A 57671-nucleotide genomic window follows, 5' to 3' on the forward strand; every position below is an offset into this window, starting at 1 on the left:
CCAGTAGTTGGGTTATTATTTTGATCTGGATTAGGTTTCACTTGAGTGCCTTGATTAGTATTCCCAGGTGCAGTTGTACCAGGTTCAGTCACAGCTGGATTGTTTTCTTCAGGTTTCGGGGACACTTCTCCAGGTTTAGTAGCTCCGTTAATCTCGTCATTACCTTGTCCTGGTGTTACTGTTGCATTAGGTTGACCAGTTTGTTCTTCATTAGCATTTGGAGTACCAGTCACAGCTGGGTTATTATTAGGCTTTACTTGCGTACCATTATTAGGTGTGTTCTCAGTATTACCTGTTTGACCACTTGGTTTTTGATTTCCAGTTTCACCAGTTGTTGCTGTAGTACCTTGGTTACTTGTAGGTTTAATTTGTGTACCTTGATCGTCTGCTGTGTTTGGCTTACCGGTAGGCGTAGAATCTCCAGACGGTTTTACTTGTCCAGCTTGTGTTGCTGTAGTACCTCCTGATTGTGGTGAAGGTTGAGCGTGATTTTCATCAGCAGTATTAGGCACTGGCGCAGTTTCTGTATCGGCACCTTCAGGTTTCGTTGCAGCAGGTTTACCACCAGCTTGTTCACCAGTAGTTACAGCAGGTTGGCCTTCTGTATTATGAGTACCAGCATCAGCTTGAGGTGTATCATGACCTTGACTAGAAGCATCATTACTAGGTTGAGCTACTGAAGTACCTTGAGGTCCATTGGGTTGCGCGGCATCTTGACCAGTCGTTGACGTAGCTGGTTTACCACCATTTTGTTCCCCACTAGTACCAGCTGCAGTTACTGCATTATCTTGATTATGATTTTCACCACCAGCTTGTGGTGTATTCTCAGCACCAGGAGTACCAGCACCAGCTTGAGGTGCATTATTTTCTTGATCAGCCGGAAGTGTAACTGCAGCATTTTGGTCACCAGCATGATTTTCATTTGGTGCATCTTGACCTGTAGCACCAGGTTGACTTGCTGTATTGTGCGTATCCGCGCCTGCTTGTGGTCCTTCTTGTCCTTGATCTGCTCTAGCAGGCTGTCCACCTGTGTCAACTGTACCAGTAGTTACTCTTTCGAATTCTTCAGCATGAGCTTGTGTTTGTCCGAAAAATAAGAATGATCCTACGATAATCGAAGCAGTGCCCACTGTGAATTTTCTAATTGCGTAATGATTTTTTCTAGTAGGGAAATCTTTTGAAAATTTACTAGATTTTTTCATAATGTAATCTCTCCTTTGAATGTAGTTGTCTCAGTTGCGTTTGAGATTTTTGAAACTAGATTGAAATAAATCTATCTAAGTTTGTATTAGATGTCAATATATTAACATATTTTTCTAACTTCAAACAACTATATAAAATAATTATTGAATATTTTTTCTGTTTTCAAAACAATCATCATACGTGTTAAAATTAAAATCGCTTAAATGAAAGAACTACAAAATTGATTGATTTTCAAGGGACATATCAATTTTAAAGAATACATTATTATTGACTTTGAAAATGATACATATTCACTTACAATAGAATTATAAACTTTTGAAGATGGAGACATATTTTAATGGAACAAATTACTTCTGCTCAAAATAGTAAAATAAAAAATGCGAATAAATTAAAAAAGAAACGTGAAAGAGATAAAACAGGTCTTGCTTTAATAGAGGGGATTCATCTCATAGAAGAAGCTTATCAAAGTCAAATTGAAGTAATACAATTGTTTATCGTTGATCCCGATAGAATGTCATCTTCAATAGTTGATTATGCGAAAGAAGTGTATCAAATTAATCTAAAAGTTGCTGAAGCACTTTCTGGAACTGTTACACCGCAAGGTTTCTTTGCCATTATAAAAAAACCAACTTATGATAAGACACAAGCCAAACAAGTGTTATTAATTGACCGTATTCAAGATCCTGGTAATCTAGGAACTTTAATTAGGACAGCTGATGCTGCTGGATTAGATTTGATAGTTATGGAGAAGGGGACGGCTGACCCTTTTCAAGATAAGGTGATACGTGCTAGTCAAGGAAGTATTTTTCATATACCAGTCATTTTTGATGACATCTATAATTATATTCATCAATTTAATGGTCCAGTGTATGGTACGGCACTTGAAAACGCAGTGAGCTTCAATGATGTTGAAGCACAAGCCAATTTTGCGCTTGTATTAGGTAATGAAGGAGAGGGTGTCAACCCAGATTTATTAAAAGAAACAACGCAAAATCTTACTATTCCTATTTATGGCAAAGCTGAGAGTTTAAATGTAGCTATTGCTGGAAGTATCTTAATGTATCAGCTGAAAGGTTGACCTTTGATGTTATCATCGACTATAATAATGAATGAAATTTCAAAATTACTATCGCTTTAACATATTAATAATAACCTATAAAAAGACATAAATTATTTAGAAAGTTGAAAAGGGAGAATGATCGAGACTGAAAGTCATTCCAACTTGTAATAATTTTTTCATCTTTTTGGTAACTTAAAGAAATTTAAGTCGGAATAGTCATTCCGTTATCAATAGATTTACAAGTGTATGCGCATGCATAAATTTGGGTGGTACCACGGAAAGCTTTCGTCCCTTTTGAACAGGGGATGAAAGCTTTTTTGTTATTAACAAGTGGCGGTATTGATTTGTAAATAATTGAAGGGACTATATAAGGAGGAATTCAGTCATGACTCAAAATGATCTAATGTCTGAGTTGAAGCAACAAGCTTTAGTTGATATTAATGAAGCAAATGATGCGCAAGCGTTACAAGAAGTAAAGGTGAAATATTTAGGTAAAAAAGGTTCTGTTAGCGCCTTAATGAAAAATATGAAAGATTTACCTAATGAAGAAAAACCAGCGTACGGTCAAAAGGTAAATGAATTAAGACAAACTATTCAGAGTGAATTAGATGAAAGACAAAAGCTAATCAAAGAAGAGAAATTAAATCAACAGCTTTCTGAAGAAACAATTGATGTCACATTGCCAAGTCGTCATATTGAAATAGGATCAAAGCATCCTTTAACACGTACAGTTGAAGAGATTGAAGACTTGTTCTTAGGGTTAGGTTATGAAATTGTTGATGGTTATGAAGTTGAACAAGATTACTATAATTTTGAAGCTTTAAATTTACCTAAATCGCATCCAGCACGTGATATGCAAGATAGCTTTTATATCACAGAAGAAATTTTAATGCGTACACATACTTCACCAGTACAAGCACGTACTATGGAAAAACGTAAAGGACAAGGACCAGTCAAAATTATTTGTCCTGGTAAAGTTTATCGACGTGACTCAGATGATGCAACGCATAGCCACCAATTTACACAAATTGAAGGTTTAGTAGTTGATAAAAATATTAAAATGAGCGATTTAAAAGGGACTTTAGAGTTAGTTGCCAAAAAATTATTCGGTGCAGATCGTGAGATTCGTTTACGCCCAAGTTATTTCCCGTTTACTGAACCATCAGTTGAAGTAGATGTATCATGTTTCAAATGTAAAGGACAGGGTTGTAATGTTTGTAAACACACAGGTTGGATTGAAATTTTAGGAGCAGGCATGGTTCACCCAAATGTATTAGAAATGGCCGGATTCGATTCTAAGGAATATTCTGGCTTCGCATTTGGTATGGGACCAGATCGAATTGCAATGTTAAAGTATGGTATTGAAGATATTCGTCACTTTTATACCAATGATGTCCGTTTCTTAGATCAATTTAAAGCTGTAGAAGATAGAGGTGAACAATAATGTTAATTTCAAACGAATGGCTAAAAGATTATGTGAATGTTGACCAGTCAGTTCAAGCGTTAGCAGAGAGAATTACAAGAACTGGAATTGAAGTCGATGATATTATTGACTATACAAAAGATATAAAAAAATTAGTAGTTGGACATGTCTTGTCGAAGACGCCACATCCCAATGCTGATAAATTAAATATTTGTCAAGTAGACTTAGGTGAAGAAGAACCAGTTCAAATTGTTTGTGGTGCACCAAATGTAGATGAAGGGCAACATGTGATTGTTGCTAAAGTTGGTGGTCGTTTACCTGGTGGAGTTAAAATTAAACGTGCCAAATTACGTGGCGAACGCTCTGAAGGTATGATTTGCTCATTACAAGAAATAGGTATTTCAAGTCATGTAACTCCTAAAAATTATGAATCAGGTATATATGTATTTCCAGAAGCAGTAAAACCTGGAACAGATGCGCTAGAAGCACTATATCTTAATGACCAAGTGATGGAATTTGATTTAACACCTAATCGTGCTGATGCATTAAGTATGATAGGTACTGCGTATGAAGTCGCAGCTTTATATCAAACTAAAATGAATAAACCTCAGTTAACAAGCAATGAAAGTCAAGAGTCTGCTAAAGATGAACTAACAATAGAAGTTAAAAACGAAGATAAAGTACCTTACTATAGTGCACGTGTTGTTCATGACGTGACTATTGGTCCTTCTCCAGTATGGATGCAGTTCCGATTAATTAAAGCGGGAATACGTCCAATTAATAATGTGGTAGATATTTCCAATTATGTACTTTTAGAATATGGCCAACCTCTACACATGTTTGATCAAGAGCAAATTGGTTCGCAATCTATTGAAGTTAGACAGGCTAAAAAAGATGAGACAATGAGAACTTTAGATGGTGAAGAACGTCGATTGTTAGATACTGACATTGTCATTACAAATGGGAAAGACCCTATAGCATTAGGAGGTGTTATGGGAGGAGATTTCTCTGAAGTCACTGAACAAACACGACATGTTGTAGTAGAAGGGGCTATCTTTGATCCTGTATCTATTCGACATACATCACGCCGTTTAAATTTAAGAAGCGAATCATCGAGTCGATTTGAAAAGGGGATTGCAACTGAATTCGTCGATGAAGCTGTAGACAGAGCTTGTTATTTACTTGAAACATATGCTTCAGCAACAGTTTTAAAAGATCGAATTTCATATGGAGATTTAGGATCATTTGTGACTCCAATAAAAATCACTGCTGACAAAGTTAACCGTACAATTGGTTTTAATTTAACTGATGAAGAAATCATTGATATTTTTGAGCAATTAGGATTTAAAACTGAAAATAAAAATGGTGACATTATCGTGAATGTTCCATCAAGACGTAAAGATATTTCTATTAAAGAAGATTTAATAGAAGAAGTAGCGCGTATATATGGATACGATGACATACCATCAACGCTACCTGTATTTAAAGATGTTACAAGTGGAGAACTAACAGATCGACAGTTTAAAACGCGTACTGTTAAAGAAACACTTGAGGGCGCTGGGCTAGACCAAGCTATTACTTATTCATTGGTATCAAAAAATCATGCTACAGATTTTGCATTACAAAATCGTTCTACAATTGAATTACTTATGCCTATGAGTGAAGCACATTCCACATTACGTCAAAGTTTATTGCCGCATTTAATTGATGCAGTATCATACAATGTTGCTCGTAAAAATACAAATGTTAAGTTATATGAAATCGGACGTGTCTTCTTTGGTAACGGTGAAGGTGAGTTACCAGATGAAGTAGAATACTTGAGCGGTATATTAACTGGAGACTTTGTTAATAACAAATGGCAAGGCAAGAAAGAGCCCGTTGATTTCTATTTAACTAAGGGTATTGTTGAACGTGTTGCTGAAAAGCTTAATCTTCAATTCGATTTTAGAGCTGGTCAAATAGATGGGTTACATCCAGGAAGAACAGCAATTGTGTCACTTAATGGTAAAGATATTGGCTTCATAGGTGAGCTACACCCTACGTTGGCTGCTAACAATGATTTAAAGCGCACGTATGTATTTGAACTTAATTATGATGCAATGATGGAAGTTTCTGTAGGATATATTAATTATGAGCCTATACCTAGATTTCCAGGTGTAACACGTGATATTGCATTAGAAGTTAATCATGAAGTTACTTCTTCTGAATTGTTATCCATTATTCATGAGAATGGTGAAGATATTTTAAATGATACACTCGTATTTGATGTATACGAGGGTGAACATTTAGAAAAAGGGAAAAAATCTATTGCAATTAGACTTAGTTATCTAGATACAGAAAACACACTTACCGATGAACGTGTAAATGCTGTGCATGATAAAATTTTAGAAGCACTTAAAAAGCATGGTGCTATTATTAGATAATTATCATAAAGGACTTACGCATTAGTAATAAATACTAGTGCGTAAGTCCTTTTATTTATTGTATTTTTGATTTATTAGATGAATTGCTTTATCTCTGTTTTTAAAATGTTTTTTTGAAATAGTATCAAGTTGTTGAATATCATATTTTTGAATGACTTTAGCGGCAATTAAATCTACTTTATTACTTGCGCCTTTTGGGATTTCCATATGTAGTTTTTTAGAGATGTGGTCCATGTGTTTAACAAATGCATAGCGAGAAATAATGCTTGCTGTCGCGATTGCTAGTGATTTAGACTCACCTTTTGTTTCAAATTTTGTTTTGTCAGGAAAAGGTAATGCTGATAATGCGTAATGTTGATAAACTTCTCGTTTTGCAAATTGATCAATAACAATATAATCCAGTTGATCTTGCTCAATTTTTTGAATCACATTTTTGATAGCCTCATTATGTAAGACAGCTTTCATTTTAACTTGAGACCATCCTAGACTTTGTCGTTCGTTATACTTAACATTATCTAATGTTAATAAAGAATGCGGGATAAAGGTAATGAGCTGTTCTGCAAGATCGACGATTTTAGTATCGTTTAGTTTTTTTGAATCATCTACACCAAGTTCTTTTAAGATTTTGATATGTGATTGGCTCACATAAGCTGCACACACAGTCAATGGACCAAAATAGTCGCCACTGCCTGCTTCATCGCTACCAATACAATGAAAATGATTATATTGAATACTAGTTGTATTTGATGATGTATGTTTGCCAGTTGTTGATTGCTTATCTGGTAGCAATTGACTCGCTACTTGCTCAGCATTCTTACCTTGAAACATTACTTTGCCAGAACTATAGATATTGATAACAGTATTTTGATATCTCGTACGAGCTTTCATACCTTGAGGCAACTTCGTCGTCTCAAAAGTAGTTTGAGCCATCAATGATTGAATTTCTTTTGACGTGAGTTTGTATACTACATTTCCCATTAATTGAATCCTCTCTTTTTTGTACTCTTTTATATTTTATCAAATTTTAATATTGAAGATAGTCTTAAATGATATTGTTGAATATGTCATCTGTATTATCTTTTAATAACAGACGTTTACATTGGTATTTACACTCATGTATAATATTTGATGATAAGTAAAATTATGTAAAATACTACAATTTACAATTTAATAAATTGGAATTTGAATAATTGTTTAAGTTAAAATCATTTTAATCCAAGGTCAGGAGAAATTAGTATGGGTGAATTTAAAAATAGAATAAATGTTACGATTAATGATCAACATTTCACAATCATTGGCGAAGATAGCCCTGAACATATTCGTTATGTAGCACATCTTGTTGATGAAAAAATGCAAGAATTAGGTCAAAAATCAGCAGGTTTAGATACAACTCGAAAAGCGATTTTAACATCTGTGAATATTATGCATGAGAAAGTTATTTTAGAAGAAGAGAACAGACGATTACAGCAAGAAATAAATCAATTAAAACAAAGAGATGAATAAATGCTCATTGATATATTTGTTCTTATTATTATTTGTTACTTTATAGTGATAGGGTTTCGTAGAGGTATTTGGTTATCGATATTGCATTTTGCTTCTTCAATTGTATCTTTATTTATTGCGTCACAATATTATCAATCTATTGCGCAACGTTTAGTTGTTTTTGTGCCATTTCCTAAAACAGTGGCGTTTGATATGGTCTATACTATACCTTATGATCATTTGCAATACAGATTTGAAAAAGTGATAGCATTTATTATAATATTTGGTATGTGTAAGCTTATTTTGTATCTAGTTGTTGTTACATTTGATAATATAATAACGTATAAAAAGATACATTTAGTAAGTCGGATATCGAGTGTCGTTTTGAGTATCATAGCGGTTTTTATATATTTACAAATTGGACTTTATTTATTATCGCTATATCCGCATTCATTTATACAGTACCAATTATCTCAATCGCTATTAAGTCGAGTTGTGATTGAACAAATTCTTTATTTATCACAATTTATTTTAAATTTATAAAGTAATGACATGAGGTCAGGACAAGTTCGAACGTTAATGTTATGTCCTGGTCTTCTTTTTATGGAGTGATATTGATGACAAAAAAAGATGTAATTCAATTATTAGAAAAAATAGCTATATATATGGAGCTAAAAGGAGAAAATACATTTAAAGTTTCAGCCTATAGAAAAGCTGCACAAAGTTTAGAGGTTGATGAGCGTACATTAGAAGAGATTGATGATGTAAAAGAACTTAAAGGCATTGGAAAAGGCGTAGGAGAAGTTATTAATGAATTTAAAACAAAAGGTCAATCATCGACTCTTCAAGCACTTCAAGATGAAGTACCTGAAGGGTTAGTGCCACTGTTGAAAATACAGGGATTAGGCAGTAAAAAAATAGCAAAACTATATCAAGAACTTCAAATTACTGATAAAGAAACACTTCAAAAAGCCTGTGAAGAAGGTAAAGTCAGTGCTTTAAACGGTTTTGCAAAAAAGACAGAGCAAAACATTTTAGAAGCAGTGAAGGCGATAGGTGCTAAAAAGGATCGTTATCCTATAGAGCTAATGAGAGGTCTCAACCAAGAAATTGTAAAATTTATTGAACAGCTAGAAGGAGTTAAACAATATTCAACTGCTGGTAGTTTTAGAAGATATAAGGAAATGAGTAAAGATTTAGATTTCATAATTAGTACATCAGAGCCTAAAAAAGTTCAACAACAATTACTCCGTATTCCGAATAAAGTCAAAGATGTTGCTGTTGGGGATACTAAAATTTCTCTGGAATTAGCTTATGATGATGAGACGATTGGTGTTGATTTTAGATTGATAGAACCTGCTGCTTTTTACCATACTTTACAACACTTCACCGGTTCGAAGGATCATAATATTAGAATAAGACAATTAGCAAAAGCACGTGACGAAAAGGTTAGTGAGTATGGTATCGAACAACAAGATGGTAAGCTATTACAATTACAAAGTGAAGAAGCGATCTATCATCATTTTGGTGTAGATTGGATTGCGCCTGCCATGCGTGAAGACGGTAGTGAGTTTGATAAAGATCTGAGTCAAATCATTCAATTAGGTGACATCAATGGAGATTTGCATATGCACACAACATATAGTGATGGTGCCTTTTCGATTAAAGAAATGATTGAGGCAAATATTGCAAAAGGTTATGAATTTATGGTCATTACAGATCACTCACAAAGTTTAAAAGTAGCTCATGGATTACAAGTCGACCGTCTGCTAAGACAAAATGAAGAAATAAAGCAATTAAATGAAGAGTATAAGGAAATAGATATATATTCAGGAACAGAAATGGACATTCTACCTGATGGAACATTAGATTACGATGACGAAGTATTGGCACAGCTTGATTATGTTATCGCAGCTATTCATCAAAGCTTTAATCAATCTGAAGACGAAATCATGAAACGTTTGGAAACAGCATGTAGAAATCCATATGTGCGTCACATTGCTCATCCAACCGGCCGTATTATTGGACGTAGAAAAGGTTATAAAGCTAATATTGAAAAGTTAATGAATTTAGCCGAAGAAACAAATACAATTTTAGAGATTAACGCAAATCCACATCGTTTAGATTTAAATGCAGAAATCGTTCGTAAATATCCAAAGGTTAAGTTAACAATTAATACGGATGCTCATCATACAAATCATCTTGATTTCATGAAATATGGTGTTGCTACTGCACAAAAAGGATTTGTCAATAAAGAGAGGGTCATTAATACAATGACGAAGGAAGCCTTTCGCTCATTTGTTGAAACGAATAAATATAAGAAATAGAGGGATTGCATGAGACAAAAAACATTAGATGTCTTGGAATTTGAAAAGATTAAATCATTTGTGGCAGATGAAACTATAAGTGATCTAGGTCGTGAAAAAGTACAAGAGATGGCTCCCGCTAGTAATTTTGATACAGTAGAATTTCAAATGAATGAAACAGACGAAATTTCACAAATCTATAACAAGCATCGATTACCAAGTTTAAGTGGTCTAGCAAAAGTGTCTCCACTTGTTCATAGGGCCAGCATAGGAGGCGTTTTAAATGTGGCAGAATTAAACAGAATTAAACGCCTAGTTCAAGTGCAAAATCAATTTAAAACATTTTACAATCAAATGCTAGAAGAAGATGAAGAGGTTAAGTATCCTATACTGCATGATAAAATGAATCATCTACCGATACTTACAGATTTATTTAAAGAAATTAATGAAACATGTGATGCACACGATTTATTTGACCATGCAAGTTATACTTTACAAAGTATTAGAAGTAAAATTTCAAGAACAAACCAACGAATTCGTCAAAATTTAGATAGAATAGTGAAAAATCAAGGGAATCAAAAAAAACTATCTGATGCAATTGTAACAGTAAGAAATGATCGCAATGTTATTCCGGTGAAAGCTGAATATAGACAAGATTTCAATGGTATTGTTCATGATCAATCGGCATCAGGACAAACACTATATATTGAACCGAATTCTGTTGTAGAGATGAATAATCAAATCAGTCGTTTGCGTAATGATGAAGCAGTTGAACGTGAACGTATATTGACTGAATTGACGGGATTTGTTTCGGCGGAAGCTGACGCATTACTCATTGCTGAATCGGTTATGGGTCAAATTGATTTTTTAATTGCTAAAGCTCGTTATGCGCGCACTATAAAAGGGACAAAACCTACATTTAAAGAGGATCGAACTATATATTTACCTAATGCATTTCACCCTTTATTAGACAAAGATACTGTTGTAGCAAATACAATTGAATTTATTGACGATGTAGAAACAGTCATAATTACTGGACCAAACACGGGTGGTAAGACGGTTACTTTAAAAACACTAGGATTGATAATTGTCATGGCACAATCAGGATTGTTAATTCCTACACTGGATGGAAGTCAATTAAGTATCTTTGAAAATGTATATTGTGATATTGGAGATGAACAATCTATAGAACAATCATTATCAACATTTTCATCTCACATGAAAAATATAGTAGAAATATTACAAGATGCAGATCAAAATAGTCTCATTTTATTTGATGAACTAGGCGCAGGTACAGATCCAAGTGAAGGTGCGGCACTCGCAATGAGTATCTTAGATTATGTACGCCGTTTAGGGTCTTTAGTTATGGCAACAACACATTACCCTGAATTAAAAGCTTATAGTTATAATCGTGAAGGTGTCATGAATGCAAGCGTTGAATTTGACGTTGAAACACTGAGCCCGACTTATAAATTATTAATGGGTGTTCCAGGGAGATCTAATGCCTTTGATATATCGAAAAAACTTGGTCTAAGTCTCAACATCATTAATAAAGCTAAGACAATGATAGGGACAGACGAGCAAGAGATCAATGCCATGATTGAATCATTAGAACAAAATTCAAAACGTGTTGATCAACAACGTATAGAATTAGATCGACTTGTGAGGGAAGCACAGCAAACCCACGATGCTTTGTCTAAACAATACCAACAGTATCAAAATTATGAGACATCATTGATGGATGAAGCTAAAGAAAAAGCTAATCAGCGTGTGAAATCTGCGACTAAAGAAGCGGACGAAATTCTTAAAGAACTTAGAAATCTAAGAGATCATAAGGGCGCTGAGGTAAAAGAACATGAATTAATTGATAAAAAGAAACAACTTGATGATCAATATGAGGTAAAATCAATTAAGCAACATGTTCAAAAGAAAAAGTATGATACGATTCATACTGGAGATGAAGTGAAAGTTCTATCTTACGGTCAAAAAGGTGAAGTGCTTGAACTTGTAGGTGACGAAGAAGCAGTTGTACAAATGGGAATCATTAAAATGAAATTACCTATTGAAGATTTAGAAAAAACGAAAAAGAAAAAAGAAAAACCTACAAAAATGGTAACAAGACAAAATAGACAAACTATTAAAACAGAACTAGATTTAAGAGGATATCGTTACGAAGAAGCTTTAAATGAATTAGATCAATATCTTGATCAGGCGGTTTTAAGCAATTACGAACAAGTTTATATTATTCATGGTAAAGGTACGGGGGCACTTCAAAAAGGTGTTCAACAACATTTGAAAAAACATAAAAGCGTTAGACAATTTAGGGGAGGTATGCCTAGTGAAGGTGGATTTGGTGTCACTGTGGCAGAACTCAAGTAACCTTTAGATATGAGTAATGTGACTATATCTGAATAATTAAATGAACGATTTTATAGAACTCAGTATTAAAAATATTTAATAACAGTGCTTAACTTAAAGTATAAAGTTTAACGAAAGGACAAGGGCGCACATTACCATAATAACTAATGTGTTAAGTCGCTCTAAACTCGCTATGTTTGTTAAGAGCATCTATAATGCAAAGGTGATTAATCTCTGTTATAATTTGTTCATCATTGAAAATTAAGGAGGATTGGCATTATGGCAATCGTAAAAGTAACTGATTCTGATTTTGATAGCAAAATTGAATCTGGTGTTAAATTAGTTGATTTCTGGGCGACTTGGTGTGGACCTTGTAAAATGATTGCACCAGTTTTAGAAGAACTAGCAGGAGACTATGATGGTAAAGCTGACATCTTAAAATTAGATGTTGATGAAAACCCATCAACTGCAGCGAAATATGAAGTAATGAGTATCCCAACTTTAATTGTATTTAAAGATGGCGAACCAGTTGATAAAGTTGTAGGTTTCCAACCTAAAGAAAACTTAGCAGAAGTATTAGATAAACATCTATAAGATTAACATAAATAAAGACTGGGGCATTACATTGAGTAATTGCTCCAGCTTTATTTTGTTTTCATTAATTAATTTGATAATGGAAAGGAGGAGCCCTTTGGAGGAATATCAAAAGAAAATAAAAGAAAAATTAAACGTAGTCCCTTTAGAGCCGGGTTGTTACTTAATGAAAGATAGAAATGATCAGGTTATATATGTGGGGAAGGCAAAACGTTTAAGAAATCGTCTACGTTCTTATTTTACGGGCGCACATGATGCTAAAACAACCCGTTTAGTTGGAGAAATACGTAACTTTGAATTTATCGTGACATCAAGTGAGACAGAATCGCTACTGCTAGAGCTTAATCTTATAAAACAGTATCAACCCCGATATAATATTTTATTAAAAGATGATAAAAGTTATCCTTTTATTAAAATTACCAAAGAAAAGCACCCACGATTACTTGTTACTCGTACTGTAAAAAAGAATTCAGGTAAATACTTTGGTCCATATCCTAATGCGTATTCTGCACAAGAAACAAAGAAATTACTTGATCGTATCTATCCATTTAGAAAATGCGATAATATGCCAGATAAGCTGTGTCTTTATTACCATATTGGACAATGCATGGGACCGTGTGTCTATGATGTTGATTTAGAGAAGTATGCTCAAATGACAAAAGAAATTACGGACTTTCTAAATGGGGAAGATAAAACAATTTTGAATCATTTAGAAGAACGCATGAATAAAGCGAGTGAACAGTTAGATTTTGAACAAGCAAAAGAATATAGGGATATGATTCAACACATTCACAATTTAACTAAAAAACAAAAGATTATGTCTTCGGATAATACAATTAGAGATGTTTTTGGTTATAGTGTTTCTAAAGGCTGGATGTGTGTTCAAGTCTTCTTCGTTAGACAAGGTAATATGATTAAACGTGATGCTACAATGATACCAATACAACAAACAGAGGAAGAAGAATTTTATACTTTTATAGGTCAATTTTATAGTTTAAATCAGCATCTAATACCTAAAGAAGTTCATGTACCTAAAAATCTTGATAAGGATATCATTCAGTCGGTGGTAGATACTAAGATTGTTCAACCAGTACGAGGAGCTAAAAAAGACATGATTAATTTAGCGAATCACAATGCTGAAGTGCAACTCGATAATAAATTTGAATTAATTGCTAGAGATGAGTCAAGAACCATCAAAGCAATTGAAGAACTAGGAGAGCGTATGGGTATCCAAACACCAATAAGAATTGAAGCTTTTGATAATTCAAATATTCAAGGTGTTGATCCAGTTTCAGCAATGGTTACATTTGTAGATGGCAAACCTCATAAAAAAGATTATCGAAAATATAAGATTAAAACAGTGGAAGGACCTGATGATTATAAATCTATGAGAGAGGTCGTTCGTAGACGCTATACTCGTGTACTTAACGAAGGGCTACCTCTACCAGATTTAATAATAGTTGATGGTGGGAAAGGTCATATGAATGGTGTGATGGATGTACTCGAAAATGAGCTTGGGCTAGATATACCAGTTGCTGGTTTACAAAAAAATGATAAACACCAAACATCTGAACTACTTTATGGAGCAAGTGCTGAAATAGTACCTTTAAAAAAGAATAGTCAAGCATTTTATCTATTACACCGCATACAAGATGAGGTTCATCGATTTGCAATTACATTCCACCGACAAACACGTCAAAAAACAGGTCTGAAATCTGTTCTTGATGACATTGATGGTATTGGAACTAAGAGAAAAACTTCATTATTACGTACGTTTGGATCGATTAAGAAAATGAAAGAAGCGTCTTTTGATGAATTAAGACAAGCAGGATTGCCTGAAAAGGTTGCTAAAAACCTTCAAAACGCGTTACAAAACAAATAATTATTAAAAAGTGGGCATGAGAATCATTCTCATGCCCAAAAATTGTGAAATTAATGTTACAATGTACGTATCAAAAGCTAATTTTTTTAAAGTTGTATGGAAGCGTTTTCTAAATGAGAAAAGTTATCACTTCATGTTAATTGTCACAACTAATAGATTTCCAAATCTTTAAACTTACTGCTCAATGACTGGCTTTTTACTTTTTTAAGTCCTACTTGTGTATAGGTCGATATTAATTATAAAGACAAGTACTAAATAAAAAAGTAAATCAACGCTGGTCTTTTATGTAAAACTTTAGGGCATTTTGCATACAAGTTTCTAAGAATTAGCAATTTAAATTATAAGTTTCGCAGGGGGGACTCTTTTTGGCTCAATCAAAGAATGAATTTTACCTTAGAAGATTACATTCGTTATTAGGGGTTATTCCGATAGGTGCATTTTTAATTGTACACTTAATGGTAAACCATCAAGCAACGCAAGGTGCTGAAGCTTTTAATAGAGCGTCAGGATTTATGGAATCTTTACCATTCCTTATTGTGATGGAATTTATACTTATTTATATACCATTGTTATACCATGGTTTGTTCGGTTTACACATCGCTTTCACTGCTAAGGAGAACATCGGACATTACTCATTATTTAGAAACTGGATGTTTTTCTTCCAACGTGTAAGTGGTATTTTAGCATTTATTTTTATTGCAATGCACTTATGGCAAACACGTTTGCAGAAAGCTTTTTATGGTAAATCTGTGGACTATAATCTAATGCATGAAACATTACAACATCCGTTATGGGCAATCTTTTACATTATTTGTGTCATTGCTGTTGTTTTCCATTTTGCTAATGGTTTATGGTCATTTTGTGTAACATGGGGCTTTTTACAATCTAAAAAATCACAACGTGTTTTTACTTGGATTTCACTCATAGTATTTTTAGTGATTTCTTATATTGGTGTTGCAGCTGTTATTGCGTTTATATAAGTATACGAATTTTCATTTTGAAATAAGTGAGTATAGATAAATTTACTACTAAGAAATTATGAAACGTTAAAGATTAACTGTTTAGTAGTTAGTTTATATCTGAAAATTAAAAGTAGGGCTTGAGATTTAAATATTCAGGGGAGTGACATTTCTATGGCAGAGAAAAAAATTATTGTTGTCGGTGGAGGACTAGCCGGTCTGATGTCAACAATTAAAGCGGCAGAACAAGGTGCACATGTAGATTTATTTTCCATTGTACCGGTAAAGCGTTCGCACTCTGTTTGTGCACAAGGTGGCATAAATGGTGCTGTTAATACTAAAGGTGAGGGAGATTCACCGTGGATTCACTTTGATGATACTGTTTATGGTGGAGACTTCCTGGCCAATCAACCACCAGTCAAAGCAATGGCTGATGCTGCACCTAAAATCATCCATCTGTTAGATCGCATGGGGGTTATGTTTAACAGAACGAAAGAAGGTTTATTAGACTTTAGACGTTTTGGCGGTACACTACATCATAGAACAGCATTTGCTGGCGCAACGACAGGTCAACAGTTACTCTATGCATTAGATGAGCAAGTTCGTTCATTTGAGGTGGATGGTTTAGTAACTAAATACGAAGGATGGGAATTTCTAGGTATTGTTAAAGACGAAGAAGATGCTGCAAGAGGTATTGTCGCTCAAAATATGACAACATCAGAAATTCAATCATTCGGTTCAGACGCTGTTATCATGGCAACAGGTGGTCCTGGTATTATCTTTGGTAAAACGACGAACTCAATGATTAATACAGGTTCAGCGGCGTCCATCGTTTATCAGCAAGGTGCGATTTATGCAAATGGTGAATTCATTCAAATACATCCGACTGCGATTCCAGGTGATGACAAATTACGTCTTATGAGTGAATCAGCTCGTGGTGAAGGTGGCCGTATTTGGACGTATAAAGATGGTAAACCTTGGTACTTCTTAGAAGAAAAATATCCAGACTATGGTAACTTGGTTCCACGTGATATAGCGACACGTGAAATTTTCGATGTTTGTATTAACCAAAAGTTAGGCATCAATGGAGAAAACATGGTATACCTTGATTTATCTCATAAAGATCCACACGAATTAGATGTTAAATTAGGTGGTATTATTGAAATTTATGAAAAATTCACAGGTGATGATCCACGTAAAGTTCCAATGAAGATTTTCCCAGCAGTACATTATTCAATGGGTGGTTTATACGTAGATTATGATCAAATGACTAATATCAAAGGGTTATTTGCAGCTGGAGAATGCGATTTCTCACAACATGGTGGTAACCGTTTAGGTGCTAATTCTTTACTTTCAGCTATTTATGGAGGTACAGTAGCAGGTCCTAACGCTATCAAATATGTTGAAAATGTTGAAAAATCGTATACAGATTTAGATGACAGTATTTTCGAAGCTCGTGTTAAAGAAGAGAAAGAAAAATTTGATCATTTATTAAATATGCGTGGTACTGAAAATGCTTATAAACTTCACCGTGAATTAGGTGAAATTATGACAGCTAACGTAACTGTGGTTCGTGAAAATGAAAAGTTACTTGAAACAGATAAAAAAATTCAAGAACTTATGAAACGTTATGAAGATATTGATATGGAAGATACGCAAACATGGAGCAACCAAGCAGTATTCTTCACACGACAATTATGGAATATGTTGGTTCTTGCTCGTGTGATTACGATTGGTGCGTATAATCGTAACGAATCTAGAGGTGCACATTACAAACCTGAATTCCCAGAACGTAATGATGAAGAATGGTTAAAAACAACCATGGCTCGTTATAAAGGTAGAAGTGAAAAGCCAGAATTTACTTATGAGCCAGTAGATGTAAGTTTAATTCCACCTCGTAAGCGTGACTACACAAGTAAGTCTAAAGGAGGTAATAAATAATGGCTGATCAATCATTAAAAGAAACTCCAAAAACTCAAAGTAATCCACAAACTCAAGTACAAGGTCAAAATCAACAACCAAAACAAAAAACAGTAAAATTGATAATTAAACGTCAAGATAATAGCGAATCAAAACCTTATGAAGAATCATTTGAAATTCCTTATAAGGAAAATTTAAACGTAATCGCATGTTTGATGGAAATCAGACGAAATCCAGTCAACTCTAAAGGTGAAAAAACGACACCAGTCACATGGGATATGAATTGCCTCGAAGAAGTATGTGGCGCTTGTTCAATGGTAATCAACGGCCGTGCACGACAATCATGTTCAGCTATTGTTGATCAATTAGAACAACCTATTCGTCTTGAACCTATGAGTACTTTCCCTGTCATTCGAGATTTACAAGTTGATCGCTCAAGAATGTTCGATAACTTAAAACGAATGAAAGCATGGATTCCTATTGATGGAACATATGACTTAGGACCTGGACCACGTATGCCAGAGAAAAAACGTCAAACTGCATATGAGTTGTCTAAATGTATGACTTGTGGTGTATGTTTAGAAGTATGTCCAAATGTCACAAAAAACAATAAATTTGTTGGTGCACAAGCTATTTCTCAAGTACGTTTGTTCGATTTACATCCAACAGGTTCTATGACTAAAGATGAGCGTTTAGATGCATTGATGAGTGCAGGTGGACTGCAAGAATGTGGTAATTCTCAAAACTGTGTGAATGCATGTCCTAAAGGTATACCATTGACAACGTCAATTGCCGCAATGAATAGAGAAACCTCTTTCCATATGTTTAAATCATTCTTTGGTTCAGACCATCAAGTAGATTAATATAGCTTATAGTGACCAAGGCAACTTCGCCTTGGTCATTTTTTGCTGATTGTAGAATAAATATAGGAATTTCACTTTACAAGAACTATAAACGTAAATATCTACAGTTATATGATACTGTGATACAATGTAAGGTAATTGTAAAAATAAGGGTGAAGAAGTATGAATAAACCTATTGGAGTCATTGATTCAGGTGTTGGTGGTCTTACTGTTGCTAAAGAAATTATGAGACAGTTACCAAATGAAACTATTTATTATTTAGGTGATATAGCACGTTGTCCATATGGTCCAAGACCAGGAGAAGAAGTTAAAAAATTCACAACGGAACTAGCTCAAAAATTGATGGAATTTGATATAAAAATGCTGGTTATTGCTTGCAATACTGCTACGGCAGTTGCGTTAGATTATTTACAAAACATATTACCTATTCCTGTCATTGGTGTTATCGAACCTGGAGCAAGAACTGCGATAATGACTACAAAAAATCAAAATGTATTAGTTTTAGGAACCGAAGGAACAATTAAATCAGAAGCGTATCGCACACATATAAAAAAGATAAATCCAAATGTGAATGTCTATAGTGTTGCATGCCCGGGCTTTGTTCCTCTAGTTGAACAAATGCGCTATAAAGACCCTACAATCACTAATATTGTGATTCATCAAACGTTGAAGCAATGGAGAAACAGTGATGCGGACACGGTTATTTTAGGATGTACACACTATCCGTTGTTATATCAGCCTATTTATGAATATTTTAGTGGTACTAAAACAGTTATCTCATCTGGCTTAGAAACAGCAAGAGAAGTAAGTGCATTACTCACGTTTAGCAATGAGCATGCCAGTTACACAGAACATCCCCAACATCGATTTTTTGCGACTGGTGACACCACACATATTAAAAATATTATTGATGAATGGTTAAATATGAAAGTTGAAGTCAAAAGAATAACTGTAAATGATTCATAGAAGGAGAGAATGATATGGAAGATATTGTTATTGCAACTAATAATCAAGGTAAGATAAACGATTTTAAAGCTATTTTTAAAAATCAAAATGTTATTGGAATTTCTGAGTTGATTGAAGATTTTGATGTAGAAGAAACAGGTGCCACATTTGAAGAAAACGCTAAGTTAAAATCCGAAGCGGCAGCACATGCATTAAATAAGCGTGTCATTGCAGATGATAGTGGACTTGAAGTGTTCGCATTAAATGGGGAACCAGGCGTATATTCAGCGCGCTATGCAGGATTAGGTAAGAATGATGAAGATAATATTGAAAAGTTGTTAACGAACTTAGAAGATGTTCAAGACCGTCGTGCTCAATTTGTTTGTGTGATTAGTATGAGTGCGCCTAATGAAAAAACAAAAACATTTAAAGGAACAGTTTCCGGAGTGATAACAACTGAACGACATGGAAAAAATGGTTTTGGTTATGATCCAATATTTTTCGTTCCAGAATTAAATAAAACGATGGCAGAAATTACAAATGATGAAAAGGGTAAAATCAGTCATCGTGGAAATGCTATTCTACTGTTAAAAGAATATTTAGAGGGTGAACAACATGTCTAAGTGGATTATTCTTAGTGATAATCACAAAGAAACAGGTATCTTATATCATATTTATGATCTACATAAAGATGCAGATAAATTTTTACATTTAGGGGATTCTGAATTTAGTTATAATGACACAGAACTTAGTTTGTATCAGCGTGTGAAAGGTAATTGTGATTTTTATCCAGAGTTTTTAGAAGAAGCAATCACTGAAGAAAACGGAGTCCGTGCCTTTTATACTCATGGTCATCTTTATCAAGTAAACCAAACACGAATGAAACTTGCTGAAAAGGCAAAAGAATTAGGATGTTTGTTTGCCTTCTATGGACATACACATGTGGCAAAATATGAGCAAATAGGTGGCATCCATGTAATTAATCCTGGTAGTATTTCTCAATCACGTAGTCAAATCGAAGAAACTTTTGCTGAGCTCGTATACAAGGATGATGAAAATACCATCATTTTGAATTTTAGAAATAGAGAAAATCAGGTCATCGAAACAGTTAAGATTGAATATTAGACAGTTAGGAATAATAAGTGCAAAACTTTTATATAAAGAATAAACCTGGGACATTAAAATGTTTCAGGTTTATTAATGATGTGGTCATCGATGGCTAAGTTAAACTTACGTGATGTATACGCCTTATTAAGTTTGCTCTTTGGTAATATATAGTGGGTTTTAATCTCTGTTGAATTATATTATTGTATTTTACATAATAAAAAAGGAGCCTCATTCAATGAGACTCCTTTTTTTATAGCGTCCTGGGAGGGATTCGAACCCCCGACCGATGGCTTAGAAGGCCATTGCTCTATCCAGCTGAGCTACCAGGACATTTTCAACACAAGAATTATTATATCTAAATATATGTCTTTTAGCAATAGGTACCTAATAAAAATTATTTATATTTTTCACTATAATAGAGGTTTTTATACATAAATGTTAATTTGATATAAAATCCTATATGTTTATATCAATAAAATAGAGTGCAATACAGTTGTGCATGCCTAACTGTTGTAAAACCTAAGGAAAATAACAGTTAGGAACTCTTAATTATTTAGTATGAAAAATGCAACAAATTGAGTCAAATTAACTTTATAGTAAAGGTAACAAAACGATAGAGATAACGAATCGCAATCGTATCCAATCGTTTTGGAGTTATTAACTCATTTAGGAGTGTTAATAATGAAATTATTTAACGCTTTTAAAGACATCTTAGAAGCAGCCATCACTAACGATGGCACTCAATTAGGGGCAAGTATTGTTAACATCATAGAAAGTAGCGTTGATATGGTGAATCGATTTTTGGGAAATTAGTTCATCATCAACGATCTCGCATAATAATAAAATTTATTTAAAGGAGTTTTGAATAATGGAACAATTATTTGACGCAATTAGAAGTGTAGTAGATGCAGGAATCAACCAAGATTGGTCTCAATTAGCTTCAGGCATCGCTGGTATTGTTGAAAATGGTATTAGTGTTATTTCTAAATTATTAGGTCAATAATTTAAAAATTAAAACTTTAAAATTTAAATAATTAATTAGGGAGAGATAAACATGTCAAAATTAGCAGAAGCTATTGCAAATACAGTAAAAGCAGCACAAGATCAAGATTGGACTAAATTAGGAACTAGTATCGTTGACATCGTAGAAAGCGGCGTTAGCGTATTAGGTAAAATCTTCGGATTTTAATTAATCATAGTCTTTTAAAATATAAATTTAAATAATTAATTAGGGAGAGATAAACATGTCAAAATTAGCAGAAGCTATTGCAAATACAGTAAAAGCAGCACAAGATCAAGATTGGACTAAATTAGGAACTAGTATCGTTGACATCGTAGAAAGTGGCGTTAGCGTATTAGGTAAAATCTTCGGTTTCTAATACACAATTAATTATTGGCCAGAGCGAATGCTCTGGTCTTTTTTTGTGCCATTTTATTTGTTACTATTTTATTAAAAAAGATTGTTAATAAATAGGAGATTTGAATATGAAATTCAAAAATATATTATTTGATTTCGACGATACATTAGTGGATTTTTATGATGCTGAGAAAAAAGCGTTTTATAATTTAGCACAGAAATATAATCATCAGCCAAGTCAACAGGATTTCGAACATTTTAGGAAAGTGAACCAAGCCCATTGGGAAGCATTTCAACAAAATAAATTGACTAAAGATGAAGTGCTGTCACAACGATTTATTAATTATTTTAATGACTATCATATTCATGTAAATGGAAAAGAAGCTGATGAGTGCTTTAGAGATGAATTGGCAAAGGCACCGGTTAAATTATTTGATCATACATTAGAAGTTATACAACAATTAAAATTAAATCATTCTCTATATATAGTAACCAATGGTGTAACAGAAACACAGCTACGACGAATTGCTCAGACACAATTTAATGAAATATTTCAAGACGTCTTTATATCTGAACAAACTGGATTTCAAAAACCGATGACAGAGTTCTTCGATTTTGTGTTTGAACATATCGGAGAGAATAACAGGAATCAAACTCTGATTGTGGGAGATTCTTTAACGTCTGACATTTTAGGTGGTAAAAATGCTAATATATCAACATGTTGGTTTAATATCAGACAAAAAGAAAACCATACGTCTATTCAACCGGATTATATCATTAATGACTTATCAGAAATGGTTCACATTGTTGAGTGAATAGGAGAGAAAAAGACAATTGAAGAAGTGTAAGTTGAGCCAACGCTTGTAAAATTTATCACTACAAGTGTTGGCTCAGTTTAATTGATATATTATTGTTACGACATTATGGATTCCATATTAGGATGTCGTGCCCCTCAGGATTTTTGGTTGCTACATCTTTAAAACCTTGTGTTAAAAAGAACGCTTTTGAGTTATTTCTAGCAATAGCTTTAATTGGTTTTTTATTTTCTTTAGCAAAGTTTAATAGTTGCTTAGCATATCCACGTCTTTGGTAAGTATCTAATACTTCTAATTTCCAAAGTAGAATATAGTCATTGCTATTAGGAAAATAAGTTTCTTCTACTTCTCCTTTATCAAGTAGTGCCATTCTCGCAACTAATTTATTACCAACAAAAATTCCATAAAAAGGAGAATCGGAACTTGCATCAATCATTTGTCCCTTTAGCTCCTCAATCATATATAGGTTCTTGTTACCAAATTCTCTGAAATCAGCGAAAAGCTCATCAGTTTTGTAGTTGATTTGTAAATGTTTAACTTCACCCATATCGTTTCCCCCTTTGTTTCTTTATTTTATTATACCCTCTTTAAAATGCTTTTTCATTTAATAATCATACTTAGTTGTTTTGTCAAAAATTTAGATAAATTAATGTATAAGCCGTTAAATTGTCAATAAGAAATATAATCTTTATACTATATGAGGAATAGTGATAATGAAGGAGTAAAAACATGAAGTGTAATACGTTAAAGTTAACTGAACAAGATCAGTTCATTAATAAAATAAAAAATAGTGAATCTCAAATTACATCTTTTTATGAATATGATGCATCGCAAAAAGAAAGCTTTGATAGAAGATTAAAAACACCTAATAACGGAAGGGAATTTCATTTATCACGAGTGATTAAATCTTACATGAATGAATTAAATTTAACACATCAGCAACTGAATAACATAGATGCTTTAGCTGATGGTGCAAAAGTAGTGATTGGTGGACAACAAGCTGGTCTTTTTGGGGGTCCACTGTATACGTTTCATAAGATTTTCTCAATTATAATTTTAAGTCGTCAACTTTCTGAGAAATACGATACGCCTATTGTACCTGTGTTTTGGATTGCTGGTGAGGACCATGATTTTGAAGAGGTAAATCATACGTATGCATTCAATAATAAAGAAACTACTTTGAAAAAAGTAAAGTATCATACGATGACACCACCAGATAGTAATGTTTCAAGATATACTCCTGATAAGAACGAATTAAAAGCATCATTAAATCACTTTTTTAAAGAAATAAAGGAAACTGTACATACTCAAGATGTTTATCAAATGTGCGTCAATATTATTAATCAATATGATTCATGGACTGATATTTTTAAGGGATTGATACATGAAGTGTTTAAGGACTATGGCATTCTACTCATTGATGCTCAATACCCTGAATTAAGACAGATGGAGAAACCGTTGTTTAAAGAGATATTAGAAAAGAGGGATCAAGTCGATCAATCTTTTCGTGAAACTCAGATACGAACAACTCAACAACAACTTCCATCAATGATACAAACAGAGACAAACACGCATTTGTTTATCCATGAAGACGGAATGAGACAGCTTTTAAATTTTGATGGCACTTATTTTAAACTGAATAAAACTGAGAAACGTTACACGAAACAAAATTTGTTAGATATCATAGAAAGAGAGCCTGAAAGAATTTCTAATAATGTTGTTACACGTCCAGTTGTAGAGGAATGGTTGTTTAACACAGTAGCATTTATCGGAGGTCCAAGCGAAATCAAATATTGGGCAGAATTAAAAGGTGTTTTTGATACGTTAAATGTAGAAATGCCTATTGTTATGCCGAGATTAAGAATCACGTATTTGTATGCTAGAACTAAAAAGTTATTAAAACAATATAATTTATCAATAGAGTCTGTCATTGCAAATGGAGTAGAACAGGAACGTCAACGTTTTGTTCGTGAAAAAGCGTCAAATAATTTTATAAATGAAGTAGAAGAAATGAAAACTCAGCAACAAGAACTTTATAATAATTTATTAACTTATGTGGAAAATAACCATGACAACCAACTTCTTTTAGAAAAAAATAATCAAATTCATCTCAATCAATACGATTATTTAATCAAACGATACCTACTGAATATTGAAAGAGAAAATGATATAAGTATGCGACAGTTTAGAGAAATCAGTGAAACACTCCATCCAATGGGTGGTCTACAAGAAAGAGTTTGGAATCCACTTCAAATTATGAATGATTTTGGGATAGATGTGTTCAGTCCCTCCACCTATCCACCACTTTCTTACTCGTTTGATCATTTGATTATAAAACATTGATATGACAGTGTTTTTACCCGTTTTATCTTAAAGATAAAACGGGTTTTTTTGTGTTTGAGCAAATTATTTGCACCTTTTTTGTATAATTAGTGGAGGATAGTGGGGAGATGTGGTAAATTATAAATAAGGTGAGGTGATAAAAAATGTTCATGGGAGAATTCGATCATCAATTGGATACAAAAGGACGTATGATTATACCGTCCAAGTTTCGTTATGATCTAAATGAACGTTTTATTATCACAAGAGGCCTTGATAAATGTTTATTTGGTTACACTCTAGAAGAATGGCAGCAAATTGAAGAGAAGATGAAAACCTTACCTATGACAAAAAAAGACGCGCGTAAATTTATGCGTATGTTCTTCTCAGGTGCTGTAGAAGTAGAATTAGATAAACAAGGGCGTATTAATATTCCGCAAAATTTAAGAAAATACGCCAATTTAAGTAAGGAATGTACAGTAATTGGTGTTTCAAATCGTATTGAGATTTGGGACAGAGAAACTTGGAATGATTTCTATGATGAATCTGAAGAAAGTTTCGAAGACATTGCTGAAGATTTAATAGATTTTGATTTTTAAATGGAGGAATTTAAATGTTTCATCATGTGAGCGTCATGTTAAACGAAACCATTGATTATTTAAATATTAAAGAAGATGGTGTGTATGTTGACTGTACGTTAGGTGGAGCAGGACATGCCCTCTATTTACTTAATCAATTAAATGATAAAGGTAGACTTATTGCGATTGATCAAGATTTAACAGCCATAGAAAATGCGAAAGAAGTTTTAAAAGAACATTTGCACAAAGTCACTTTTGTTCATAACAACTTTCGAGAATTAACAAATATTTTAAATGAATTAGAAATTGATAAAGTAGATGGTATTTATTATGACTTAGGTGTTTCAAGTCCTCAATTGGATGTGCCTGAAAGAGGTTTCAGTTATCACAATGATGCGAAACTTGATATGCGAATGGATCAAACACAATCACTTTCTGCATATGAAGTAGTTAATCAATGGTCTTATGAAGCATTAGTTAAGATTTTCTATCGTTACGGCGAAGAGAAATTTTCTAAACAAATTGCACGTAGAATTGAAGCCCACCGAGAACAACAACCGATTGAAACAACTTTAGAACTAGTTGATGTCATTAAAGAAGGCATACCAGCGAAAGCAAGACGGAAAGGGGGACATCCTGCAAAACGCGTGTTCCAAGCTATTCGAATTGCTGTGAATGATGAGTTGTCAGCTTTTGAAGATTCAGTTGAGCAAGCCATTGAATGTGTGAAGGTCGGAGGTAGAATATCAGTAATTACTTTCCACTCTTTGGAAGATCGTTTGTGTAAACAAATTTTCCAAGAGTTTGAGAAAGGTCCAGATGTACCAAGAGGTCTACCTGTTATTCCTGAAGCATATACACCTAAGTTAAAACGAGTGAATCGTAAACCGATTACCGCTACTGATGACGATTTAAACGAAAACAATCGAGCACGTAGCGCCAAGTTACGCGTAGCAGAAATATTAAAATAAGGAGTAAGTATAATGGCTGTAGAAAAAATTTATCAACCTTATGATGAAGCGACACAAACCAGTATCCCACAAAGACAACCACAATCGAGTCCTGAAAAACAAACCGTTAAAAGAAAAGTTGTTGTTCAACTTACTAGATTTGAAAAAATTTTATACATAGCATTAATAACTGTAATTGCTCTAATAAGTATTTATATGCTATCTTTAAAAATGGATGCGTACGATACGCGAGGAAAAATTGCAGATTTGGATCAAAAAATAGAGAAACAATCTAGTGAAAACAGCGCATTAAAGTCTGAAATTAAGAAAAATTCTTCATATGAACGCATTTACGACAAGGCTAAGAAGCAGGGCATGAGCCTAGAGAACGACAATGTAAAGGTAGTGCGTAATAATGGCGAAGCGAAAAATTAAAATTAAAAAAAATAAAATAGGAGCAGTCCTACTTGTTGGTTTATTCGGACTGCTCTTTTTTATATTGGTGCTAAGGTTTTCTTATATAATGATTACTGGCCACTCCAATGGTCAAGATTTAATTATGAAAGCCAATGAGAAATATTTAGTCAAAAATTCTCAACAACCAGAACGAGGTAAGATTTATGATCGTAATGGTAAAGTTTTAGCAGAAGATGTAGAAAGATATAAACTTGTTGCAGTTGTGGATAAAAAAGCAAGTAAAGAAAGTAAAAAGCCTCGACACGTGGTTGATAAAAAAAAGACAGCAAAAAAATTAGCTGAAATCATAGATATGGATGCTGATGAAATAGAAAAACGACTTAATAATAAGAAAGCCTTTCAAATCGAATTTGGTCAGAAAGGTACTAATTTAACTTATCAAGAAAAAGAAAAAATAGAGAAAATGAAATTACCTGGTATAGCACTTTACCCAGAAACTGAGCGCTTTTATCCTAATGGTAATTTTGCTTCCCATTTAATAGGGATGGCACAGAAAGACCCTGATACTGGTGAATTAAATGGTGCATTAGGTGTTGAAAAAATATTTAATAGTTATTTAAATGGATCAAGAGGTGCACTTAAATATATTCATGATATATGGGGCTACATTGCACCTAATACGAAGAAAGAGCAACAACCTAAACGTGGAGACGATGTACACTTAACAATTGATTCTAATATCCAAGTTTTTGTGGAAGAAGCGCTTGATGACATGGTTGAACGTTATGCTCCAAAAGATTTATTTGCAGTAGTAATGGACGCAAAAACTGGTGAAATACTTGCATATAGCCAACGTCCGACTTTTAATCCTGAAACAGGTAAAGATTTTGGCAAAAAGTGGGCGAACGATTTATATCAAAATACATATGAACCGGGCTCTACTTTTAAAACATACGGCTTAGCTGCAGCAATTCAAGAAGGTAAGTTCAAACCGGATGAAAAGTATAAATCAGGTCAAAGAAATATTATGGGCTCTGAAATTTCCGATTGGAATAAAACTGGTTGGGGACGTATACCCATGTCGTTAGGTTTTACTTATTCATCAAATACATTGATGATGCACTTACAAGATTTGGTTGGTGCTGATAAAATGAAATCTTGGTATGAACGCTTTGGATTTGGCAAAAAAACGGGTGGTATGTTTGATGGAGAAGCTGCAGGTAATATTGGTTGGGCAAATGAATTACAACAAAAAACGTCAGCATTTGGTCAATCAACAACTGTTACTCCTGCTCAAATGATTCAAGCACAATCGGCATTCTTTAATAAAGGAAATATGCTTAAACCATGGTTTGTAAGTAGTATCGATAATCCAATAACTAAAAAGAATTATTACTCTGGTAAAAAAGAGTTTGCCGGTAAACCAGTAACGCAAGAAACAGCCAATAAAGTTGAAGAAGAACTTGATAAAGTAGTAAATAGTAAGAAGAGTCATGCCATGAATTATCGCGTAAAAGGTTATGATATTGAAGGTAAGACAGGAACAGCACAAGTAGCTGATTCAAATGGAGGCGGTTATGTTAAAGGTGAAAATCCTTACTTTGTAAGTTTCATGGGGGATGCACCTAAGAAAGATCCTAAAGTCATTGTCTATGCAGGTATGAGTCTTGCTCAAAAAAATGATCAAGAAGCATATGAAATGGGTGTGAGCAAAGCATTTAAACCAATTATGGAGAATACGCTGAAATATTTAAATGTTGGAAAATCTAGTGATACTTCATCAAAAACTGACTATAGTAAAGTGCCTAACGTGCAAGGAGATGAAGTTCAAAAAGCAGAGGATAGCGTCAATGCTCAATCTCTTAAACCTATTACGATTGGTAATGGCAAACAAATTAAACAACAATCAGTTAAGTCAGGTACCAAAGTCCTACCGCACAGTAAAGTAATGTTAATGACAGACGGGGAATTAACAATGCCGGATATGACCGGATGGACAAAAGAAGATGTACTTGCTTTTGAAGATTTAACGAAAATTAAAGTTTCTACTAAAGGTAATGGATTTGTCACGAATCAAAGTATCTCAAAAGGTCAAATCATTAAAAATAAAGATAAGATAGAAGTATCATTATCTGCTGAAGATACGGATGATGACCAAGAGAAAACTGATGAGGACTCTTCGGATAAAAAATCAAAGAAAGATAAAGTTGATGAGGATAATTCAAATGCGTCTTCATCAAGTAAGAATGAAAAGTCGAACGCCGACTCGAAAAATGATTCTGATGACAGCACAAATGAAACATCAGGTTCTGAGAGAAATAATTAATTTAAGAGAACTTGATATCAACAACAGGTTGGGATTAACATTTTAGGGATTAGCTCACGAATGGTCCCAACCTTATTTAATAAATAGATAATGTCGTATATTAAAATAAAACAAAAACTGATAAAATATTAAAGGTTATTTACAAATAAAAAGAACTAAAATTAGAAAGTGAAGAAAAGGAGATTTATATGATCTTTATATACGCGATCATCGCATTACTGATAACATTTATTTTAGTCCCAATACTTATTCCAACATTGAAACGTATGAAATTTGGACAAAGTATCCGTGAAGAAGGGCCTCAAAGCCATATGAAAAAAACAGGTACACCTACTATGGGTGGGCTTACATTTTTAATTAGTATTATAATTACCTCCATCATTGCAATTATCTTTGTAGACCATTCCAATCCTATTATTTTGTTACTATTTGTAACAATCGGTTTTGGTCTTATTGGATTTATTGATGACTATATTATTGTAGTTAAAAAGAATAACCAAGGATTAACTAGTAAACAAAAGTTTCTAGCACAAATAATTATTGCAGTTATATTTTTTGTGCTAAGTGATGTTTTTCACCTTGTACATTTTACGACAGATTTGCATATTCCATTTGTGAATTTTGATATTCCGTTGTCATTTGCTTATGTGATATTTATTGTCTTTTGGCAAGTTGGTTTCTCAAATGCTGTAAACTTAACAGATGGCTTAGATGGATTGGCAACTGGTTTGTCAATAATAGGTTTTGCTATGTATGCTGTAATGAGTTACATGTTAGATTCACCGGCTATTGGCATATTTTGTATTATAATGATTTTCGCTTTACTAGGTTTCTTACCTTACAATTTAAATCCAGCGAAAGTTTTCATGGGAGACACAGGAAGTCTTGCTTTAGGTGGTATTTTTGCGACGATTTCAATCATGTTGAATCAAGAATTATCATTAATATTAATTGGTTTTGTGTTTGTAGTTGAGACATTATCTGTAATGTTACAAGTAGCCTCATATAAATTAACGAAGAAACGTATTTTCAAGATGAGTCCTATACATCACCACTTTGAATTAAGTGGTTGGGGTGAATGGAAGGTAGTAACAGTATTTTGGACGGTAGGTTTAATTACAGGATTAATAGGTTTATGGATTGGAGTGCATTAAATTGCTAAATTACACTGAATTAGAAAATAAAAATGTTTTAGTAGTAGGCTTAGCAAAAAGTGGATATGAAGCGGCGAAACTTCTCCTTAAATTAGGTGCTAACGTTAAAGTCAATGATGGAAAGGATCTTTCACAGGATGCACATGCTAAAGATTTAGAATCTATGGGCATTGAGGTAATTAGCGGTAGTCATCCTTTTTCTTTATTAGATGATAATCCCATCATTGTGAAAAATCCAGGTATTCCATATACTGTATCAATTATTGAAGAAGCAGCAAAAAGAGGGCTTAAAATCTTAACAGAGGTTGAACTTAGCTATTTAATTTCTGAGGCACCAATCATAGCAGTTACTGGAACTAACGGTAAAACAACTGTCACTTCACTAATCGGTGATATGTTCCAAAAAAGCGTGTTAACTGGACGGCTTTCTGGAAATATTGGTTATGTAGCCTCAAACGTTGCACAAGAAGTTAAATCAGATGAGTATTTAATAACAGAATTATCATCTTTTCAATTATTAGGTATTGAGAAATATAAACCACATATCGCTATCATTACAAATATTTATTCTGCACATTTGGATTACCATGAAACGTTAGAGAACTATCAAAATGCTAAAAAGCAAATATATAAAAATCAAACTAAAGATGATTATCTTATTTGTAATTATCACCAAAGACACCTAATTGAATCAGAAAATCTAGAAGCAAAAACATTTTATTTTTCAACACAGCAAGAAGTTGATGGGATATACATTAAAGATGGTTTCATCGTTTTTAACGGCATTCGCATTATTAACACTAAAGACTTAGTACTACCGGGAGAACATAACCTGGAAAATATTTTAGCAGCTGTATTAGCATCGATCATTGCTGGTGTGCCAGTCAAAGCTATTGTAGATAGTCTTGTTACTTTTTCTGGTATTGATCATAGACTTCAGTATATTGGTACAAATCGCACAAATAAATATTATAATGATTCAAAAGCAACTAATACTTTAGCTACTCAATTTGCGCTTAACTCTTTTGATCAACCAATTATTTGGTTGTGTGGTGGATTAGATCGTGGTAATGAATTCGATGAACTTATTCCTTATATGGAAAATGTACGTGTGATGGTTGTTTTTGGAGAAACACAAGATAAATTTGCTAAATTGGGAAATAGTCAAGGTAAGTATGTGATTAAAGCAACAGACGTAGAGGATGCTGTTGATAAAATTCAAGATATAGTCGAGCCCAATGATGTTGTTTTATTATCACCAGCTTGTGCAAGTTGGGATCAGTATCATACATTTGAAGAACGTGGTGAGAAGTTTATCGATAGATTCCGAGCGCACTTGCCATCATACTAAGGAGTGTGAATGCTCATGGAAGAGAATAAAAATCAACCTAATAATGAGAATATGTCGAATAAAGACGATAATACAATCCATTTGAATGATAGTCAAAGTAATGAAGACTTAGAGCTTTTTAGACGGAATAAAAACGCTCGCCAACGCAGAAGACGTCGCATAGATAACCAAAGTAAAGAAAAAGATGCTACGTCTACACAATCACAGTTAGAAACTAAACCAATGGATAAATTTATTGATAATCACAAGTCGCATAATCAAGATAAAGAAATAAAAAGTGATTTAATTGAGGATAATGTTAATGATGAAGATGACAATCAAAAATATAATAATGATAAATTAAATGATCGTAGTGTTCAACAAACAAGCGAAACGCGTCAAAGTAATGAAGACGAAGAGGAATTTCTAACTGATCATCAGAGCGAAAAACAAACTAAAGACTCTCGTCATTCTAAAAAACATAAATTACTAAGTAAATTTACTTCTAAAAAAGAAAAGGAAACATTTACATCGTTCAATAGTAATGAGAAGGTAACTCAAATTAAACCGCTTAGTTTAGAAGAAAAAAGAGCCATAAGACGTAAAAAGCAAAAAAGAATCCAATATACAATTATCACACTACTCATTCTTATCATTGTTCTCATTTTACTCTATATGTTTACACCACTAAGTAAAATATCAAATGTAAATATTAAAGGTAATAACAACGTAAGTACGAGTAAAATAAAGAAAGAACTTAACGTTACTTCACGTTCACGAATGTATACTTTTAGTAAAAATAAAGCGATTAGGAACTTAAAACAGAATCCTTTAATCAAAGAAGTTGATATTCATAAACAATTACCAAACACGTTAACTGTTAACGTGACTGAGTACCAAATTGTTGGTTTAGAAAAAAATAAAGATAAATATGTGCCAATTATAGAAGATGGTAAAGAATTAACAGAATACAAAGATGAAGTTTCACATGATGGACCTATCATTGATGGGTTCAAAGGAGACAAAAAAACACGAATTATAAAAGCTTTATCTGAAATGTCACCTAAAGTGAGAAACTTAATAGCAGAGGTGAGTTACGCACCAACTAAAAATAAACAAAGTCGCATAAAGATTTTTACCAAAGATAATATGCAAGTCATTGGTGACATTACAACGATTGCAGACAAAATGCAATATTATCCTCAAATGTCACAATCATTAAGCAGAGATGATTCTGGCGAACTTAAGACAAATGGGTATATTGATTTATCGGTTGGAGCGTCATTTATTCCTTATCAAGGTTCATCAACTGTTCAATCGGGTACTGAACAAAATGTAACCAAGTCAACACAAGAAGAAAATGATGCAAAAGAAGAACTTCAAAATGTGTTGAATAAAATTAATAAACAATCTAAAGAAAATAATTAAAAAATTTCGATAATAGTATGTGTTTATAGTTCACAAGCTATTCAACGTATTGTACACTAAACATAGTGTACTTAAATAGTATAATTTGTCAGGAGGTGCCTATCTATGGAGGAACATTACTATGTGAGCATAGATATAGGTTCATCAAGCGTAAAAACAATAGTAGGCGAAAAATTTCACAACGGAATTAATGTGATAGGTACAGGGCAAACCTACACAAGTGGTATCAAGAATGGTTTAATTGATGATTTTGATATTGCAAGACAAGCAATTAAAGATACAATTAAGAAGGCTTCAATTGCCTCTGGTGTAGATATAAAAGATGTATTTTTAAAACTACCTATCATCGGTACCGAAGTATATGATGAATCAAATGAAATTGAATTTTACGAGGATACTGAAATTGATGGCACGCATATTGAATCAGTTTTAGAAGGTATCCGGGATAAAAATGATGTACCTGAAACTGAAGTGATAAATGTATTCCCAATTCGTTTTGTAGTTGACAAAGACAATGAAGTTTCAGATCCAAAAGAATTAATTGCAAGACATTCATTAAAAGTAGATGCAGGTGTCATCGCAATCCAAAAATCTATTTTAATCAATATGATTAAATGTGTTGAGGCATGTGGTGTTGACGTGTTAGATGTTTATTCTGATGCGTATAATTATGGTTCTATTCTTACACCAACGGAGAAAGAATTAGGCGCTTGTGTCATTGATATCGGTGAAGATTTAACGCAAGTTGCTTTCTATGAACGAGGAGAACTTGTAGATGCTGAATCTATAGAAATGGCCGGTCGAGACATTACGGATGATATTGCTCAAGGACTAAATACTACATATGACACAGCTGAAAAGGTAAAACATCAATATGGTCATGCATTTTATGACTCTGCTTCAGATCAAGATGTCTTTTCAGTAGATCAAGTTGATTCAGATGAACATGTTCAATATACTCAAAAAGATTTAAGTGACTTTATTGAACAAAGAGTCGAAGATATATTCTTTGAAGTCTTTGATGTTTTACAAGAACTAGGACTTACAAAAGTAAACGGAGGATTTGTAGTTACTGGCGGATCTGCAAATTTACTAGGTGTAAAAGAATTACTACAAGATATGGTTAGTGAAAAAGTGAGAATTCATACACCGTCACAAATGGGTATCAGAAAACCGGAATTTTCTTCTGCTATTTCTACAATTTCTAGTAGTATCGCTTTTGACGAGTTATTAGATTATGTTACAATTAGTTATCAAGATAATGAAGAATTTGAAGAAGAAGTTATCGAATCTGATAAAGATAGTGAAACAAAATCAAGCGGTTTTGATTGGTTTAAGCGTAAATCAAACAAAAAAGAAAATGACGAGGTAGCACCAGAAGCGCCTCGTGAAGAGTCTTATGAAGACCGTGAAAATCATCTAGAAGATGAACAACAAACAGAAGGCAAAGCCAAAGAAGAAAGTAAGTTTAAAAAATTAATGAAATCTCTATTTGAATGATTATTGGCCATAAAGACTAGGAGGAAAATTAAATGTTAGAATTTGAACAAGGATTTAATCATTTAGCCACATTGAAAGTCATCGGTGTAGGTGGCGGCGGAAATAATGCCGTTAACCGTATGATTGACCATGGTATGAATAATGTGGAATTTATTGCTATCAACACTGATGGACAAGCTTTAAACTTATCAAAAGCTGAATCAAAAATTCAAATTGGTGAAAAATTAACACGTGGATTAGGTGCTGGTGCTAATCCTGAAATTGGGAAGAAAGCAGCAGAAGAATCAAGAGAACAAATTGAAGATGCTATCCAAGGTGCTGATATGGTATTCGTAACTGCTGGTATGGGTGGCGGTACTGGAACAGGTGCTGCGCCGGTTGTTGCTAAAATTGCAAAAGAAATGGGTGCTTTAACTGTAGGTGTTGTTACGCGTCCATTCGGTTTCGAAGGTCGTAAGCGCCAAACACAAGCGGCAGCTGGTGTAGAATCTATGAAAGCAGCAGTGGATACATTAATTGTTATTCCAAATGATCGCTTATTAGATATCGTTGACAAATCTACGCCGATGATGGAAGCATTTAAAGAAGCGGATAATGTATTACGTCAAGGTGTACAAGGTATTTCAGATTTAATTGCAGTATCAGGTGAAGTGAACTTAGACTTTGCAGACGTTAAAACAATTATGTCTAATCAAGGTTCTGCGTTAATGGGTATCGGTGTGTCATCTGGTGAAAACAGAGCAGTCGAAGCCGCTAAAAAAGCAATTTCTTCTCCATTATTAGAAACATCAATTGTAGGTGCTCAAGGTGTACTTATGAACATTACAGGTGGAGAATCACTGTCTTTATTTGAAGCGCAAGAAGCAGCTGATATTGTTCAAGATGCTGCAGATGAAGATGTGAATATGATTTTCGGTACAGTTATTAACCCAGAGCTCCAAGATGAAATTGTAGTTACTGTTATCGCAACTGGTTTTGAAGATAAACCTTCTTCACAAGGTCGTAAAGCTACAAGTACTGGTTTTGGTTCAAGTGTAAATAGTAGTTCTAATCATCAATCTGGTGCTAGTGCTAAAGAAGATTCATTCTCTGCACACACTTCTCATTCACAATCAAGTGAAAGTGTAAGTGAAAGAAGCCACACTACTAAAGATGATGATATTCCTAGCTTTATTAGAAATAGAGAAGAAAGACGTTCTAGAAGAACTAGACGCTAATCGTCAGTATATATAATCACTGTATTTTAAATAGCCTGAGACATTTTATAGTCTCAGGCATTTTTTTCGTGTTGGAGTATCTAACTAACCTGAAAACCTATTTAAATCAATGTTTAACTAAATTTTTCTGTTTTGAAGGATAAGACAACACTTTATATAAATTTTTGCTGCTAATTCTCAAAATAACATTCATATATCGATAGAACTATTAATATAAATAATTAATGTATTTATTATCTTATGTGCATCATTTAGGTAACCATTGCAAGTTAGTAATTGATACAAGTTTAAATAAATTTAAGTATGATATATAATTGTTTTATAATTGGTTACTTAATACTTAGATTATTTGTAGAACATTTCGATTTGAAATTAAGTGTACAGTGGAATGTATATATAGGGGTGGTGAAATATTTTGAAAGAGAGATTTATTAAGAAAACTCATTATTTAGACTATCAATTTGATGAGCATACTGATATTAAGTTAGGTTTCACTACTCGAGAAAATGGTTTAAGTCCTTATCCTAATCATAGTTTTAATATGGCGAGATATATCAGCGACAGTGCACATCATATTACACATCATCAAGATATCTTAGCGAATCTTATTGGTTATCCAAGAGATGAATGGGTTTTTCCTATACAAACACATGATAATCGCATCGTTGAAGTTACAAGTGAACATAAAGGAACAAATATTGATAAACTAACTGATGATTTACATGGCATAGATGGAATGTATACTTTCGATTCTCACATTCTCCTTACTATGTGTTATGCGGATTGTGTACCGGTATATTTTTATAGTGAATCACATGGCTATATTGGATTAGCACATGCAGGTTGGCGAGGAACATATGGTCAAATAGTAAAAGAAATGCTAAAAAAAGTGGATTTTGATTATGAAGACTTAAAGATTGTAATCGGTCCAGCAACTTCAAATTCTTATGAAATCAATGATGATATAAAAAATAAATTTGAGGAATTAACCATTGATTCAACTTTATATATTGAGAGCAGAGGCAAAAATAAACATGGTATTGATTTAAAAAAGGCTAACGCACTTCTTCTAGAAGAAGCTGGAGTTCCATCAAAAAACATATACATTACCGAATATTCAACTTCAGAAAACTTAGATTTATTCTTTTCATATCGTGTTGAAAAAGGACAGACGGGACGTATGTTAGCATTTATTGGACGAAAGTAAAGTGTATAAAGTAGGTGAATAATTTATGGATGTTAAAGAGAATCTTGCTAAGATTGAAACGGAAATTGATGCAAGCGTTAAAAAAAGTGCCCATTCAGCACAACCTCACGTGATTGCAGTAACAAAATATGTTACAATAGAGCGAGCTAGAGAAGCATATAAAGCAGGAATAAGACATTTCGGTGAAAATCGATTAGATGGATTCAAAGAGAAGAAAGAATCTCTACCAAGCGATATTAAATTACATTTCATTGGTTCTTTACAATCAAGGAAAGTTAAAGATATTATAAATGAAGTCGATTATTTTCATGCTTTAGATCGTTTGAGTCTAGCTAAGGAGATTAATAAAAGAGCAAATCATGTTATAAAATGTTTCTTACAAGTAAATGTTTCTGGAGAAAAATCTAAACATGGCATAGCTCTTGAAGAAGTGAATCAATTTATAAATCAAATCAAAGAATACGAAAATATCCAAATTATTGGATTAATGACGATGGCACCATTGACTGATGATCTATCGTACATAAAAAATTTATTTAAAGAGTTAAGACATAAAAGAAATGAAATACAACAATTCAATTTAGCACATGCGCCTTGTACAGAATTATCTATGGGAATGAGTAATGATTATCAAATGGCAGTCGAAGAAGGTGCAACCTTTGTCAGAATTGGGACTAAACTTGTAGGAGAATAGGAGTGAGCCCCCCTTGGCTTTAAAGGATTTATTTAATAATTTTTTTGTAGTTGAAGAAGAAGAGGAAGTTGAAGGACCTGAAGAGCGAGAATCTTCTAGATCACGTGAACGTGTTCAAGAGCGCGAAGATTACAATCGTAATGAGAATCAAGCGACACCACAAACTTTTAACAATAAGCAACAAGCGATTAAATCTGTACCTCAAAAGAACACTTTGAGATCGAATACAACTTCTGAAGAAAGGAATTATCGTATGAATAATAATTCAAAAAATAATTCTAGAAACGTTGTAACAATGAATCAAGCATCACAATCATATACTGCTCAGGAAAGTTCAAAAATGTGTCTGTTTGAACCACGTGTCTTTTCAGATACTCAAGATATTGCCGACGAATTAAAAAATAGACGTGCAACTTTAGTAAATTTACAACGCATTGATCAAGTATCAGCAAAGCGTATTATTGATTTTTTAAGTGGTACGGTATACGCAATTGGTGGAGATATTCAGCGCGTGGGTACTGATATTTTCTTATGCACACCTGATAATGTTGAAGTAGCCGGCAGTATAACTGATCACATCGAGAATATGGAGCAACATTACGAATAAGGAGTTCAGCTATGGATATTGGTTTGCTAAGTACAATTTTCCGATTTATTATATTTTTAGTTCAAATATATTATTTTGGAATGATTATATATTTCTTTACTTCTTGGGTTCCGAGTATAAGAGAGTCTAAGTTTGGAGAATTTTTAGGAAAGTTATATGAACCTTTCTTAGAACCTTTCCGTAAAATTATTCCTCCTATTGGCTTTATAGACATTTCTTCTATCGCGGCAATCTTCGTTCTAGTTTTATTCCAAAGTGGTTTAGTAAAAATATTTAATTTAATTCTTGCATATTTATCTTAAAATATGACACGCACTAACTTTATATTATTCAACATAACGAGGCAAAGTAGCTAGACTTTGACCTCGTTTTATCATATAACTTATTGTTGACAGTATTATAGTCGTAGTGTTTTTAAAAATTTTTCAACATAAAAGGAGTAGATAACCATCGATATATATCAGCATTTTAGAAAGGAAGAACAAGATGCTATCGATCAATTCATCGATAAATGTAAGCAGGCTGATGCTAATTATGCTCCGGTTCTAACCCATTTCTTGGACCCGCGAGGCCAATATATACTTGAGGTCATTACGCGTAGTTATCAAGATTTACATGTCACATTTTTTGGTGGACCACATGCAGAAAGGAAACGTGCAATCATCGCACCATTATATTTTAAGCCACAGCCTGAGGACTTTGAACTGACTTTATTTGAACTTCAATATCCTAAGAAATTTGTAACAATACAACATCAGCACGTTCTTGGAACACTCATGTCACTGGGAATACAAAGAGATCAACTCGGTGATATTATAGTTGGAGAAGATATACAGTTTGTTTTGACAAAACAATTAGAATCATATATTATATCTGAACTAACGCGTATTAAGGGAGCCACAGTTAAACTTAATTCTATTCCTACTGAAGATATGATACAATCAGAAGAGAATTGGAAAGTTCATAGTACAACTGTGAGCGCTTTGAGATTAGATGTAGTTTTGAAAGAGATAATTCATAAATCTCGAAATATTGCACAACAATTAATTATAAAAAAAAGAGTCAAAGTTAACCATACTGTAATAGATTCTACAGATTTTCAATTAGAGCAGAATGATTTATTGTCAATTCAAGGTTATGGTAGAGCTCAAATTGTTGAAATAGGTGGAAAAACGAAAAAGAACAAGTTACACATTCATTATCAAACACTATTTAAATAGCTATTAATCAAGGAGGATTATCATGCCTTTTACACCAAGTGAGATTAAGAATAAAGAATTTACACGAGTAAAAAATGGTTTAGAACCTACAGAAGTTGCAAATTACTTAGAGCAACTAAGTAATGAAATCGAACGTTTAAAAGAAGATAAAAAGCAACTTGAAAAAGTCATTGAAGATAGAGATTCCAATATTAAATCATATAAAGATGTTCACCAATCAGTAAGTGATGCACTTATTCAAGCACAAAAAGTAGGAGAAGAGACAAAACAAGCAGCAACTAAAGAAGCTGAAGCCGTTTTATCAAAAGCACAAGTACAAGCTGACAGTATTGTGAATGATGCAATTGAAAAAGCACGTCGTCTAGCTTTCCAAACTGAAGACATGAAACGACAATCTAAAGTTTTCCGCTCTCGTTTTCGTATGCTTGTTGAAGCACAACTTGACTTACTCAAAAGTGAAGATTGGGATTACTTACTCAATTATGATTTAGACGCCGAGCAAGTGACATTAGAAGATATTCATCATCTTAATGAAAATGATTTGACACCTGAAGAACGTGCAATGAAACAAAAGCAAAATCAAGAATTATCGGCTAATCAACCTTCTACATCAAGTTCAGAATCTGTGAGTCAATCAAATACAAATAGCGAATCATCACAATCAACATCAAATAATTAAAAACGAATCACAAATTAACCATTTGATGTAAAAATAAAGAAGAAATTTCATTGTTTATTAAAAATGCATTTTCTAAATAACAATTTATTGATATGATATAAAGACAGACGCGTAAGAAACAGTGAACATAGTACAGCGAGCTAGGAATGGTGTGAGCCTAGCATATTGTTTGTTTCTTATATCACTGGCTTTTCAATTTTATAAATATTCTTAAGAGAACTCTAAGTTGAGTTAAGTAGGGTGGTACCGCGGATTAACCGTCCCTTTTAATTGAACTTAGAGTTCTTTTTTATCATTACAAGGAGTGAATATAATGAATTACAAAGATACCCTATTAATGCCGAAAACTGATTTTCCTATGAGAGGTGGCTTACCAAATAAAGAACCTCAAATTCAAGAAATGTGGGATAATGATGACCAATATCGCAAAGCGTTAGAAAAAAATAAAAATAATCCATCATTCATTTTGCATGACGGACCACCATATGCTAATGGTAATTTACATATGGGACATGCATTAAATAAAATCATAAAGGATTTTATTGTTCGTTATAAAACAATGCAAGGTTTTTATGCACCGTATGTGCCGGGTTGGGATACTCATGGTTTACCAATTGAACAGGCTTTAACTAAAAAAGGCGTTGATCGCAAAAAAATGTCAGTTGCAGAATTTAGAGAGAAATGTAAAGAATTTGCATTAAAACAAATCGACATTCAAAAGAAAGATTTTAAGCGCCTTGGTGTACGTGGTGATTTTAATAATCCTTACATTACATTAACACCTGAATATGAAGCCGCACAAATAAGATTATTTGGAGAAATGGCAGATAAAGGTTTGATTTATAAAGGAAAAAAACCTGTGTATTGGTCACCTTCAAGTGAATCATCACTTGCAGAAGCTGAGATAGAATATCATGACAAACGTTCTGCATCAATTTACGTTGCTTTTGACGTAAAAGACAGTAAAGGTAAAGTTGATTCTGATGCACAATTTATTATTTGGACAACTACACCATGGACAATTCCATCAAATGTCGCAATTACAGTTCATCCAGAGCTAAAATATGGTCAGTATAATGTTGATGGACATAAATACATTGTTGCCCAAGCATTATCAGAAGAAGTCGCAGAAGCATTAGGTTGGGATAAAGATTCTATACAATTAGAGAAAGAATTCACAGGTAAAGAATTGGAATTTGTAGAGGCACAACATCCATTCCTAGATCGTGTATCGTTAGTAATTAATGGTGAACATGTTACGACAGACGCTGGTACGGGATGTGTCCATACAGCTCCCGGTCACGGGGAAGATGACTATATTGTAGGTCAAAAATATGATTTACCAGTAATTAGTCCTTTAAATGATAAAGGTGTATTCACTGAAGAAGGTGGACCATTTGAAGGAATGTTCTACGACAAAGCAAACAAAGCCGTAACCGATCTTTTAAAAGAAAAAGACGCACTACTTAAACTTGACTTTATTACACATAGTTATCCTCATGATTGGCGTACGAAAAAACCTGTTATCTTTAGAGCTACACCACAATGGTTTGCTTCCATTAATAAAGTAAGACAGGATATTCTTGATGCAATTGAAGACACGAACTTTAAAGTAGACTGGGGTAAAACACGAATTTACAATATGATTCGTGATCGTGGCGAATGGGTAATTTCTCGTCAACGTGTATGGGGTGTTCCTTTACCGGTATTTTATGCTGAAAATGGCGATATCATTATGACTAAAGAGACAGTAAATCACGTTGCAGATTTATTTGAAAAACACGGTTCAAATATTTGGTTTGAAAAAGAAGCTAAAGAATTACTTCCTGAAGGATTTAGTCATCCTGGAAGCCCTAACGGTGAATTTACTAAAGAAACTGATATTATGGATGTTTGGTTTGATTCTGGTTCATCACACCGTGGTGTATTAGAAACGAGACCTGAACTTTCATTCCCAGCAGACCTTTATTTTGAGGGTAGTGATCAGTACCGCGGTTGGTTTAACTCTTCAATTACAACTGCTGTAGCTACACGTGGTCAAGCACCATATAAATTCTTGTTATCACATGGCTTCGTCATGGACGGTGAAGGTAAGAAGATGAGTAAGTCATTAGGTAACGTTATAGTTCCTGATCAAGTTGTTAAACAAAAAGGCGCTGATATTGCACGTTTATGGGTAAGCAGTACTGATTACCTTTCTGATGTGCGTATTTCCGATGAAATTCTTAAACAAACGTCTGATGTATATCGTAAAATTCGAAACACTTTAAGATTTATGTTAGGTAATATTAACGATTTCAATCCTGAAACGGATAGTATTGCTGAAACAAATCTACTTGAAGTAGATCGCTATTTACTAAATCGTTTACGTGAATTCACTGCGAGTACGATTAATAACTATGAGAATTTTGATTATTTGAATATTTATCAAGAAGTTCAAAACTTTATCAATGTTGAACTAAGTAACTTCTATTTAGATTACGGTAAAGATATACTTTATATTGAGAAAAAAGATTCTCATAAACGCCGTAGCATGCAAACCGTTTTATATCAAATACTTGTTGACATGACTAAATTACTAGCACCAATTTTAGTGCATACAGCTGAAGAGGTTTGGTCTCATACACCTCATGTAAAAGAAGAAAGTGTACACCTTTCAGATATGCCTAAAGTTGTTGATGTAGACGAAGAATTGTTAGAAAAATGGAATACATTTATGAATTTACGTGATGATGTTAATCGTGCATTAGAACAAGCACGTAATGAAAAAGTAATTGGTAAGTCATTAGAAGCTAAAGTGGTTATTGGAAGCAATGAATCATTTAATACAGCGGAATTTTTACAACAATTTAATGACTTACAACAATTATTCATCGTTTCACAAGTTGAAGTTAAAGATAAAGTGAATGATGGTGTATCATATCAATATGGAGATATCCATATTAAACATGCTGAAGGCGAAAAATGTGAAAGATGCTGGAACTATACAGAAGAATTAGGTTCAGTAGGTGAACTTGAACATTTATGCCCTCGATGTCAAGAAGTAGTAAAAACTTTGGTATAATAAAACGTATTTACAAGTGAGCGTGTATTTCAAGAAAATAAATTTTAAATGATTGTTTAAATACTATAAGAAAGCCCAAAATGAAATTCATTTTGGGCTTATTTTATAGTTATTATTGTGAAGTTATAAGATTTCAAATAAAGAAATTTCACTAGCTTTTTAAAGGTAAGTTGATAAAGCAGACTTTTCTATTTAATGTTTGATTTTAATGAACTTGAACAAGTTTCGTAAATTCACATTCATTACATCTTTTGTCATAGAATATTTTTCTCATTATAAGCACAGTGATTGTATTGAATCTTCAGGCATAAAATGATAACAATATTAATAAGGTATAAATCAATCATTTGAGTTCAATTTAATTTTTAGTCATAATATATAAAATACAAAGTGTTGGATAGTGTAGTAATTGTTCACATTACTGATTGAACTCATTAGGCTTTAATAATAAAAGTATCAATATAATAATTTTATCTAAATGTATTAAATTTTTGTATAGATACAATTCATAATCAAACGTCTTGGACAAAAATATTTAATTTTTAATAAAACACAGGCATATGTTTTTTTAATAAACATTGTTGCTAAATTTAGATAGCATTTAGATTGTCAATTCTCTTTATTATGTGAATGATAAACAAAGAGAAATGTTAAGAGAAGAAACACATACATATTTTTTATTACTGCGCTTAAAAGATAAACATACACTTTCAACAAAGTAATCATTTAATTATTTAAAAGAAAAGTAATCATTGAAAGGAAAATAAGATGTTTCATAACAAAAATGCAAATTTTGTAAATGGTGTAACTATCAATATTAAAGATAAAGAAACTATTAAAACATTTTATGAGAATGTTTTAGGATTTAATCTTATCAATGAATCTAAAACTGCTGTACAATTTGAAGTTGGCGATTCAAATCAATTTATTACTTTTATTGAAATACAGAATGGACGAGAACCGTTAATGTCTGAAGCAGGTCTTTTCCATATTGGTATATTGTTGCCTACATTGACTACATTAGCTGATTTACTCGTACATTTAAGTGATTTTGAAGTACCAGTGAACGGTGGACAACAAAGTGTTGCAACATGTTTATTTATTGAGGATCCAGAGGGCAATGCCATAAAGTTTTATGTCGATCGTGAGACAGAATCATGGATTGATGAGAAAGAAGGCAGAATTAGAATGGATATTGCGCCAATTAATGTACCTCGATTATTGCAAAACGTCTCTCATACTCAATGGCAAGGCATACCAGATGAAACTAAATTAGGTTCATTGCATATTAAGTCCATTCGAATTTCTGATGTTAAATCATATTATTTACATTATTTTGGGTTAGAAGAATCAGCATATATGGACGATTATTCTCTATTTTTATCTTCAAACGATTATTATAATCATTTGGCTGTTAATCAATGGTTATCTGCGACAAAACGAGTAGATAATGAACATACCTATGGTTTAGCTATGATAGATTTTCACTATCCAAAAACAACACATAAAAATCTTAAAGGACCTGATGGTATTTATTTTAGATTTAATAGAATAAAAGAAGTGTGATGATATGAAAAAAGCAATCATAGTAATGGTTTTTGTTAGTGTTATCTTGACAATAGCAGCCGTCATTGACGAGTTTATGATTCAAGATATGAAGCGTGTTCAAAGTCGTTTTACGTCACATCATCCTATGCAAATCAATACATATAAAAAGGGTCAGTGTACATATTATGTCTTTGAACGTGTTAAAAATGATGGAAATAAGATAAACAATACTTGGAGCGACGCCAAGCATTGGGATAAAAAAGCAATTGATGATGGATACATTGTTGACCGTAACCCTAAAAAAGGATCAATATTACAATCTTCTAAAGGGAAATACGGTCATGTTGCATATATAGAAACAATAAATGAAGATGGTTCTATACAAGTTTCAGAAATGAACTATACACAACCTTATGAAATCACAAAACGTACAATTCATACCTATGAAATTAAAAATTATTATTATATTCATCCTCAAAAGATAAAAACATAATAGACAAGATAGCTTTTTCAAAATTACGTTCTAGGATATAATGTTAAGTGTTGCTTTAGATGACATTAAAAAGAATGGAGGCACTTCTTTGAAAAAGAAATACTATATTAGCATCTCTTTACTTATGACATTCATTGTACTAGTTTTCGATCAAGTTTCTAAATGGCTTATTACAATCTCAATGAAGGTTGGAGATTCATATGAAATTATCCCTAACTTTTTAAATATTACATCCCATAGAAACAACGGTGCAGCATGGGGGATTTTGAGTGGTAAAATGCTATTTTTCTATATTATTACTATCATTATTTTAATCGTTTTAGTTATTTTTTATATTAAAGAAGCACAATTTAATTTATTTATGCAGGTTGCAATAAGCCTATTATTCGCTGGAGCCTTAGGAAATTTTATTGACCGCGTATTACATGGTGAAGTTGTGGATTTTATTGATACGAATATATTCGGTTACGATTTTCCTATCTTTAATATTGCGGATTCAAGCTTAACAATTGGGGTTATATTCGTAATCATCACACTCATTAAAGATGCAATCATAAATAAGAAGGAGGTCTAGTTATGGGAAATTATAATTTTAATATTATTGAACAATCACAAGTTGGACAACGTATAGATAAACTTGTTTCAGATTTAAATAAAGATTGGTCACGTAGTCAACTTCAAGATTGGATTAAAGAAGGTTTAGTCAAGGTAAATGGTAAAGTAATCAAATCGAACTATAAGGTCAAGTTAAATGACAAAATTGTTGTAACCGAGAAAGAAGTCGTAGAGGCAGATATCAAACCTGAAAACTTAAATTTAGATATTTATTATGAAGACGAAGATGTTGCTATTGTATATAAGCCAAAAGGTATGGTTGTACATCCATCTCCAGGCCATTATAGCGGGACATTAGTAAATGGATTAATGTATCAAATTAAAGATTTATCAGGAATTAATGGCGAAATACGTCCTGGCATAGTTCATAGAATAGATAAAGATACGTCTGGTTTATTAATGGTTGCTAAAAATGATGTTGCCCATCGTCATTTAGTTGAACAACTTATGTCTAAAACTGTTAAACGAAAATACACGGCGTTAGTTCATGGTAATATACCTCATGATTATGGCACAATTGACGCGCCAATTGGTCGAAATAAAAACGATAGACAAGCTATGGCTGTGGTTGATGACGGTAAAGAAGCTGTGACACACTTTAATGTATTAGAGCATTTTAAAGATTATACATTGATAGAATGTCAATTAGAAACAGGGCGTACACATCAAATTCGTGTACATATGAAATATATTGGTTATCCTCTTGTAGGGGATCCGAAGTATGGACCTAAAAAAACGTTAGATATCGGTGGACAAGCTTTACATGCTGGTATCATTGGTTTCGAACATCCTGTAACACATAAATACATTGAGAAGCATGCAACATTACCTAACGATTTTGAAAAATTACTAGATGATATAAGACGTAGAGATGCTTAAACGAATGTGACATCGTTTTTTATTATAAATACTAACTTTGCCATTGACTTATACTATTAAAAGATTTAAACTTATAACAGTTTAAATATAAAAACGTCATCTTTAATTGAGGGTCCAGAGAGGCTCCGAAGATATGAATAATTAGGATAATAATATTTTGATGATTAAGTTACTAATACTTTTGCTGTGTTTATAACTTAAGAATGTGAATATGATAGGGAATATTGCTTATTCTCTTTAACTTTTTGTCTCATATCTTTATTAAAGATATGAGTTTTTTTATATTAAAAGAGGTGAAACAATGTCTGAACGAATTATTTTAGATGATGCAGCGATACAACGTACAATTACACGAATTGCTCATGAAATTCTAGAATATAACAAGGGAACCAAAGATTTAGTTCTATTAGGCATTAAAACTAGGGGTGCTTTTTTAGCACATCGTATACAAGATAAAATAAATTCAATTGAACAACAATTAGTACCAACAGGTACTATCGATATTACACATTTTCGAGATGACGTTGATAAGGTAGTGCAACAAGCTGATCAACGCGCTTTTGATATTAATGTAGATATTAATAACAAAGTGGTTGTTATCATTGATGATGTTTTGTATACCGGACGTACAGTAAGAGCCTCATTAGATGCGATTTTATTACATACAAGACCTATTAAAATAGGGCTTGCAGCACTTGTGGATCGCGGTCATCGTGAACTCCCTATACGCGCAGATTTTGTAGGAAAAAATATACCTACTGCACGAGATGAATCTGTTTCAGTTTATTTAGAAGAAATTGACGACAGAAATGCAGTCGTCATTGAATAATTATCCTTTTAAAACAGTACGAGAGACTGAAAAAGGTGAAGTAATTCATATGGATAGATGAACATATGACTATAAAAAGATTATGTAAACTATAAATATCCAATGGAAGCTTCATTGATAAATGTGATGATAAAAGCTTAACTTAACATTACACTTAGATATATTTCATTTTAGTCTCTTTACACTCTACTGATTGTGAAGAGACTTTTTTTATGAAAGGAAATGAATCAACATGGAAAATGAGCAAATGTTTGAGCGTACCGTTCAGCCAGTTCTTGATGTAAAAGATAAACCAAAACCAGCACAATGGGCATTTCTAAGCCTTCAACATTTATTTGCAATGTTTGGATCAACTGTACTTGTACCATTTTTAACACATCTGCCTATATCAGCAGCTTTATTGGCATCAGGTATTGGTACACTTTTATACATATTAATCACAAAAGCAAAAATTCCTGCCTACCTAGGATCAAGTTTTGCCTTTATTACACCTATCATCACAGGGTTAAGTACACATAGTCTTGGAGATATGCTGGTTGCATTATTTATGAGTGGATTAATGTACGTGATTATAGGTATTTTCATTAAATTGAGTGGAACACATTGGTTAATGCACTTGTTACCACCAGTAGTTGTCGGACCAGTAATAATGGTTATTGGGTTAAGTTTAGCTCCTACAGCAGTAAACATGGCTATGTTTGAAAATTCTGCTGAGATGAAAGGGTATAACTTAAGTTACTTAATTGTTGCTTTGATTACATTAGCAGTAACCATCATCGTCCAAGGATTCTTCAAAGGGTTTTTATCACTTATACCTGTACTTATAGGTATTATAGTGGGATATATTGTATCTATTTTCATGGGCATAGTTAAATTTGCTCCAATAGCACAAGCGAAATGGATAGATTTTCCTCATATTTATCTACCATTTAAAGATTACACACCATCTTTTCATTTAGGACTCATTCTCGTGATGATACCCGTGGTGTTTGTGACGGTAAGTGAACATATTGGTCATCAAATGGTAATTAACAAAATAGTAGGACGAAATTTCTTTGAAAATCCAGGTTTAGATAAATCAATCATTGGTGATGGTGTTTCAACTATGTTTGCAAGTATGATAGGAGGGCCTCCTAGTACAACTTATGGTGAAAATATAGGTGTACTAGCGATTACCAAAATATACAGTATTTACGTAATTGGTGGTGCGGCAGTTATAGCTATTATTCTTGCATTTATTGGTAAGTTCACTGCTTTAATATCTTCAATACCTACGCCAGTGATGGGTGGTGTCTCAATTTTATTATTCGGTATTATAGCAGCTAGTGGTTTAAGAATGCTTGTTGAAAGTCAAGTAGATTTCTCAAGCAATCGCAACTTAGTTATAGCATCAGTTGTGCTTGTTGTCGGGATTGGTAATCTTCTTATCAATTTAAAAGGCATAGGTATCAATTTACAAATTGAAGGAATGGCATTATCAGCACTTTCAGGAATAATATTAAATTTAATTTTGCCAAAAGAGAAAAACCAAATAAATTAAGCTTTATTTCTATAGGAGGCGCTTTATGGAACACTTATTATCAATGGAGCATTTATCTAATTCAGAAATTTATGATTTAATTACTATTGCTTGCCAATTCAAATCTGGTGAGCGACCATTACCTCAATTTAACGGTCAATACGTATCAAACTTATTCTTCGAAAATTCAACGCGAACAAAGTGTAGCTTTGAGATGGCAGAACAAAAATTAGGATTAAAACTTATTAATTTTGAAACAAGTACATCATCTGTAAAAAAGGGTGAGTCACTTTATGACACATGTAAAACACTTGAAAGCATAGGTGTTGATTTACTTGTCATACGTCACTCCCAAAATTCTTATTACGAAGAACTGAATCAATTAAATATTCCAATTGCTAATGCAGGTGATGGAAGTGGACAACATCCTACTCAGAGTTTATTAGACATAATGACAATATATGAAGAATATGGTTCGTTTGAAGGATTGAATATTCTAATATGTGGTGACATTAAAAATTCTCGTGTCGCAAGAAGTAATTATCATAGTTTAACATCATTAGGTGCCAACGTAATGTTCTCAAGTCCAAAAGAATGGGTAGATAATACATTAGAGGCGCCTTATGTTGAAATTGATGAAGTCATTGATAAAGTAGATATTGTTATGTTGCTTAGAGTTCAACATGAAAGACATGGAATTTCAGGTGAAGCTAACTTTGCTGCTGAGGAATATCATCAACAATTTGGTTTAACACAGGCTAGATATGATAAATTAAAAGAGGAAGCCATTGTAATGCATCCAGCTCCTGTAAATAGAGGTGTTGAAATTAAAAGTGAGCTAGTTGAAGCACCTAAGTCTCGAATATTTAAGCAGATGGAAAATGGAATGTATTTAAGAATGGCAGTAATAAGTGCGCTTTTACAATAGAAAGGGGTTAATTCTACATGAAATTAATTAAAAACGGAAAAATCTTAAAAAACGGTATCCTAAAAGACACAGAAATATTAATCGATGGTAAACGTATTAAACAAATTAGTAGTAAGATAAATGCTTCATCTTCAAATATTGAAGTTATTGATGCAAAAGGAAATTTAATTGCTCCAGGTTTTGTAGATGTTCATGTGCACCTACGTGAACCAGGTGGTGAACATAAAGAAACAATTGAAAGTGGTACAAAAGCCGCTGCAAGAGGTGGTTTTACTACAGTATGTCCTATGCCTAATACAAGACCTGTACCAGATACAGTTGAACATGTTAGAGAATTAAGACAACGAATTTCTGAAACAGCACAAGTTAGGGTGTTGCCTTATGCTGCTATTACTAAGAGACAAGCAGGTACTGAACTTGTTGATTTTGAAAAATTAGCACTAGAAGGTGTGTTTGCATTTACAGATGATGGTGTGGGTGTTCAAACAGCAAGTATGATGTATGCTGCTATGAAGCAAGCTGCAAAAGTTAAAAAACCGATTGTCGCACACTGCGAAGATAATAGCTTAATCTATGGTGGTGCAATGCATAAAGGTAAACGTAGTGAAGAATTAGGCATACCTGGTATTCCAAATATTGCTGAATCTGTACAAATTGCTAGAGATGTACTATTAGCTGAAGCAACTGGTTGTCACTATCATGTGTGCCATGTTTCAACTAAGGAAAGTGTTCGAGTAATCAGAGACGCTAAAAAAGCTGGTATCCATGTAACAGCAGAAGTTACACCACATCATTTATTATTAACTGAAAATGATGTTCCTGGTGATGATTCAAACTACAAAATGAATCCACCATTAAGAAGTAATGAAGATAGAGAAGCACTTTTAGAAGGCTTATTAGATGGAACAATTGATTGTATTGCAACGGATCATGCACCTCACGCTAAAGAAGAAAAAGAACAACCTATGACAAAAGCACCTTTCGGTATCGTAGGTAGTGAAACAGCATTCCCATTACTTTATACACACTTTGTAAGACGAGGTAATTGGTCACTGCAACAATTAGTTGATTATTTCACTATTAAACCAGCTACTATTTTCAACTTAAATTATGGAAAATTACACAAAGATAGTTACGCTGATTTAACAATTATTGATCTAAATACTGAAAAAGAAATCAAAAGTGAAGATTTCTTATCTAAAGCTGATAACACTCCATTTATTGGTGAAAAAGTTTATGGAAATCCAACACTAACAATGCTTAAAGGTGAAGTAGTATTCGAGGAGGAAAAGTAGATGCTTGAAAAACGTTATCTTGTACTGGAAGATGGCTCTTATTACGAAGGATATCGCTTAGGGTCAGATGACTTATCTATAGGCGAAATTGTATTCAACACTGCTATGACGGGGTACCAAGAAACAATCTCTGACCCGTCTTACACAGGTCAAATCATAACTTTTACGTACCCACTAATTGGAAACTATGGTATCAATCGCGATGATTTTGAATCATTAACACCTAAATTAAATGGGGTAGTAGTAAAGGAAGCAAGTACACACCCTAGTAACTTTAGACACCAAAAAACATTACACGAAACACTTGCTCAATATCATATTCCTGGTATATCGGGTGTAGATACTAGAAGTATTACTCGTAAAATTAGAAATCATGGTGTTTTGAGAGCTGGATTTACAGATAATAAAGATAACATTCAGGAACTTGTTGAACAGTTGAAAACTGCTGAGTTACCTAGAGATGAAGTTCAAACGGTTTCTACAAAAACACCATATGTATCAACAGGTTCCGATTTAAGTGTCGTTTTACTCGACTTTGGTAAAAAGCAAAATATCGTTCGTGAATTAAATTTACGTGGTTGCAACGTCACAGTTGTACCATATGATACGTCAGCTGAAGAGATTTTAAGCATGTCTCCAGATGGTGTCATGCTATCAAACGGCCCTGGTGATCCAGACGAAGTTGACGTTGCTTTAGATATGATCAGAGGCATATTAGGAAAGATACCATTCTTTGGTATCTGCCTTGGTCATCAACTTTTTGCATTATCGCAAGGCGCAACTTCATTCAAAATGAAATTTGGACATCGTGGTGCGAACCATCCCGTTAAAGATTTAAGAACAGGTAAAATAGATATCACGAGCCAAAATCACGGCTATTCTATTGACCGTGACTCGCTTAAAAATACTGACCTTGAAGTTACACATATTGCTTTAAACGATGGTACTGTTGAAGGACTAAGACATAAAGAACTTCCAGCGTTTTCAGTCCAATATCATCCTGAAGCAAGACCAGGTCCAAGTGATTCTAATTACTTATTTGATGAGTTCATAACAATGATGAAGGATTTCAAAGAAAAGGAGCGTCAAATCAATGCCTAAAAGAGATGATATTCAGACAATTTTAGTAGTCGGTTCAGGCCCAATTATTATTGGACAAGCTGCAGAATTTGACTATGCAGGAACACAAGCTTGTCTAGCATTAAAAGAAGAAGGCTACAGAGTTATTTTAGTTAATTCTAATCCTGCAACAATAATGACAGATAAAGAAATTGCCGATAAGGTGTACATAGAACCATTAACGCACGATTTTATTGCTCGTATTATTAGAAAAGAACAACCAGATGCATTATTACCTACTTTAGGTGGTCAAACTGGGTTGAACATGGCGATTCAACTTCATGATAGTGGCGTGTTAGAAGCTAATAATGTAAAGTTGTTGGGGACAGAGCTAGAGTCTATTCAACAAGCAGAAGATCGTGAAATGTTTAGAACATTAATGAATGATTTAAATGTACCTGTACCAGAAAGCGATATCGTTAATACAGTAGAACAAGCATTTGAATTTAAAGAACAAGTTGGATATCCGTTAATTGTACGTCCTGCATTTACGATGGGGGGTACTGGCGGTGGTATTTGCCATAATGATGCTGAATTAAAAGAAGTTGTTAGTAATGGTTTGCATTATAGCCCTGCTACACAATGTTTAATAGAAAAATCAATTGCAGGTTATAAAGAAATTGAATATGAAGTTATGCGTGATAAAAATGATAACGCCATCGTAGTATGTAATATGGAGAACATAGATCCTGTAGGCATTCATACTGGAGATTCAATCGTTGTTGCACCGAGTCAAACACTATCAGATGTAGAATATCAAATGCTACGAGACGTATCCTTAAAGGTAATTCGTGCTTTAGGTATTGAAGGTGGATGTAATGTGCAACTCGCACTTGACCCGCATTCATTGAATTATTACATCATTGAGGTCAACCCACGTGTGTCTCGTTCATCAGCGTTAGCTTCCAAAGCAACGGGTTATCCTATTGCAAAATTAGCCGCTAAGATTGCCGTAGGTTTAACACTAGATGAAATGCTTAACCCTATTACAGGAACTTCATATGCTGCATTTGAACCCACTTTAGACTATGTTATTTCTAAAATTCCACGTTTCCCATTCGATAAATTCGAAAAAGGTGAACGTGAACTTGGAACTCAAATGAAAGCGACAGGCGAAGTCATGGCAATCGGTCGTACATATGAAGAATCTTTACTGAAAGCCATTCGCTCACTTGAATATGGTGTTCATCATTTAGGTTTACCAAATGGAGAAAGTTATGAATTAGATTACATTAAAGAGCGTATCGGACATCAAGATGATGAAAGATTGTTCTTTATCGGAGAAGCAATTCGTAGAGGAACATCTCTTGAAGAACTTCATAATATGACAAAAATTGACTATTTCTTCCTAAATAAGTTCCAAAACATTATTGACATTGAGCATGAACTTAAAAATCATCAAGGCGATTTAGAGTATTTAAAATACGCTAAAGATTATGGCTTTAGTGACAAAGTGATTGCTCATCGATGGGATATGGAAGAAAAAGATATATATGAACTACGTATGAGTCAAAATATTAAACCAGTTTATAAAATGGTTGATACATGTGCAGCTGAATTTGAATCCACAACGCCGTACTATTATGGTACGTATGAAGATGAAAATGAATCTATAGTAACTGATAAAGAGAAAATTCTAGTACTAGGTTCAGGACCAATTAGAATTGGCCAAGGTGTTGAATTCGATTATGCAACTGTACATGCAGTATGGGCGATTCAAAATGCTGGTTACGAAGCTATTATTGTGAATAATAATCCGGAGACTGTATCTACTGACTTTTCAATTTCTGACAAATTATATTTTGAACCACTTACAGAAGAAGATGTCATGAATATCATTAACTTAGAACAACCTAAAGGTGTTGTAGTACAATTTGGTGGTCAAACAGCAATAAACTTAGCCGATAAATTAGCACAGCATGGTGTTAAAATTCTTGGAACATCATTAGAAGATTTAAATCGAGCTGAGGATAGAAAAGAATTTGAAGCGCTATTACGTGAAATATCTGTACCTCAGCCACAAGGGAAAACTGCTACATCACCTAAAGAAGCTCTTAAAAATGCAAGAGAAATAGGTTATCCGGTTGTAGTTCGTCCTTCATACGTGCTTGGTGGCCGTGCAATGGAGATTGTTGATAATGATCAAGAGCTTGAAAATTATATGACTCAAGCTGTTAAAGCAAGTCCAGAACATCCTGTATTGGTAGACCGCTATTTAACAGGAAAAGAGATAGAAGTGGATGCTATTTCAGATGGGGAGACTGTCGTAATTCCAGGAATTATGGAACATATAGAGCGTGCAGGTGTTCACAGTGGAGATTCTATTGCAGTTTATCCGCCACAAACACTGACTCAAGACGAAATTAATACACTTGAAGACTACACAATTAAATTGGCAAAAGGTTTAAATATTAAAGGTCTTATTAACATTCAATTTGTCATAGCTCACGACGGTGTCTATGTGTTAGAAGTTAATCCGCGCTCAAGCCGTACGGTACCATTCTTAAGTAAAATTACTGATATTCAAATGGCTCAATTAGCGATGCGTGCAATTATGGGTGAAACGCTTGCTGAAATGGGGTACAAGCAAGGTATCCAACCTTATTCTGAAGGCGTATATGTTAAAGCACCCGTATTTAGTTTTAATAAATTAAAAAATGTAGATATTACGCTTGGACCAGAGATGAAGTCTACAGGTGAAGTTATGGGTAAAGACCTTACACTTGAAAAAGCGCTATACAAAGGTCTCACTGGTAGCGGATTTGAAGTGAAAGATCATGGTACAGTATTGATGACTGTAAGTGATAAAGATAAAGATGAAATAGTCAAGATTGCACATCGATTAAATGAAATAGGCTACAAAATATTGGCGACTCGTGGAACAGCACAAAAGTTAAAAGATCATAATATTCCAGTTGAGGTCGTAGGTAAAATCGGTGGCGAGGATGATCTACTGACACGAATTCAAAATGGAGAAGTGCAAATTGTCATTAATACTATGACAAAAGGAAAAGAAATCGAACGAGATGGTTTCCAAATTCGACGTACAACAGTTGAAAATGGTGTGCCTTGTTTAACATCATTAGATACTGCCAGTGCTTTAACAAATGTCATTGAAAGCATGACGTTTACTATGAGAAATGTATAATCTTAATGATAGAAGTTAAAAGGAGAAGATGAGTGTGAGAAATCTACCCATTATAGCATTAGATTTTAAATCAGCAGACGAGGTTCATACATTTTTAAATAAGTTTAATGAACCGTTATGCGTCAAAATTGGGATGGAGTTATTTTATCAAACAGGGCAAGCTTTAATTAAATCCATTAAAAAAAGAGGTCATGATATCTTTTTAGATTTAAAATTACATGACATACCTAATACTGTGAGCAAAGCAATGGAAGGCTTAGCACGTTTAGACATTGATTTAGTCAATGTTCATGCTGCCGGTGGTATTAAAATGATGGAAGAAGCTAAAAAAGGGTTAAGAAAACATAATGCTGATATTAAAATCATTGCAGTTACTCAATTAACTTCAACTACTGAAAGACAATTACATGAAGAACAAAATATTCAAACCTCTATAGAGGAGGCAGTTCTAAATTATGCGCGTCTTACTAAAAAAGCTGGATTAGACGGTGTCGTATGTTCTCCTCTTGAGGCTAAGATGATTTCTAAAGAACTAGGTTCTGACTTTTTAAAAGTGACACCAGGTATTCGCCCGAAAGGCGCAGCTCGTAATGATCAACAACGAATTACAACACCTGAGGAAGCTAAAACTTTGGGGTCAACACATATCGTAGTAGGTCGACCTATCACTCAAAGTGAGCATCCAATTGACAGTTATCATAAAATAAAAGAAAGTTGGTTAAGTTAAATGGCTAAAAATATTGCTAAAGCATTATTAGACATAGAGGCAGTTTCATTATCTCCAAATGATTTATTTACTTGGAGCTCAGGAATTAAATCGCCTATTTATTGTGATAATCGAATAACTTTAGGGTACCCTGAAGTGCGTAATGCGATTAGAGATGGGTTAATTCAATTAATTAAAGAACATTTTTCTAACGTTGAAATTATCTCGGGTACGGCCACTGCTGGTATCCCTCATGCAGCTTACATTTCAGAAAAAATGGAATTACCTATGAATTACGTTAGATCAAAAAGTAAAAGCCATGGTAAACAAAACCAAATAGAAGGTGCAAAAAGCGAGAATAAAAATGTCGTTGTAGTCGAGGATTTAATTTCTACTGGAGGTTCTTCGATTACAGCTGTCGAAGCATTGGAAGAAGCGGGAGCTAATGTGCTTGGAGTCGTTGCTATATTCACATATGGTCTTGCAAAAGCAGACGAGACATTTAATAAGGCTCATATTCCGTTTTATACTTTAAGTGATTATAATGAGCTTATAGAAGTTGCGAAAGATGATGGGAAAATCTCTTTAAATGACATCCAAACATTAGTTGATTGGCGAGATAACTTATCGTAATATATGAATGGTGAGGGGGCGTCTAATGGAACAAAACAATGATAATAATCATCTTTATACTTTAATAAAACATTGTAATGAGTTTCTTTATAGACGAGATGATTATAGAATTCCATCTTATTCTCAATCAGACCATTCTAGTAAAGAAAATATTTCAAAAACAATGAATGATGAAGTATTTAAACATTCAATTGAAATTTTTAAACGTGCCAAGAAAAATTTAAATCATTAACTATAAATCGATATTGTAAAAACACTCCAAAAGTGATGAATCAATTAACTTTTGGAGTGTTTTTTATGAATTAACTGCGAAATCATAGTAAATTTTTTATTAAAAAGTCAGAATGAATTGTGGAAATAAGCTGAGAAGAAAAATCACGAGAGTATTCTAATTCATCGTACAATTGTACTTTACCTTCAATGCATATTTGAAATAATGATATTCAAATCAAGAAATTCTACACGCATCATTTACGATAAAACAAAGGTTATAATAATTTCCCAAAATTAACGTATAAACATCTTAGTCATTAGCCATCCTATTAATAGAACTAATGCAAATATTAATAATG

The 57671-nt window shown here is 33.3% G+C and carries 53 protein-coding genes, 1 tRNA gene and 1 pseudogene; 51 read left to right on the plus strand and 4 right to left on the minus strand.

Going from position 1 to position 57671, the window contains the following annotated elements; genetic code table 11:
- Positions 1-1202: YSIRK-type signal peptide-containing protein (locus tag HMPREF3241_RS00390; RefSeq protein ID WP_070853376.1), on the minus strand; the 1202-nt coding region annotated here is incomplete at its 3' end.
- Positions 1203-1540: 338 nt separating this feature from the next.
- Between HMPREF3241_RS00390 and HMPREF3241_RS00395 the strand changes: the two genes are divergently transcribed.
- The 3 genes from HMPREF3241_RS00395 (at position 1541) to pheT (ending at position 6109) form a co-directional block, all read left to right on the plus strand.
- Positions 1541-2281 (plus strand): TrmH family RNA methyltransferase, encoded by a 741-nt coding sequence (locus tag HMPREF3241_RS00395; RefSeq protein WP_002446203.1) that lies wholly within the window; start codon positions 1541-1543, stop codon positions 2279-2281.
- A gap of 367 nt (positions 2282-2648) precedes the next feature.
- Positions 2649-3707, plus strand: a complete 1059-nt coding sequence (pheS, locus tag HMPREF3241_RS00400; protein WP_002446204.1) for a phenylalanine--tRNA ligase subunit alpha — start codon at positions 2649-2651, stop codon at positions 3705-3707.
- The gene (gene pheT / locus HMPREF3241_RS00405) at positions 3707-6109 is read left to right on the plus strand and encodes a phenylalanine--tRNA ligase subunit beta (protein WP_002446205.1); all 2403 of its coding nucleotides are present in this window, start codon (positions 3707-3709) and stop codon (positions 6107-6109) included. Before pheS ends, pheT begins: the two co-directional genes overlap by 1 nt.
- A gap of 51 nt (positions 6110-6160) precedes the next feature.
- On the opposite strand, the gene rnhC is transcribed toward pheT, so the two are convergent.
- Positions 6161-7087 (minus strand): ribonuclease HIII, encoded by a 927-nt coding sequence (rnhC, locus tag HMPREF3241_RS00410; protein ID WP_002446206.1) that lies wholly within the window; start codon positions 7085-7087, stop codon positions 6161-6163.
- A gap of 258 nt (positions 7088-7345) precedes the next feature.
- Between rnhC and zapA the strand changes: the two genes are divergently transcribed.
- From zapA to HMPREF3241_RS00470, 13 genes and pseudogenes are all read left to right on the plus strand, one after another.
- Positions 7346-7612 carry a cell division protein ZapA gene (zapA, locus tag HMPREF3241_RS00415; protein WP_001830081.1) on the plus strand — a complete coding sequence of 89 codons (267 nt, stop codon included), beginning with the start codon at positions 7346-7348 and terminating at the stop codon, positions 7610-7612.
- Positions 7613-8134 (plus strand): CvpA family protein, encoded by a 522-nt coding sequence (locus HMPREF3241_RS00420; protein WP_070853377.1) that lies wholly within the window; start codon positions 7613-7615, stop codon positions 8132-8134.
- 74 nt (positions 8135-8208) lie between these two features.
- Positions 8209-9918 (plus strand): DNA polymerase/3'-5' exonuclease PolX, encoded by a 1710-nt coding sequence (gene polX, locus HMPREF3241_RS00425; protein WP_002486265.1) that lies wholly within the window; start codon positions 8209-8211, stop codon positions 9916-9918.
- A 9-nt stretch (positions 9919-9927) separates the two neighbouring features.
- Positions 9928-12276 carry an endonuclease MutS2 gene (locus HMPREF3241_RS00430; protein ID WP_002446210.1) on the plus strand — a complete coding sequence of 783 codons (2349 nt, stop codon included), beginning with the start codon at positions 9928-9930 and terminating at the stop codon, positions 12274-12276.
- Between the two features lie 258 nt (positions 12277-12534).
- Positions 12535-12849 carry a thioredoxin gene (gene trxA, locus HMPREF3241_RS00435; protein WP_001830148.1) on the plus strand — a complete coding sequence of 105 codons (315 nt, stop codon included), beginning with the start codon at positions 12535-12537 and terminating at the stop codon, positions 12847-12849.
- Between the two features lie 79 nt (positions 12850-12928).
- Positions 12929-14731, plus strand: a complete 1803-nt coding sequence (gene uvrC / locus HMPREF3241_RS00440; RefSeq protein ID WP_002446211.1) for an excinuclease ABC subunit UvrC — start codon at positions 12929-12931, stop codon at positions 14729-14731.
- A gap of 31 nt (positions 14732-14762) precedes the next feature.
- Positions 14763-14956: pseudogene (locus tag HMPREF3241_RS13075) on the plus strand (hypothetical protein).
- Positions 14957-15096: 140 nt separating this feature from the next.
- The gene (locus HMPREF3241_RS00445; RefSeq protein WP_002457415.1) at positions 15097-15711 is read left to right on the plus strand and encodes a succinate dehydrogenase cytochrome b558 subunit; all 615 of its coding nucleotides are present in this window, start codon (positions 15097-15099) and stop codon (positions 15709-15711) included.
- 153 nt (positions 15712-15864) lie between these two features.
- A complete protein-coding gene (sdhA, locus tag HMPREF3241_RS00450) occupies positions 15865-17631 on the plus strand; it encodes a succinate dehydrogenase flavoprotein subunit (RefSeq protein ID WP_002446213.1) in 1767 nt (588 codons plus the stop codon).
- On the plus strand, positions 17631-18473 hold the full coding sequence (gene sdhB, locus HMPREF3241_RS00455) for a succinate dehydrogenase iron-sulfur subunit (RefSeq protein ID WP_002446214.1): 843 nt from the start codon (positions 17631-17633) through the stop codon (positions 18471-18473). Before sdhA ends, sdhB begins: the two co-directional genes overlap by 1 nt.
- Positions 18474-18635: 162 nt before the next feature.
- Positions 18636-19439 (plus strand): glutamate racemase, encoded by an 804-nt coding sequence (gene racE, locus HMPREF3241_RS00460; protein ID WP_002446215.1) that lies wholly within the window; start codon positions 18636-18638, stop codon positions 19437-19439.
- 14 nt (positions 19440-19453) lie between these two features.
- On the plus strand, positions 19454-20041 hold the full coding sequence (locus HMPREF3241_RS00465) for an XTP/dITP diphosphatase (RefSeq protein WP_002446216.1): 588 nt from the start codon (positions 19454-19456) through the stop codon (positions 20039-20041).
- Positions 20034-20543, plus strand: coding sequence for a YfcE family phosphodiesterase (locus HMPREF3241_RS00470; protein WP_002475918.1), 510 nt, complete (start codon positions 20034-20036; stop codon positions 20541-20543). The genes HMPREF3241_RS00465 and HMPREF3241_RS00470 overlap by 8 nt, the downstream gene beginning before the upstream one ends.
- Positions 20544-20781: 238 nt before the next feature.
- On the opposite strand, the gene HMPREF3241_RS00475 is transcribed toward HMPREF3241_RS00470, so the two are convergent.
- Positions 20782-20855, minus strand: a tRNA-Arg gene (locus HMPREF3241_RS00475).
- 351 nt (positions 20856-21206) lie between these two features.
- Between HMPREF3241_RS00475 and HMPREF3241_RS00480 the strand changes: the two genes are divergently transcribed.
- From HMPREF3241_RS00480 to HMPREF3241_RS00500, 5 genes are all read left to right on the plus strand, one after another.
- Positions 21207-21338 carry a beta-class phenol-soluble modulin gene (locus HMPREF3241_RS00480; RefSeq protein WP_001830076.1) on the plus strand — a complete coding sequence of 44 codons (132 nt, stop codon included), beginning with the start codon at positions 21207-21209 and terminating at the stop codon, positions 21336-21338.
- Between the two features lie 55 nt (positions 21339-21393).
- Positions 21394-21528: a beta-class phenol-soluble modulin gene (locus HMPREF3241_RS00485; protein ID WP_002446218.1), complete on the plus strand. Its 135-nt coding sequence runs from the start codon at positions 21394-21396 to the stop codon at positions 21526-21528.
- 51 nt (positions 21529-21579) lie between these two features.
- The gene (locus HMPREF3241_RS00490; protein WP_001830095.1) at positions 21580-21714 is read left to right on the plus strand and encodes a beta-class phenol-soluble modulin; all 135 of its coding nucleotides are present in this window, start codon (positions 21580-21582) and stop codon (positions 21712-21714) included.
- 55 nt (positions 21715-21769) lie between these two features.
- Complete coding sequence (locus tag HMPREF3241_RS00495) at positions 21770-21904, plus strand: beta-class phenol-soluble modulin (protein WP_001830095.1); 135 nt, start codon at positions 21770-21772, stop codon at positions 21902-21904.
- A gap of 106 nt (positions 21905-22010) precedes the next feature.
- A complete protein-coding gene (locus HMPREF3241_RS00500; protein ID WP_002446219.1) occupies positions 22011-22697 on the plus strand; it encodes a YjjG family noncanonical pyrimidine nucleotidase in 687 nt (228 codons plus the stop codon).
- A gap of 106 nt (positions 22698-22803) precedes the next feature.
- Here the strand turns inward: HMPREF3241_RS00500 and HMPREF3241_RS00505 are convergent, their stop codons facing one another.
- Positions 22804-23244: an N-acetyltransferase gene (locus tag HMPREF3241_RS00505; protein WP_002446220.1), complete on the minus strand. Its 441-nt coding sequence runs from the start codon at positions 23242-23244 to the stop codon at positions 22804-22806.
- 182 nt (positions 23245-23426) lie between these two features.
- Here HMPREF3241_RS00505 and bshC point away from each other — a divergent pair, with 182 nt between their 5' ends.
- From bshC to HMPREF3241_RS00655, 30 genes are all read left to right on the plus strand, one after another.
- On the plus strand, positions 23427-25040 hold the full coding sequence (bshC, locus tag HMPREF3241_RS00510; RefSeq protein WP_002486271.1) for a bacillithiol biosynthesis cysteine-adding enzyme BshC: 1614 nt from the start codon (positions 23427-23429) through the stop codon (positions 25038-25040).
- 143 nt (positions 25041-25183) lie between these two features.
- Positions 25184-25615: a division/cell wall cluster transcriptional repressor MraZ gene (mraZ, locus tag HMPREF3241_RS00515; protein ID WP_001830185.1), complete on the plus strand. Its 432-nt coding sequence runs from the start codon at positions 25184-25186 to the stop codon at positions 25613-25615.
- Positions 25616-25629: 14 nt separating this feature from the next.
- Positions 25630-26565, plus strand: a complete 936-nt coding sequence (gene rsmH / locus HMPREF3241_RS00520) for a 16S rRNA (cytosine(1402)-N(4))-methyltransferase RsmH (protein WP_002446223.1) — start codon at positions 25630-25632, stop codon at positions 26563-26565.
- A gap of 12 nt (positions 26566-26577) precedes the next feature.
- The gene (gene ftsL / locus HMPREF3241_RS00525; RefSeq protein ID WP_002446224.1) at positions 26578-26979 is read left to right on the plus strand and encodes a cell division protein FtsL; all 402 of its coding nucleotides are present in this window, start codon (positions 26578-26580) and stop codon (positions 26977-26979) included.
- Positions 26960-29287, plus strand: coding sequence for a penicillin-binding protein (locus HMPREF3241_RS00530; protein ID WP_002446225.1), 2328 nt, complete (start codon positions 26960-26962; stop codon positions 29285-29287). Before ftsL ends, HMPREF3241_RS00530 begins: the two co-directional genes overlap by 20 nt.
- Positions 29288-29475: 188 nt before the next feature.
- Positions 29476-30441, plus strand: coding sequence for a phospho-N-acetylmuramoyl-pentapeptide-transferase (gene mraY / locus HMPREF3241_RS00535; protein ID WP_002446226.1), 966 nt, complete (start codon positions 29476-29478; stop codon positions 30439-30441).
- A 1-nt stretch (position 30442) separates the two neighbouring features.
- Positions 30443-31792, plus strand: coding sequence for a UDP-N-acetylmuramoyl-L-alanine--D-glutamate ligase (gene murD, locus HMPREF3241_RS00540; protein WP_002486280.1), 1350 nt, complete (start codon positions 30443-30445; stop codon positions 31790-31792).
- Positions 31793-31807: 15 nt separating this feature from the next.
- The gene (locus HMPREF3241_RS00545) at positions 31808-33199 is read left to right on the plus strand and encodes a cell division protein FtsQ/DivIB (RefSeq protein ID WP_002486279.1); all 1392 of its coding nucleotides are present in this window, start codon (positions 31808-31810) and stop codon (positions 33197-33199) included.
- 105 nt (positions 33200-33304) lie between these two features.
- A complete protein-coding gene (ftsA, locus tag HMPREF3241_RS00550; RefSeq protein WP_002446229.1) occupies positions 33305-34699 on the plus strand; it encodes a cell division protein FtsA in 1395 nt (464 codons plus the stop codon).
- A gap of 32 nt (positions 34700-34731) precedes the next feature.
- A complete protein-coding gene (gene ftsZ / locus HMPREF3241_RS00555) occupies positions 34732-35916 on the plus strand; it encodes a cell division protein FtsZ (protein ID WP_002446230.1) in 1185 nt (394 codons plus the stop codon).
- A 415-nt stretch (positions 35917-36331) separates the two neighbouring features.
- The gene (pgeF, locus tag HMPREF3241_RS00560) at positions 36332-37123 is read left to right on the plus strand and encodes a peptidoglycan editing factor PgeF (RefSeq protein WP_002446231.1); all 792 of its coding nucleotides are present in this window, start codon (positions 36332-36334) and stop codon (positions 37121-37123) included.
- A gap of 25 nt (positions 37124-37148) precedes the next feature.
- Complete coding sequence (locus HMPREF3241_RS00565) at positions 37149-37817, plus strand: YggS family pyridoxal phosphate-dependent enzyme (protein ID WP_002486266.1); 669 nt, start codon at positions 37149-37151, stop codon at positions 37815-37817.
- Positions 37818-37830: 13 nt separating this feature from the next.
- The gene (locus HMPREF3241_RS00570; RefSeq protein ID WP_002446233.1) at positions 37831-38424 is read left to right on the plus strand and encodes a cell division protein SepF; all 594 of its coding nucleotides are present in this window, start codon (positions 37831-37833) and stop codon (positions 38422-38424) included.
- Between the two features lie 11 nt (positions 38425-38435).
- On the plus strand, positions 38436-38726 hold the full coding sequence (locus HMPREF3241_RS00575) for a YggT family protein (protein ID WP_001830086.1): 291 nt from the start codon (positions 38436-38438) through the stop codon (positions 38724-38726).
- Between the two features lie 141 nt (positions 38727-38867).
- On the plus strand, positions 38868-39644 hold the full coding sequence (locus HMPREF3241_RS00580) for a YlmH family RNA-binding protein (RefSeq protein WP_044555208.1): 777 nt from the start codon (positions 38868-38870) through the stop codon (positions 39642-39644).
- 22 nt (positions 39645-39666) lie between these two features.
- A complete protein-coding gene (locus HMPREF3241_RS00585) occupies positions 39667-40323 on the plus strand; it encodes a DivIVA domain-containing protein (protein WP_002446235.1) in 657 nt (218 codons plus the stop codon).
- A 313-nt stretch (positions 40324-40636) separates the two neighbouring features.
- Positions 40637-43387: an isoleucine--tRNA ligase gene (gene ileS / locus HMPREF3241_RS00590; protein ID WP_002490488.1), complete on the plus strand. Its 2751-nt coding sequence runs from the start codon at positions 40637-40639 to the stop codon at positions 43385-43387.
- A gap of 768 nt (positions 43388-44155) precedes the next feature.
- Positions 44156-44953, plus strand: coding sequence for a VOC family protein (locus HMPREF3241_RS00595; RefSeq protein ID WP_002446237.1), 798 nt, complete (start codon positions 44156-44158; stop codon positions 44951-44953).
- Positions 44954-44957: 4 nt separating this feature from the next.
- Positions 44958-45428 carry a CHAP domain-containing protein gene (locus HMPREF3241_RS00600; protein ID WP_002457402.1) on the plus strand — a complete coding sequence of 157 codons (471 nt, stop codon included), beginning with the start codon at positions 44958-44960 and terminating at the stop codon, positions 45426-45428.
- A gap of 88 nt (positions 45429-45516) precedes the next feature.
- A complete protein-coding gene (gene lspA, locus HMPREF3241_RS00605; RefSeq protein WP_002457401.1) occupies positions 45517-46002 on the plus strand; it encodes a signal peptidase II in 486 nt (161 codons plus the stop codon).
- Positions 46003-46004: 2 nt separating this feature from the next.
- Positions 46005-46922 (plus strand): RluA family pseudouridine synthase, encoded by a 918-nt coding sequence (locus HMPREF3241_RS00610; protein ID WP_002446240.1) that lies wholly within the window; start codon positions 46005-46007, stop codon positions 46920-46922.
- Positions 46923-47223: 301 nt separating this feature from the next.
- Positions 47224-47751 (plus strand): bifunctional pyr operon transcriptional regulator/uracil phosphoribosyltransferase PyrR, encoded by a 528-nt coding sequence (gene pyrR / locus HMPREF3241_RS00615; protein WP_002446241.1) that lies wholly within the window; start codon positions 47224-47226, stop codon positions 47749-47751.
- Positions 47752-47983: 232 nt separating this feature from the next.
- On the plus strand, positions 47984-49291 hold the full coding sequence (locus HMPREF3241_RS00620; RefSeq protein ID WP_002446242.1) for a uracil-xanthine permease family protein: 1308 nt from the start codon (positions 47984-47986) through the stop codon (positions 49289-49291).
- Between the two features lie 25 nt (positions 49292-49316).
- Positions 49317-50198 (plus strand): aspartate carbamoyltransferase catalytic subunit, encoded by an 882-nt coding sequence (locus tag HMPREF3241_RS00625; protein WP_002475924.1) that lies wholly within the window; start codon positions 49317-49319, stop codon positions 50196-50198.
- A gap of 17 nt (positions 50199-50215) precedes the next feature.
- Positions 50216-51493 (plus strand): dihydroorotase, encoded by a 1278-nt coding sequence (locus HMPREF3241_RS00630; RefSeq protein ID WP_002446243.1) that lies wholly within the window; start codon positions 50216-50218, stop codon positions 51491-51493.
- Positions 51494-52594 carry a carbamoyl phosphate synthase small subunit gene (locus tag HMPREF3241_RS00635; RefSeq protein WP_002446244.1) on the plus strand — a complete coding sequence of 367 codons (1101 nt, stop codon included), beginning with the start codon at positions 51494-51496 and terminating at the stop codon, positions 52592-52594.
- Entirely contained in the window at positions 52587-55760 is a 3174-nt protein-coding gene (carB, locus tag HMPREF3241_RS00640) for a carbamoyl-phosphate synthase large subunit (RefSeq protein ID WP_002446245.1), read from the plus strand. Before HMPREF3241_RS00635 ends, carB begins: the two co-directional genes overlap by 8 nt.
- Positions 55761-55794: 34 nt before the next feature.
- Positions 55795-56487: an orotidine-5'-phosphate decarboxylase gene (gene pyrF / locus HMPREF3241_RS00645; RefSeq protein ID WP_070853378.1), complete on the plus strand. Its 693-nt coding sequence runs from the start codon at positions 55795-55797 to the stop codon at positions 56485-56487.
- Positions 56488-57099 (plus strand): orotate phosphoribosyltransferase, encoded by a 612-nt coding sequence (pyrE, locus tag HMPREF3241_RS00650; protein ID WP_002446247.1) that lies wholly within the window; start codon positions 56488-56490, stop codon positions 57097-57099.
- Positions 57100-57124: 25 nt separating this feature from the next.
- Complete coding sequence (locus tag HMPREF3241_RS00655) at positions 57125-57331, plus strand: hypothetical protein (protein WP_002475937.1); 207 nt, start codon at positions 57125-57127, stop codon at positions 57329-57331.
- Positions 57332-57671 lie beyond the last annotated feature (340 nt).

Origin of the sequence: Staphylococcus sp. HMSC34G04, from assembly GCF_001838765.1 — a bacterium.
Taxonomy (GTDB): domain Bacteria; phylum Bacillota; class Bacilli; order Staphylococcales; family Staphylococcaceae; genus Staphylococcus; species Staphylococcus epidermidis.

What these genes read in the sequence shown, in the direction of transcription:
- HMPREF3241_RS00395 (WP_002446203.1), top strand. Translation starts at nt 1,541, where the DNA reads ATGGAACAAATTACTTCTGCTCAAAATAGTAAAATAAAAAATGCGAAT.
- pheS (WP_002446204.1), top strand. Translation starts at nt 2,649, where the DNA reads ATGACTCAAAATGATCTAATGTCTGAGTTGAAGCAACAAGCTTTAGTT.
- pheT (WP_002446205.1), top strand. Translation starts at nt 3,707, where the DNA reads ATGTTAATTTCAAACGAATGGCTAAAAGATTATGTGAATGTTGACCAG.
- rnhC (WP_002446206.1), bottom strand. Translation starts at nt 7,087, where the DNA reads ATGGGAAATGTAGTATACAAACTCACGTCAAAAGAAATTCAATCATTG.
- zapA (WP_001830081.1), top strand. Translation starts at nt 7,346, where the DNA reads ATGGGTGAATTTAAAAATAGAATAAATGTTACGATTAATGATCAACAT.
- HMPREF3241_RS00420 (WP_070853377.1), top strand. Translation starts at nt 7,613, where the DNA reads ATGCTCATTGATATATTTGTTCTTATTATTATTTGTTACTTTATAGTG.
- polX (WP_002486265.1), top strand. Translation starts at nt 8,209, where the DNA reads ATGACAAAAAAAGATGTAATTCAATTATTAGAAAAAATAGCTATATAT.
- HMPREF3241_RS00430 (WP_002446210.1), top strand. Translation starts at nt 9,928, where the DNA reads ATGAGACAAAAAACATTAGATGTCTTGGAATTTGAAAAGATTAAATCA.
- trxA (WP_001830148.1), top strand. Translation starts at nt 12,535, where the DNA reads ATGGCAATCGTAAAAGTAACTGATTCTGATTTTGATAGCAAAATTGAA.
- uvrC (WP_002446211.1), top strand. Translation starts at nt 12,929, where the DNA reads ATGGAAAGGAGGAGCCCTTTGGAGGAATATCAAAAGAAAATAAAAGAA.
- sdhA (WP_002446213.1), top strand. Translation starts at nt 15,865, where the DNA reads ATGGCAGAGAAAAAAATTATTGTTGTCGGTGGAGGACTAGCCGGTCTG.
- sdhB (WP_002446214.1), top strand. Translation starts at nt 17,631, where the DNA reads ATGGCTGATCAATCATTAAAAGAAACTCCAAAAACTCAAAGTAATCCA.
- racE (WP_002446215.1), top strand. Translation starts at nt 18,636, where the DNA reads ATGAATAAACCTATTGGAGTCATTGATTCAGGTGTTGGTGGTCTTACT.
- HMPREF3241_RS00465 (WP_002446216.1), top strand. Translation starts at nt 19,454, where the DNA reads ATGGAAGATATTGTTATTGCAACTAATAATCAAGGTAAGATAAACGAT.
- HMPREF3241_RS00470 (WP_002475918.1), top strand. Translation starts at nt 20,034, where the DNA reads ATGTCTAAGTGGATTATTCTTAGTGATAATCACAAAGAAACAGGTATC.
- HMPREF3241_RS00480 (WP_001830076.1), top strand. Translation starts at nt 21,207, where the DNA reads ATGAAATTATTTAACGCTTTTAAAGACATCTTAGAAGCAGCCATCACT.
- HMPREF3241_RS00485 (WP_002446218.1), top strand. Translation starts at nt 21,394, where the DNA reads ATGGAACAATTATTTGACGCAATTAGAAGTGTAGTAGATGCAGGAATC.
- HMPREF3241_RS00490 (WP_001830095.1), top strand. Translation starts at nt 21,580, where the DNA reads ATGTCAAAATTAGCAGAAGCTATTGCAAATACAGTAAAAGCAGCACAA.
- HMPREF3241_RS00495 (WP_001830095.1), top strand. Translation starts at nt 21,770, where the DNA reads ATGTCAAAATTAGCAGAAGCTATTGCAAATACAGTAAAAGCAGCACAA.
- HMPREF3241_RS00500 (WP_002446219.1), top strand. Translation starts at nt 22,011, where the DNA reads ATGAAATTCAAAAATATATTATTTGATTTCGACGATACATTAGTGGAT.
- HMPREF3241_RS00505 (WP_002446220.1), bottom strand. Translation starts at nt 23,244, where the DNA reads ATGGGTGAAGTTAAACATTTACAAATCAACTACAAAACTGATGAGCTT.
- bshC (WP_002486271.1), top strand. Translation starts at nt 23,427, where the DNA reads ATGAAGTGTAATACGTTAAAGTTAACTGAACAAGATCAGTTCATTAAT.
- mraZ (WP_001830185.1), top strand. Translation starts at nt 25,184, where the DNA reads ATGTTCATGGGAGAATTCGATCATCAATTGGATACAAAAGGACGTATG.
- rsmH (WP_002446223.1), top strand. Translation starts at nt 25,630, where the DNA reads ATGTTTCATCATGTGAGCGTCATGTTAAACGAAACCATTGATTATTTA.
- ftsL (WP_002446224.1), top strand. Translation starts at nt 26,578, where the DNA reads ATGGCTGTAGAAAAAATTTATCAACCTTATGATGAAGCGACACAAACC.
- HMPREF3241_RS00530 (WP_002446225.1), top strand. Translation starts at nt 26,960, where the DNA reads ATGGCGAAGCGAAAAATTAAAATTAAAAAAAATAAAATAGGAGCAGTC.
- mraY (WP_002446226.1), top strand. Translation starts at nt 29,476, where the DNA reads ATGATCTTTATATACGCGATCATCGCATTACTGATAACATTTATTTTA.
- HMPREF3241_RS00545 (WP_002486279.1), top strand. Translation starts at nt 31,808, where the DNA reads ATGGAAGAGAATAAAAATCAACCTAATAATGAGAATATGTCGAATAAA.
- ftsA (WP_002446229.1), top strand. Translation starts at nt 33,305, where the DNA reads ATGGAGGAACATTACTATGTGAGCATAGATATAGGTTCATCAAGCGTA.
- ftsZ (WP_002446230.1), top strand. Translation starts at nt 34,732, where the DNA reads ATGTTAGAATTTGAACAAGGATTTAATCATTTAGCCACATTGAAAGTC.
- HMPREF3241_RS00565 (WP_002486266.1), top strand. Translation starts at nt 37,149, where the DNA reads ATGGATGTTAAAGAGAATCTTGCTAAGATTGAAACGGAAATTGATGCA.
- HMPREF3241_RS00575 (WP_001830086.1), top strand. Translation starts at nt 38,436, where the DNA reads ATGGATATTGGTTTGCTAAGTACAATTTTCCGATTTATTATATTTTTA.
- HMPREF3241_RS00585 (WP_002446235.1), top strand. Translation starts at nt 39,667, where the DNA reads ATGCCTTTTACACCAAGTGAGATTAAGAATAAAGAATTTACACGAGTA.
- ileS (WP_002490488.1), top strand. Translation starts at nt 40,637, where the DNA reads ATGAATTACAAAGATACCCTATTAATGCCGAAAACTGATTTTCCTATG.
- HMPREF3241_RS00595 (WP_002446237.1), top strand. Translation starts at nt 44,156, where the DNA reads ATGTTTCATAACAAAAATGCAAATTTTGTAAATGGTGTAACTATCAAT.
- HMPREF3241_RS00600 (WP_002457402.1), top strand. Translation starts at nt 44,958, where the DNA reads ATGAAAAAAGCAATCATAGTAATGGTTTTTGTTAGTGTTATCTTGACA.
- HMPREF3241_RS00610 (WP_002446240.1), top strand. Translation starts at nt 46,005, where the DNA reads ATGGGAAATTATAATTTTAATATTATTGAACAATCACAAGTTGGACAA.
- pyrR (WP_002446241.1), top strand. Translation starts at nt 47,224, where the DNA reads ATGTCTGAACGAATTATTTTAGATGATGCAGCGATACAACGTACAATT.
- HMPREF3241_RS00620 (WP_002446242.1), top strand. Translation starts at nt 47,984, where the DNA reads ATGGAAAATGAGCAAATGTTTGAGCGTACCGTTCAGCCAGTTCTTGAT.
- HMPREF3241_RS00625 (WP_002475924.1), top strand. Translation starts at nt 49,317, where the DNA reads ATGGAACACTTATTATCAATGGAGCATTTATCTAATTCAGAAATTTAT.
- HMPREF3241_RS00630 (WP_002446243.1), top strand. Translation starts at nt 50,216, where the DNA reads ATGAAATTAATTAAAAACGGAAAAATCTTAAAAAACGGTATCCTAAAA.
- HMPREF3241_RS00635 (WP_002446244.1), top strand. Translation starts at nt 51,494, where the DNA reads ATGCTTGAAAAACGTTATCTTGTACTGGAAGATGGCTCTTATTACGAA.
- carB (WP_002446245.1), top strand. Translation starts at nt 52,587, where the DNA reads ATGCCTAAAAGAGATGATATTCAGACAATTTTAGTAGTCGGTTCAGGC.
- pyrE (WP_002446247.1), top strand. Translation starts at nt 56,488, where the DNA reads ATGGCTAAAAATATTGCTAAAGCATTATTAGACATAGAGGCAGTTTCA.
- HMPREF3241_RS00655 (WP_002475937.1), top strand. Translation starts at nt 57,125, where the DNA reads ATGGAACAAAACAATGATAATAATCATCTTTATACTTTAATAAAACAT.